Origin of the sequence: Priestia flexa (assembly GCF_021441905.1) — a bacterium.
Classification (GTDB): Bacteria; Bacillota; Bacilli; order Bacillales; family Bacillaceae_H; genus Priestia; species Priestia flexa.
Genome location: NZ_CP090431.1, coordinates 1,898,660 through 1,956,330, shown reverse-complemented (window position 1 = coordinate 1,956,330; position 57,671 = coordinate 1,898,660). Strand labels below are relative to the sequence as shown.

Annotated in this window: 59 protein-coding genes and 4 pseudogenes (2 of these 63 running past the window's edge); 56 read left to right on the top strand and 7 right to left on the bottom strand. The window is 37.8% G+C overall.

Annotated elements, in window-relative coordinates:
* The 6 genes and pseudogenes from LZP85_RS10075 to LZP85_RS10050 all read left to right on the top strand — a co-directional run.
* On the top strand, window positions 1-601 hold the 3' portion of the coding sequence (locus LZP85_RS10075; protein WP_206833630.1) for a YitT family protein. Its footprint begins 251 nt before the window's first position; 601 of the gene's 852 nt are visible here — the last part of the coding sequence; its start codon lies beyond the left edge, outside the window; the stop codon is at window positions 599-601.
* A gap of 598 nt (window positions 602-1,199) precedes the next feature.
* Window positions 1,200-1,587: pseudogene (locus LZP85_RS10065) on the top strand (phosphogluconate dehydrogenase (NAD(+)-dependent, decarboxylating)); the annotation flags it as partial.
* Between the two features lie 73 nt (window positions 1,588-1,660).
* Window positions 1,661-1,792, top strand: coding sequence for a hypothetical protein (locus LZP85_RS20770; protein ID WP_260864964.1), 132 nt, complete (start codon window positions 1,661-1,663; stop codon window positions 1,790-1,792).
* Window positions 1,793-1,931: 139 nt separating this feature from the next.
* Window positions 1,932-3,098 (top strand): iron-containing alcohol dehydrogenase, encoded by a 1,167-nt coding sequence (locus tag LZP85_RS10060; protein WP_076513982.1) that lies wholly within the window; start codon window positions 1,932-1,934, stop codon window positions 3,096-3,098.
* Between the two features lie 74 nt (window positions 3,099-3,172).
* Window positions 3,173-3,244: pseudogene (locus LZP85_RS10055) on the top strand (protease); the annotation flags it as partial.
* Between the two features lie 440 nt (window positions 3,245-3,684).
* A complete protein-coding gene (locus LZP85_RS10050) occupies window positions 3,685-4,575 on the top strand; it encodes an aldo/keto reductase (protein ID WP_076513978.1) in 891 nt (296 codons plus the stop codon).
* 361 nt (window positions 4,576-4,936) lie between these two features.
* Here the strand turns inward: LZP85_RS10050 and LZP85_RS10045 are convergent, their stop codons facing one another.
* Complete coding sequence (locus LZP85_RS10045; RefSeq protein ID WP_083686606.1) at window positions 4,937-5,119, bottom strand: DUF418 domain-containing protein; 183 nt, start codon at window positions 5,117-5,119, stop codon at window positions 4,937-4,939.
* On the opposite strand from LZP85_RS10045, the gene LZP85_RS20820 reads away from it, so the two are divergent.
* The 10 genes and pseudogenes from LZP85_RS20820 (at window position 5,111) to bioA (ending at window position 11,658) form a co-directional block, all read left to right on the top strand.
* The gene (locus LZP85_RS20820) at window positions 5,111-5,356 is read left to right on the top strand and encodes a DedA family protein (protein WP_206782734.1); all 246 of its coding nucleotides are present in this window, start codon (window positions 5,111-5,113) and stop codon (window positions 5,354-5,356) included. The genes LZP85_RS10045 and LZP85_RS20820 overlap by 9 nt on opposite strands.
* Window positions 5,326-5,517, top strand: coding sequence for a hypothetical protein (locus tag LZP85_RS10035; protein WP_220473454.1), 192 nt, complete (start codon window positions 5,326-5,328; stop codon window positions 5,515-5,517). The genes LZP85_RS20820 and LZP85_RS10035 overlap by 31 nt, the downstream gene beginning before the upstream one ends.
* A 200-nt stretch (window positions 5,518-5,717) precedes the next feature.
* Window positions 5,718-5,876 (top strand): annotated as a pseudogene (locus LZP85_RS10030) (alcohol dehydrogenase); the annotation flags it as partial.
* Window positions 5,877-6,100: 224 nt separating this feature from the next.
* Window positions 6,101-6,436: a thioredoxin family protein gene (locus LZP85_RS10025; protein ID WP_025909764.1), complete on the top strand. Its 336-nt coding sequence runs from the start codon at window positions 6,101-6,103 to the stop codon at window positions 6,434-6,436.
* A gap of 152 nt (window positions 6,437-6,588) precedes the next feature.
* Complete coding sequence (locus tag LZP85_RS10020; protein ID WP_206782678.1) at window positions 6,589-6,840, top strand: FeoA family protein; 252 nt, start codon at window positions 6,589-6,591, stop codon at window positions 6,838-6,840.
* Window positions 6,833-6,997 (top strand): annotated as a pseudogene (locus LZP85_RS10015) (FeoB small GTPase domain-containing protein); the annotation flags it as partial. The gene LZP85_RS10020 and the pseudogene LZP85_RS10015, both read left to right, overlap by 8 nt.
* Window positions 6,998-7,169: 172 nt before the next feature.
* Entirely contained in the window at window positions 7,170-7,703 is a 534-nt protein-coding gene (locus LZP85_RS10010; RefSeq protein WP_025909766.1) for a hypothetical protein, read from the top strand.
* Window positions 7,660-9,600 carry an 8-amino-7-oxononanoate synthase gene (gene bioF / locus LZP85_RS10005; RefSeq protein WP_234562210.1) on the top strand — a complete coding sequence of 647 codons (1,941 nt, stop codon included), beginning with the start codon at window positions 7,660-7,662 and terminating at the stop codon, window positions 9,598-9,600. The genes LZP85_RS10010 and bioF overlap by 44 nt, the downstream gene beginning before the upstream one ends.
* Before the next feature lie 70 nt (window positions 9,601-9,670).
* A complete protein-coding gene (gene bioD / locus LZP85_RS10000) occupies window positions 9,671-10,300 on the top strand; it encodes a dethiobiotin synthase (protein WP_234562208.1) in 630 nt (209 codons plus the stop codon).
* Complete coding sequence (bioA, locus tag LZP85_RS09995; RefSeq protein ID WP_224840229.1) at window positions 10,300-11,658, top strand: adenosylmethionine--8-amino-7-oxononanoate transaminase; 1,359 nt, start codon at window positions 10,300-10,302, stop codon at window positions 11,656-11,658. The genes bioD and bioA overlap by 1 nt, the downstream gene beginning before the upstream one ends.
* A 35-nt stretch (window positions 11,659-11,693) precedes the next feature.
* On the opposite strand, the gene LZP85_RS09990 is transcribed toward bioA, so the two are convergent.
* Window positions 11,694-12,683, bottom strand: coding sequence for a sodium:calcium antiporter (locus tag LZP85_RS09990; protein WP_061785474.1), 990 nt, complete (start codon window positions 12,681-12,683; stop codon window positions 11,694-11,696).
* Between the two features lie 269 nt (window positions 12,684-12,952).
* On the opposite strand from LZP85_RS09990, the gene LZP85_RS09985 reads away from it, so the two are divergent.
* From LZP85_RS09985 to LZP85_RS09925, 13 genes are all read left to right on the top strand, one after another.
* On the top strand, window positions 12,953-13,327 hold the full coding sequence (locus tag LZP85_RS09985) for a rhodanese-like domain-containing protein (protein WP_025911781.1): 375 nt from the start codon (window positions 12,953-12,955) through the stop codon (window positions 13,325-13,327).
* Window positions 13,328-13,410: 83 nt separating this feature from the next.
* Window positions 13,411-14,814, top strand: coding sequence for an MBL fold metallo-hydrolase (locus tag LZP85_RS09980; RefSeq protein WP_025911782.1), 1,404 nt, complete (start codon window positions 13,411-13,413; stop codon window positions 14,812-14,814).
* Between the two features lie 129 nt (window positions 14,815-14,943).
* Window positions 14,944-16,094 (top strand): IS3 family transposase gene (locus LZP85_RS09975; protein WP_234561726.1). Its coding sequence is split into 2 segments (ribosomal slippage): window positions 14,944-15,217 and window positions 15,217-16,094, totalling 1,152 coding nucleotides; the frame shifts between segments, so codons are not numbered across the junction.
* A 104-nt stretch (window positions 16,095-16,198) separates the two neighbouring features.
* A complete protein-coding gene (locus tag LZP85_RS09970; RefSeq protein WP_267965688.1) occupies window positions 16,199-16,582 on the top strand; it encodes a DedA family protein in 384 nt (127 codons plus the stop codon).
* A gap of 144 nt (window positions 16,583-16,726) precedes the next feature.
* On the top strand, window positions 16,727-17,602 hold the full coding sequence (locus tag LZP85_RS09965) for an AraC family transcriptional regulator (protein WP_206782677.1): 876 nt from the start codon (window positions 16,727-16,729) through the stop codon (window positions 17,600-17,602).
* Between the two features lie 265 nt (window positions 17,603-17,867).
* Entirely contained in the window at window positions 17,868-20,078 is a 2,211-nt protein-coding gene (locus LZP85_RS09960) for an RNA degradosome polyphosphate kinase (protein ID WP_206833629.1), read from the top strand.
* A gap of 678 nt (window positions 20,079-20,756) precedes the next feature.
* Entirely contained in the window at window positions 20,757-21,059 is a 303-nt protein-coding gene (locus tag LZP85_RS09955) for a hypothetical protein (RefSeq protein ID WP_206782675.1), read from the top strand.
* 217 nt (window positions 21,060-21,276) lie between these two features.
* On the top strand, window positions 21,277-22,830 hold the full coding sequence (gene nikA, locus LZP85_RS09950) for a nickel ABC transporter substrate-binding protein (protein ID WP_404826300.1): 1,554 nt from the start codon (window positions 21,277-21,279) through the stop codon (window positions 22,828-22,830).
* Window positions 22,827-23,771, top strand: coding sequence for a nickel ABC transporter permease (nikB, locus tag LZP85_RS09945; RefSeq protein WP_119543879.1), 945 nt, complete (start codon window positions 22,827-22,829; stop codon window positions 23,769-23,771). Before nikA (LZP85_RS09950) ends, nikB begins: the two co-directional genes overlap by 4 nt.
* Window positions 23,771-24,613 carry a nickel transporter permease gene (nikC, locus tag LZP85_RS09940; RefSeq protein ID WP_078989644.1) on the top strand — a complete coding sequence of 281 codons (843 nt, stop codon included), beginning with the start codon at window positions 23,771-23,773 and terminating at the stop codon, window positions 24,611-24,613. Before nikB ends, nikC begins: the two co-directional genes overlap by 1 nt.
* A gap of 2 nt (window positions 24,614-24,615) precedes the next feature.
* The gene (locus LZP85_RS09935; RefSeq protein ID WP_061785478.1) at window positions 24,616-25,410 is read left to right on the top strand and encodes an ABC transporter ATP-binding protein; all 795 of its coding nucleotides are present in this window, start codon (window positions 24,616-24,618) and stop codon (window positions 25,408-25,410) included.
* Between the two features lies 1 nt (window position 25,411).
* The gene (locus tag LZP85_RS09930) at window positions 25,412-26,170 is read left to right on the top strand and encodes an ABC transporter ATP-binding protein (protein ID WP_061785479.1); all 759 of its coding nucleotides are present in this window, start codon (window positions 25,412-25,414) and stop codon (window positions 26,168-26,170) included.
* 89 nt (window positions 26,171-26,259) lie between these two features.
* Complete coding sequence (locus LZP85_RS09925; RefSeq protein WP_025911789.1) at window positions 26,260-26,592, top strand: cupin domain-containing protein; 333 nt, start codon at window positions 26,260-26,262, stop codon at window positions 26,590-26,592.
* A 32-nt stretch (window positions 26,593-26,624) separates the two neighbouring features.
* Here the strand turns inward: LZP85_RS09925 and LZP85_RS09920 are convergent, their stop codons facing one another.
* Window positions 26,625-27,179, bottom strand: coding sequence for a helix-turn-helix domain-containing protein (locus LZP85_RS09920; RefSeq protein ID WP_025911791.1), 555 nt, complete (start codon window positions 27,177-27,179; stop codon window positions 26,625-26,627).
* Between the two features lie 98 nt (window positions 27,180-27,277).
* On the opposite strand from LZP85_RS09920, the gene LZP85_RS09915 reads away from it, so the two are divergent.
* On the top strand, window positions 27,278-28,003 hold the full coding sequence (locus LZP85_RS09915) for an AzlC family ABC transporter permease (RefSeq protein ID WP_061785480.1): 726 nt from the start codon (window positions 27,278-27,280) through the stop codon (window positions 28,001-28,003).
* Entirely contained in the window at window positions 28,000-28,326 is a 327-nt protein-coding gene (locus tag LZP85_RS09910) for an AzlD domain-containing protein (RefSeq protein ID WP_025911794.1), read from the top strand. Before LZP85_RS09915 ends, LZP85_RS09910 begins: the two co-directional genes overlap by 4 nt.
* A gap of 38 nt (window positions 28,327-28,364) precedes the next feature.
* Here the strand turns inward: LZP85_RS09910 and LZP85_RS09905 are convergent, their stop codons facing one another.
* Both LZP85_RS09905 and LZP85_RS09900 read right to left on the bottom strand, forming a co-directional pair.
* Window positions 28,365-28,985 carry a LysE family translocator gene (locus tag LZP85_RS09905; RefSeq protein WP_025911797.1) on the bottom strand — a complete coding sequence of 207 codons (621 nt, stop codon included), beginning with the start codon at window positions 28,983-28,985 and terminating at the stop codon, window positions 28,365-28,367.
* A 234-nt stretch (window positions 28,986-29,219) separates the two neighbouring features.
* Window positions 29,220-30,092 (bottom strand): cation diffusion facilitator family transporter, encoded by an 873-nt coding sequence (locus LZP85_RS09900; protein ID WP_119543876.1) that lies wholly within the window; start codon window positions 30,090-30,092, stop codon window positions 29,220-29,222.
* Window positions 30,093-30,370: 278 nt separating this feature from the next.
* Here LZP85_RS09900 and LZP85_RS09895 point away from each other — a divergent pair, with 278 nt between their 5' ends.
* The 15 genes from LZP85_RS09895 to LZP85_RS09830 all read left to right on the top strand — a co-directional run bounded on the left by LZP85_RS09895 (window position 30,371) and on the right by LZP85_RS09830 (window position 43,078).
* Window positions 30,371-30,799: a thiol-disulfide oxidoreductase DCC family protein gene (locus tag LZP85_RS09895; RefSeq protein WP_142925386.1), complete on the top strand. Its 429-nt coding sequence runs from the start codon at window positions 30,371-30,373 to the stop codon at window positions 30,797-30,799.
* A complete protein-coding gene (locus tag LZP85_RS09890; RefSeq protein ID WP_100347901.1) occupies window positions 30,786-31,229 on the top strand; it encodes a hypothetical protein in 444 nt (147 codons plus the stop codon). Before LZP85_RS09895 ends, LZP85_RS09890 begins: the two co-directional genes overlap by 14 nt.
* Window position 31,230: 1 nt before the next feature.
* Window positions 31,231-31,353: a hypothetical protein gene (locus LZP85_RS20765; protein WP_257788882.1), complete on the top strand. Its 123-nt coding sequence runs from the start codon at window positions 31,231-31,233 to the stop codon at window positions 31,351-31,353.
* A 366-nt stretch (window positions 31,354-31,719) separates the two neighbouring features.
* Entirely contained in the window at window positions 31,720-32,277 is a 558-nt protein-coding gene (locus LZP85_RS09885; RefSeq protein WP_061785484.1) for a GNAT family N-acetyltransferase, read from the top strand.
* A gap of 106 nt (window positions 32,278-32,383) precedes the next feature.
* Window positions 32,384-32,944, top strand: a complete 561-nt coding sequence (locus LZP85_RS09880; protein ID WP_061785485.1) for a hypothetical protein — start codon at window positions 32,384-32,386, stop codon at window positions 32,942-32,944.
* Window positions 32,945-33,017: 73 nt separating this feature from the next.
* On the top strand, window positions 33,018-33,437 hold the full coding sequence (locus LZP85_RS09875; RefSeq protein ID WP_025911804.1) for a DUF4395 domain-containing protein: 420 nt from the start codon (window positions 33,018-33,020) through the stop codon (window positions 33,435-33,437).
* Between the two features lie 128 nt (window positions 33,438-33,565).
* The gene (locus LZP85_RS09870) at window positions 33,566-33,955 is read left to right on the top strand and encodes a hypothetical protein (protein WP_078989653.1); all 390 of its coding nucleotides are present in this window, start codon (window positions 33,566-33,568) and stop codon (window positions 33,953-33,955) included.
* 30 nt (window positions 33,956-33,985) lie between these two features.
* Complete coding sequence (locus LZP85_RS09865) at window positions 33,986-34,549, top strand: nitroreductase family protein (protein WP_025911806.1); 564 nt, start codon at window positions 33,986-33,988, stop codon at window positions 34,547-34,549.
* Window positions 34,550-34,649: 100 nt separating this feature from the next.
* A complete protein-coding gene (locus LZP85_RS09860) occupies window positions 34,650-35,600 on the top strand; it encodes a DMT family transporter (protein ID WP_119543874.1) in 951 nt (316 codons plus the stop codon).
* A 58-nt stretch (window positions 35,601-35,658) separates the two neighbouring features.
* Window positions 35,659-37,188 (top strand): nickel ABC transporter substrate-binding protein, encoded by a 1,530-nt coding sequence (nikA, locus tag LZP85_RS09855; protein ID WP_119543873.1) that lies wholly within the window; start codon window positions 35,659-35,661, stop codon window positions 37,186-37,188.
* 161 nt (window positions 37,189-37,349) lie between these two features.
* On the top strand, window positions 37,350-38,765 hold the full coding sequence (locus tag LZP85_RS09850) for an ethanolamine ammonia-lyase reactivating factor EutA (RefSeq protein WP_206782672.1): 1,416 nt from the start codon (window positions 37,350-37,352) through the stop codon (window positions 38,763-38,765).
* 14 nt (window positions 38,766-38,779) lie between these two features.
* Window positions 38,780-40,165, top strand: coding sequence for an ethanolamine ammonia-lyase subunit EutB (locus LZP85_RS09845; protein ID WP_061784926.1), 1,386 nt, complete (start codon window positions 38,780-38,782; stop codon window positions 40,163-40,165).
* On the top strand, window positions 40,165-40,875 hold the full coding sequence (eutC, locus tag LZP85_RS09840) for an ethanolamine ammonia-lyase subunit EutC (protein ID WP_025911812.1): 711 nt from the start codon (window positions 40,165-40,167) through the stop codon (window positions 40,873-40,875). Before LZP85_RS09845 ends, eutC begins: the two co-directional genes overlap by 1 nt.
* A 45-nt stretch (window positions 40,876-40,920) precedes the next feature.
* A complete protein-coding gene (gene eat, locus LZP85_RS09835; protein ID WP_076513497.1) occupies window positions 40,921-42,285 on the top strand; it encodes an ethanolamine permease in 1,365 nt (454 codons plus the stop codon).
* 154 nt (window positions 42,286-42,439) lie between these two features.
* The gene (locus LZP85_RS09830; protein WP_234562207.1) at window positions 42,440-43,078 is read left to right on the top strand and encodes a uridine kinase family protein; all 639 of its coding nucleotides are present in this window, start codon (window positions 42,440-42,442) and stop codon (window positions 43,076-43,078) included.
* A 43-nt stretch (window positions 43,079-43,121) separates the two neighbouring features.
* On the opposite strand, the gene LZP85_RS09825 is transcribed toward LZP85_RS09830, so the two are convergent.
* On the bottom strand, window positions 43,122-44,168 hold the full coding sequence (locus LZP85_RS09825) for a hypothetical protein (RefSeq protein WP_025911816.1): 1,047 nt from the start codon (window positions 44,166-44,168) through the stop codon (window positions 43,122-43,124).
* 139 nt (window positions 44,169-44,307) lie between these two features.
* Between LZP85_RS09825 and LZP85_RS09820 the strand changes: the two genes are divergently transcribed.
* The 7 genes from LZP85_RS09820 (at window position 44,308) to melA (ending at window position 52,836) form a co-directional block, all read left to right on the top strand.
* A complete protein-coding gene (locus LZP85_RS09820; protein WP_025911818.1) occupies window positions 44,308-45,189 on the top strand; it encodes a M23 family metallopeptidase in 882 nt (293 codons plus the stop codon).
* 283 nt (window positions 45,190-45,472) lie between these two features.
* On the top strand, window positions 45,473-46,846 hold the full coding sequence (locus LZP85_RS09815) for an NCS1 family transporter (RefSeq protein ID WP_025911819.1): 1,374 nt from the start codon (window positions 45,473-45,475) through the stop codon (window positions 46,844-46,846).
* A 187-nt stretch (window positions 46,847-47,033) separates the two neighbouring features.
* Window positions 47,034-48,077, top strand: coding sequence for a LacI family DNA-binding transcriptional regulator (locus tag LZP85_RS09810; protein WP_206833623.1), 1,044 nt, complete (start codon window positions 47,034-47,036; stop codon window positions 48,075-48,077).
* Between the two features lie 306 nt (window positions 48,078-48,383).
* The gene (locus LZP85_RS09805) at window positions 48,384-49,643 is read left to right on the top strand and encodes an ABC transporter substrate-binding protein (RefSeq protein ID WP_062954620.1); all 1,260 of its coding nucleotides are present in this window, start codon (window positions 48,384-48,386) and stop codon (window positions 49,641-49,643) included.
* 174 nt (window positions 49,644-49,817) lie between these two features.
* The gene (locus LZP85_RS09800) at window positions 49,818-50,657 is read left to right on the top strand and encodes a carbohydrate ABC transporter permease (RefSeq protein ID WP_404825974.1); all 840 of its coding nucleotides are present in this window, start codon (window positions 49,818-49,820) and stop codon (window positions 50,655-50,657) included.
* Complete coding sequence (locus tag LZP85_RS09795; RefSeq protein WP_242529514.1) at window positions 50,654-51,487, top strand: carbohydrate ABC transporter permease; 834 nt, start codon at window positions 50,654-50,656, stop codon at window positions 51,485-51,487. The genes LZP85_RS09800 and LZP85_RS09795 overlap by 4 nt, the downstream gene beginning before the upstream one ends.
* A 26-nt stretch (window positions 51,488-51,513) precedes the next feature.
* Window positions 51,514-52,836 carry an alpha-glucosidase/alpha-galactosidase gene (gene melA, locus LZP85_RS09790; RefSeq protein ID WP_206782668.1) on the top strand — a complete coding sequence of 441 codons (1,323 nt, stop codon included), beginning with the start codon at window positions 51,514-51,516 and terminating at the stop codon, window positions 52,834-52,836.
* A gap of 24 nt (window positions 52,837-52,860) precedes the next feature.
* Here the strand turns inward: melA and LZP85_RS09785 are convergent, their stop codons facing one another.
* Entirely contained in the window at window positions 52,861-54,027 is a 1,167-nt protein-coding gene (locus LZP85_RS09785; protein WP_206782731.1) for an ROK family transcriptional regulator, read from the bottom strand.
* A gap of 246 nt (window positions 54,028-54,273) precedes the next feature.
* On the opposite strand from LZP85_RS09785, the gene xylA reads away from it, so the two are divergent.
* The 3 genes from xylA to xylE all read left to right on the top strand — a co-directional run.
* On the top strand, window positions 54,274-55,611 hold the full coding sequence (gene xylA / locus LZP85_RS09780; RefSeq protein ID WP_138116908.1) for a xylose isomerase: 1,338 nt from the start codon (window positions 54,274-54,276) through the stop codon (window positions 55,609-55,611).
* 58 nt (window positions 55,612-55,669) lie between these two features.
* Window positions 55,670-57,175 carry a xylulokinase gene (gene xylB / locus LZP85_RS09775; protein ID WP_206782667.1) on the top strand — a complete coding sequence of 502 codons (1,506 nt, stop codon included), beginning with the start codon at window positions 55,670-55,672 and terminating at the stop codon, window positions 57,173-57,175.
* 447 nt (window positions 57,176-57,622) lie between these two features.
* Window positions 57,623-57,671, top strand: partial view of a D-xylose transporter XylE gene (xylE, locus tag LZP85_RS09770; RefSeq protein ID WP_234562205.1) — the start only. Its footprint extends 1,367 nt past the window's final position; 49 of the gene's 1,416 nt are visible here — the first part of the coding sequence; its start codon is at window positions 57,623-57,625; its stop codon lies beyond the right edge, outside the window.

Here is a 57,671-nt window from a genome sequence, read left to right as displayed (position 1 = left end):
TACCGTTGGTTTAGTACTATTTAAATCGATTCCTCCTATTACTCAATCTGAAGTATTAATTGTTCTATACGGCGGGGTAATCTTAGGAGTTGGGATAGGAATCGTTGTAAAATTTGGCGGTGCAATAGATGGCACTGAAATGCTGGCGATTTGGTTTAACCAACACTATCAAATTCCAATTGCCTCATTTTTATTAGTCGTAAATGCTTTCATATTTACGATTGCGGCGGTTGTCTATACATTGGAACAGGCCATGCTTTCTCTGGCAGTTTTTTATATAGTGACGAAAATGATTAATTATGTTTTAGATGGATTAAATCATGGGAAATCTGTCATGATTATTTCAGAAAAACCTGATGAAGTTGGAGATAGTATTATCAATCATTTAAATATCAGCATCACATTTTTATATGGAGAAGGAGGTTTTTTAGGAAAAAAAAAGAAGGTTATTTATTGTATTACGAACAGGTTTCTTTTTTCTAAATTAAAAAGTGTTGTTTTAGCAACAGATCCATCAGCTATTATGGAGGCGTCCTATGTTTGTGAAACATCTGGTATAGATAGGTCGCTTATACTACCGAAAGCAAATCCTTCTAAATAATAAAGCTTAATATATGCTTATATTAGGTAGCCACAGTATATCCCCATTATAAACCAATTCGCAAAGGTTTGATAAATGCCTGTGCAAACGAAAAGAGCAAAGAGTCAGCAGTAAGCAAAAACATTACAACGAGTCGTGACCTCAAGGATATTCCTTTATTTATCATGAATCGATAAAACTATTTTTAAAATAATGACTCTAAGGAAATTTTGAAAGATCCTCGTAAATAACGAAGATCTTTTTATTTTCAATCCTCTAACTGAAAATCTCACAACACCATATAGTATATAAAAGTATACTAAGTGAATTTTTAAACATTATATAATAAAAAAGTGCGTACTTTTAATTATTTGTCGTAAATATTATACTAACATCAATGCTGCAACCAATCTTTTTTAAGTGACAATTGTTAAGATGAAAAGGCACATATACATTAGGCTTTTAACAGGGGATTGAAGAATTCTCCTTTGTATTTTGAAAATAAGATCGGATTTAAGATAAATCTAATCTTTATAAACTGTAACAATATAAAATACAGTTGTTAGGTGGAAGTTATACAGCATTATTCAAGATAGATCATCTATTAATGAATGAAGAAAGGATGGTCCACAACGGAATCGAGTATGAGATGATGGCTGCGATTGGCGAAGGATTTGAAGTACTGGAGACAAGTGAGTTTGATTTTGGCTATGAAAAAGTGGCAAGAGAGTATAGAATAACAGTTCAGTCATTCGTTCATGGCTCAGCGACTTAACAGAACGATTTTCTAAAGATGCAAACTTAGAATAAATTAAAGAAACCATTCATTCTTCAGGAGAAGGAAAGTGGAAACGGCCTTGGATCTGCAGGCAGCCACTTCCGTGATCGCCATGTCTCTTTTGATGCGCTACCGTTCTTTAAATCATGACACCTTTACAGGGAAAGTGGTTGCTGCCCTTCGGAATGAGTTTGGTGGACGTGCAGTTGAAAAAAAGCGATTAAGTTAATATGAGATGGATTTTAGTAAACAAGATGATTAAATATTAAAAGAATTCGCAAGGTGAAAAAGGGGGTGAAATCATGAACGTAATGGATGCAAAAATCATTAGTACCCAATATGGTTTGAAGACCTATTTAGACGTTGTAAAAAGTGTTGATGTAAGAGGTCTACATTATCCTACAGAGACAGAAACCTTTTTGAAATCACAGTAGGGATAGAGTATTTTCTATTAAAAGAAGAAAGATATTATGACAGGTAATGGGAAACACTTATGACGTACTCTATTTTTAAAAATGAATAAGAGAACCTTAAAGTTACTAATTTCACCACAGAAAAGGAGAATTTACACATATGAATCGATTTACTATTCCGAGAGATGTTTATTTTGGAGAAGGATCCCTAGAAGTTTTAAAAAACCTTGAAGGGAAAAAAGCGACCGTTGTTATTGGCGGTCAATCGATTAAGAAATCCGGTTATCTCGATAAAATCCAAACTTATTTACGAAATGCAGGCATTGAGACCCAACTAATCGAAGGTGTTGAAAACGATCCATCTATTACAACCGCTCAAAACGGAGGCAAGAAGATGGAAGAATTCCAGCCGGATTGGATCATTGCTGTCGGCGGCGGATCTCCGCTTGATGCGGCTAAGCTGATGTGGATTTTTTATGAAAATCCCGAACTGCCGTTTGACCAAATCAAAGCTCCCAATGTACTGCCAACATTACGTAAAAAAGCTCGCTTTATTGCCATTTCAACTACTAGCGGAACAGGCAGTGATGTATCTCCATTCTCCGTTATTACGGACTATGATAAGGGCGTGAAGTATCCGGTTTTTGGATATGAAATCACGCCTGACATTGCAATCGTTGATCCTGAACTGACGTATTCCATGCCTGCTTCGATTGTAGCCTATACGGGGATGGATGCCTTGACACATGGGATTGAGGCATATGTATCCACCCTGCACAACTCTTTTACTGATCCGCTGGCTATGCAGTCGATTAGGCAAGTGGTAGAAAATATTGAAAAATCCGCAGTAGGTGACAAACAGGCAAGGGCAGAAATGCATTATGCCCAGGCCATAGCCGGCATGGCTTTTTCCAATGGATTTTTAGGAATTGTCCACAGCTTAGCCCATAAGAGCGGAGCCATTTTTAAAATTCCGCATGGTACAGCAAATGCACTCTATTTGCCATATGTGATTGATTATAATCGAAAGGTGGAAAGCTCAAGATATGCAGATATTGCAAGGATGCTTGGTTTAACCGGAAATACGGATGACGAATTGATTGACTCGTTAACAGACCTCATCCGTCGTTTAAATAAATCTTTGAACCTGCCATTAACACTAAAGGAATTTGGTGTGGGAGAAGCAGAATTTGAAAAACACCTGAACCAGATGGCAGCAGGAGCTGTTGAGGATCCTTGTACACCATCCAATCCACGAGAAGTATCGGTGGAGGATATGAAAAAAATCTATATTGCGGCTTACAACGGAGATAAAATTAACTTCTAATGAAGATAATCAGAGCATGGTACGTAAATGAATATTTTTACTTCTGTTCTATGATTTTAAGGAGGTTAATGAACATGAGCAAAAAAATCGCTACACTTATAACAAACCTATTTGAAGACCTGGAGTACACTGAACCAGCACAAGCACCTGGTATTGTTGACACTCCTCTTTATGGCGGAATGTCAGAAGATCAAAGACAAGTTATGTACCATGGGATTGCTAAGCAACTACCTGTCGGACGTGTTGCTCAACCTCAAGATATAGCTTACCTAGCGAAAAATAGGTTTACACCTGGCACATCCGTTCTTATCGATGGAGGAGCTCATCTGATCTAATCCATTGATATCAAAGTCGATTGATAAATTGATTTAGAATAGAAGTGGTGAGGATGGCTCGAAGTGTCAGACGCTTATAGGCCATCCTCACTTTCTTTGATTTTTTTGCACAAACAGAAATGGCGATATCATGCAATAAAGAATAGATTTGTTGGTTACGGAAATTCTAAATATATGCGTACTTTATACGTAGAGACGTTAACAGTCTACTTCTATGATAACCAAATACATAAAAGAAAGGGTCGAGTCTAATGGATGAAAAGAAAAGAATGGAAATTAAAATTGCATTAGCTAAACACGTGGTAACACTACCTGACGGCTCTTCTTTACCTAGTTTAGGACAAGGAACATGGTACATGGGGGAAGATCCCCAAGTGAGAGACAAAGAAATAAAAGCCTTGCAGCTCGGCGTAGAATTGGGCATGACACTTATTGACACTGCTGAAATGTACGGAAATGGCGATTCTGAACGCTTAGTTGGCGAAGCCATTAAAGGACGCAGAAATGAAGTCTTTTTAGTCTCAAAAGTGTATCCCCATCATGCAGGTTTAGATATGATTTCAAAAGCATGTGAAAACAGCTTAAAACGACTCGGAACAGACCACTTGGACTTATATCTTCTTCATTGGAGAGGAAGTGTTCCCTTAGAGGAAACAATTGAAGGAATGGAAAAACTACGTGAAGAAGGGAAAATTTTAAGATGGGGCGTCTCTAATTTTGACACGGTTGATATGGAAGAGCTATGGAATACTCCGAATGGAAAAAATTGTGTGACGAACCAAGTGCTATACCATTTAGGTTCAAGAGGAATCGACTTCGATCTTTTATCATGGCAGCGTGAACATAACATGCCAATCATGGCCTACAGTCCCCTTGCTCAAGGAGGCTCTTTAAGAAGACAGCTTTTAAACGATCCAACTATTCATGATATTGCTGACAAATACAATGTCCAACCATTACAAATCGCTCTTGCTTGGACCATCCGTTCGAATAACGTCATCGCTATTCCAAAAGCGGTCCAAGATGAACATGTTTTAGCAAATGCTGAAGCAGCAACAATTGAGTTTACTGAAGAAGATCTCAGTAGAATTGATCAAGTATTTCCTAAACCTACTAGGAAAATGCCATTGGATATTATTTGAAAATTCACTTTGAAAAAGGACTCTTGTTGGAGTTGCTGATAATCTAATAGGAATTTCAAAAAAGAGTTTGGGACATAACAAAATGATTGCTTCTAAGAGACGAACACTAGCTGTTCCCATCTCTTTGATTTGTCTCAACACGTTCGTTCCATTGCGCTACGGTCATTCGCTTTCCGCGGGGAGGAACCTGAGCTTCCTCGCTGCGCTGCGGGATCTCAGTTTTCCCTCTCTTTCCCGCAGGAGTCGAGTGTCCTATGCTCCATTCCACCCTGTTTCCAACATTGTTTTCACAATCAACCAAAAAAACCTGAACGATTAAAAGTTATGAACTCTCAATCGTTCAGGTATAGTAGAGGCTGAACTACTTATGTCTCAGTCTCTTTTTTAACTGAAGTAAATAATTACTCATCGATAGGCGTCCCGCATTTACGAATGGTTTTAATAGTTTTAGCCCAACTGTCGTTTGTGCAAATAGTACAATCACCATCATGTAAAATAATGCGATGAGTGCACCACTTTGTGCCTCCTGTAAAGTATTGGTCATCCACTACTAATTTGGCTTGGTGAAGGGTTTGGTTTTTCACTGAAATGGAGTAATAAGGCAGAACACTGGATTCGAAAATACGGATCCCCGGCCATTATCGTCAGCTATTTTATTCCTGGCATGCGCCATGTTACGGGGTACTTTTGTGGAATTTCGCATATGTCTCTAAAATCGTACATGCTATATGCTGGGGTGAGTGCTTTACTTTGGAGTCTACTATTTTTAACAATCGGATGACGATTATCATCGCCCATCGGTTATCCACGATTACAAGTGCAAACCAAATTCTTGTCTTTGAAGAAGGACGCCTGTCAGGTCAAGGCACACACGAAGCATTACAAAAAACACATCCGTATTATCAACAGCTTTGGCGTAATGGTCATTTGACTGAAGACTAAAGGATGCAAAAAGGTTTCTAGAAAGTTACTTACGTGTTCTCTTTAGAAAAACGAAGACATTAAAATAACTAATGAAATGGAAGTGGGATAGAATAAAATTCCACTTCCTAAAATAATTTTGCATATCAATCAGCCTTTAAATAACAACAAAACTAACTATATTTGATTTATTAGCTAAATAGCACCACCCATCTCTTACCGTAGGAATGGGTGGCTTAGGTCATATGGCTGTTAAAATCGCAAGCGCTATGAGAGCAGAAGTTACCGTACTGTCACAAACCTTAAACAAACAAGAAGACGGTTTAAACTTTGGTGCGAAAGATTATTACGCTACAAAGGATCCTCAAACGTACGATGAATTCTGATTTTTATAGGTAATACCTAATTTCTAAAATACTTTTTTAGCCATTTCATCCTTTGATTTCGTGATTAGTAATTCTAATTAACATTAGGGGAGTTTAATTTTGAGAAGAAAACATCATGTTGATAATAAAATAAATTAAGTTGACACTGTATTAGTGTTTTGACTACTATACGTATGTTCACTTTATTGTTAAGTCAGAGAAAACAGGAGAGCAGTGAGATGAAGCAGGTAACGGAATTAACCACTATTGAAATGGTAGACGAGTTTATCACTAGCAATGAACTAAGCTTTTTGTACGTATTTACACCAGAATGTAGTACGTGTCATGCGATATTTCCAAAGCTAAGAGAGGTATTGGAACACTATCCGCAAATTAATTTAGGTCGTGTTGATGCGACACAGGTGGAAGCAGTAGCAGAACGCTTTTTGATTTTAGCAGCCCCAATTTTACTTTTGATGATTAATGGAAAAGAGTATGTGCGAGCTGATCGATTTGTTCGTTTTGAATTATTGGATGAAAAGCTAAGTAGAATTTACAAGATGTACAAGCGGTAATAGTGGATAATGATAAAATCATTTAAAGCAGCCAATAAGTAGGCTGTTTTTTATTTTATAAAAAAGACAATACATTTGACAATTTTCGAATAGGGTCATAGTATAGCATTGAAGTTGCGTTAGGGAAAAATATTAGACAAGGGGAAATATATATGTGTGAATCTAAAAAAAATTTGTTGAGCCAAGGGTTAAAAGGAGACGTGATAAAAATTACTTCTTTGTTATTAGAAGGAACGATGAGGAGAAGGCTGTTGGATTTAGGTTTTGTACCAGGTGCCTTCGTAGAAGTGGTCAAAAAAAGTCCGCTTGGAGATCCGATTGCGTTTCGCGTTAGTCAAACCACCATTGCGCTTAGAAGAGAAGAAAGTAGATTAATTGAGGGGGATTTAGTTCATCATGGGTAGCTTATATCGTATTGCTTTAGCAGGAAACTCAAACACCGGAAAAAGCACGCTATTTAACGCATTGACAGGATTAAGACAGCATACGGGGAACTGGGACGGGAAAACCGTTTCAATGGCAGAGGGAACTTTTACACATAAAGATAAGTCGTACTGTATTTCAAACGGCTAAGCTAATGGGCTGGGTGTAAAGAAAATAACTATTTAAAGAAAAGCAGGTGCTATGTCCCTGTTTTTCTTTAAATTATATGTTAACTTATTTTCATTTTTAGTTTACATAAATGGTGGATTGTTATAAACTATTTTCATAATCTTGGAAAGGAGATGAGGCATTGAAGACGAGTAAAACAAAAGAAATGACGCTGATGGCGATGCTTGCCGTATTAATTGCGGTGAGCGGAATGTTTAAAATTCCGTCACCTTTCGTTGGAACAGAGTTTCAGCTTTCGGCTCCCATTGCTATCGTCATTGCAGCTACGTTTGGGTTTAAACGTTATTTTTGTGCAGGCATTGTAGCAAGTATTATTAGTCTACTATTAGGAACCCATACGCTTATTCATGTTTTAGTTGCCATGATCTTTCGGTTAGTAGCTGGAGGAATCATTGGCTTATTTGGTACGGCTTTAGTCGTTGTTATGGTAGCTGGACCTTTAGGGACAATCGCTGCACGCTACGTATTAGCGGCAATTATGGACGTTGATGTGACGGTTTTGCTGCTTGCTGCTTTGCCAGGGATGGTTTTTACAGCCATTTCATCAGGTATTATGTATCCCATTATAAAAAGAAATATGAAATCAACAATCTTTCAAGAGTTTGTTGTGGATGATGAGAAGAAAGGAGAAGCCAGAAAATATGAATCTATTTAGCTTAAAAATGAGAGCTTCCAATAGCAATACCGGTCATCTTTCCGGAGCGGAGAAGATTGTGAATAAACATGAATTACATACGTATACCAATGCTTTACTACATAGAGCTCTCCATCATTCCAAAGGAGCAGCAGATGAAATTACGATGAAAGTCGAGCCCGTACAGCTTAGTGATATTCAGCTTTTAGAAGCGTTACCTGTTAAAACTGTAGAAGTGGCTAATCATTATGAAGGAATAGAAGAAGTAAAAAAGCTGCTTTTACAATTAGGTTTACAACAGGCTGAAGAAATCATTGAGATGCTGAGCTCGTGTTCTTCTATGCGCGGCGCAATCTTACTAGACGTTGATACAATGAAACGTCTAGAGCCAGATCAAGAACGAGGGATTCGAGCAACGTATATGGATGCGAACCGCAGTCACTTTCAAGAAGACCTCACAAAGAAAAATCATTTCCAAGAAGCGCTTGTATTAGCGACAAAAGTAGCCCATGCGCCAAATGTTATTGGTGAAATTTGTATCTCGGATGATCCTGATTACGTAACTGGCTACGTCGCCTCTAAAGAGTTCGGTTATGTTCGAATTACAAAGCTAAAACAAAAAGGAAGTCACTTGGGCGGGCGCATCTTTTTATATCGTCATTCTGAGAGCGGCGTGAACGAAACGATTGCGTATTTAGAAAAGCAAAAAATAGTTGTAGATTTAGGCCTATCAAAAAGATTAAACGAAGCAAAACAGCAAGATAAATGGAGAAAGATAAAAAGCGACTTAGCCTCTTTACAAGAAAATCATCTTTATCGATCATTCAACGAAATTCAAACAGCTCAAGAGGCGCATGTCAAAATGCACGACAGAGAGTACGTGATGCTTGCGTCAAACAGCTACTTAAATTTATGTAATCATCCAGGCGTAAAGAGTTATGCGCTTCAAATGGGAGAAGCATATGGCATTGGCTCAGGAGGTTCGAGGTTAACAACGGGTACGACAACTCTTCATCGGTTATTGGAAGAAATGATTGCCGAGTTTAAAGAGACGGAAGCAGCTCTTGTGTTTAACACGGGATACATGGCCAACGTTGGTGTTATTTCATCGCTTCTTTCTGAAGGAGACGTGATTTTTAGCGATGAGCTAAACCACGCAAGCATTATTGACGGATGCCGGCTCAGTAAAGCGAAAACCGTTGTGTATAAGCATAATGACATGAACGATTTAGAAGAAAAAATTCTAGCTCACTCTTGTGAAAATGGCTTAATTGTGAGCGATGCTGTTTTCAGTATGGATGGAGATGTTGTGAACCTTCCTGAGCTGATGCGCTTAGCGAATCAGTATGGCTTGTTTTCAATGATAGATGAAGCACATTCAACAGGCATCCTTGGAGAACGTGGTCGAGGAGTTTGTAAGCATTTTCAGCTGACACAAAAGCCTGACATTATTATGGGAACGCTGAGTAAAGCGCTCGGTGGAGAAGGTGGGTTTGTGTGTGGAGATAAGCTGCTTATTGAATACTTGAAAAACAAAGCGCGCAGTTTTATCTTTTCCACTTCGCTATCTCCCGTAACCAGTGCGTCGGCTATAGAAGCACTGAGGTTAATCATGAATGATGATACACAAGTTACAAAGCTTCAAGAGAATATTGCTTACTTTAATGAATGCTTGCAGGCTCATGGAATCTCTGCACGTTCAAATTCAGCTATTTTTCCAATCATTGTTGGAAGTGAACAAGCAGCACTGGATGCATCAGCAAAGCTTTTTGATCATGGCTATTTTATTTCAGCCATTCGCTATCCAACCGTTGCCAAAGGGAGCGCACGTCTTCGAGTGTCACTGATGGCTGATCATTCAAAGAAAGAGCTGTCAGAAGCAGCTAAATTAATAAAAAAATACATCGGTAATGTATAGGAGGTAGAAACAAAGATGGGAAAAGGCTTATTTATTACTGGGACAGGAACAGATGTAGGAAAAAACATACGTGACGGGTTTACTTGTGAAAAAGCTTCGAGAACACGGCTATGACTGTGGTTATTATAAACCTGCGCTTAGCGGAGCGGAAGTAGAATGTGAACAATTAATTCCAGGAGATGCTAAGCATGTGCTTGAAACCGCAGGAATTCGTGAGAAGCCAGAAAATACGGTGTCTTATATTTATAAACACGCCGTATCACCGCATTTGGCAGCCAACCTTGAAGGAAATCCTGTCGATCTCAACATTATTAAGAAAGACTACCAAAAGGCTAAGGAGAAGTATGATTATGTAGTGGTTGAAGGAAGCGGAGGAATTCTTTGTCCGATTCGTTGGGATGATCAGCAGCATATTTTACTAGAAGATATTGTAAAAGAGCTGAACTTATCTACGATTGTTATTGCGGATGCGGGGCTTGGAACCATCAATGCGACGGTGTTGACAATTGAATATTTAAGAGCACGCAATATTCAGGTGAAAGGAATTATTTTTAACCGTTCACGCGAAGGCGACGTTATGGAAGAAGACAATCAAAAAATGGTCGAAGTGCTAACTGGAGTTTCAGTAATTGGTTTGGTGAAGGAAAATGATACAGAGCTTGCAATGGAAGCAGAAAAAGTAGCGGAGCTGTTTGCATAATGAAAAGCATTGAAAACATGAACTTAGTAGAAAAAGACTTAAAATATATTTGGCACCCGTGCTCACAAATGAAAGACTATGAAGAGCTTAAGCCCATTGTCATCGAAAGAGGAGACGGCGTGTATTTATATGATAAAGAAGGGAACTCTTATTTAGACATTGTGAGTTCATGGTGGTGTAACCTTTTTGGCCACTGTAACCCCGTCATTAACGATAAAATCAAAGATCAACTCGATCAACTCGAGCACGTGATTTTTGCCAACTTTACGCATGAGCCTGCAATTAAACTATGCGAAGCGTTAATGGAAATTATTCCTAAAGGGCTAAGCAAATTTAATTTTTCCGATAACGGTTCAGCAGCTGTAGAATGCGCGTTAAAAATGGCGTTTCAGTACCAATATCAAACCGGTCATAAAGAAAAAACGAGGTTTATGTGCTTTACAGATGGCTATCATGGTGAAACGATTGGGGCTTTATCGGTGGGAAGCCTAGATTTGTATGCGCAAATCTATAATCCAATGCTGATGGATACAATTCGAATTGATGCGCCGGATTGCTATCGATGTCCTTACGGGAAAACAAGAGATTCCTGTCAGGTGGAGTGCTTCGTACAGGCAGAGAAAGCATTTGAAAAGCATGGTCATGAAACGTGTGCGATGATTGTCGAGCCTATTTTACAAGGAGCAGCGGGAATGAGAATGTATCCATCTCGCTACCTTCAAAAGCTAAGAGCACTATGCGATGAGTATGGTGTACTGTTAATTGCCGATGAAATTGCAACTGGCTTTGGAAGAACAGGTAAGATGTTTGCATGCGATCACGCGGAGATTACACCGGATATTATGTGTGTTTCAAAAGGACTCACTGGAGGCTATATGCCGATGGCAATTACGATTACGAGTAATCAAATTTATGAAGCATTTTACGCAGAATATAAAGAAGGAAAAGCCTTTATGCATAGCCATACGTATAGCGGTAACCCATTAGCGTGCTCTGCAGCTTTAGCGGTAGTGAATATTTTGAAGCACGACCACGTTTTAGAAAAAGCAACCGTGCGAGCAGCTTATTTAAATAGAAGAATAAACGAAGCGTTACTGCATCATCCTCATGTTGGTGAAATTCGCAACATAGGATTAATAAACGCTGTTGAGCTTGTCAAAAATAAAGAAACGAAAGAACCATTTAGCTCAGAGAATCGAGTTGGTTATCAGATTTACAAAGCAGCGTTGAAGAAGGGGCTCATCCTCCGTCCACTAGGAGACGTTCTATACTTTAACCCCCCTTTAACTATTGATGAAGAGGAGCTAGACGAAGCTATTGACAGCTGCGTAAGCGCTATTAACAAAGTAATAGGATGAAAAATGCAAAAGCCGTATGCATATGCATGCGGCTTTTATGCAGCTGAATTTAAGTAGATGATATAGCTTGCTATAAAGTAACAAGCAATAATTAAAATTGATGGTACAACATAAAACCATGAAGATGTGATGTTCTTTCGTGACATTGAAAATAGGCTAATGGAGATGAGTATCATTGACGCAACAATTGTATATAAGTGACTGCCGCTGGCTGCGCTTAACAGTGCCCCTTTGCGATAAAAGACGTCTGTTCCTGCTAAAATCAATAAGTTGAATAAGTTACTTCCGACAATCCCACCAATCGCTAACTTATAATTTTTTAAACGAATGGCGATAACAACAGAGACTGCTTCAGGAAGTGACGTGCTGGCTGCGACTAAAAACGAACCAACAAAGGAAGCGCCTAAACCTGTAATAACAGCGATACGATCACCTGAGATGGTTAAAATACTTCCAAATACCATAATAAACACTGCTGCTATGGAAAAACCAACAACGGCTCTTTTTAAAGTTGGTCCTCTATCTTGAAGGTTCTCTTCTTGTTTTTCCTCTTCTTCAACATGCTCTGCTGCATAGGTAGAAATGATTTTTACGCCTATAAAATAGACAATGATTAAAATAACAGTATCAATTCCAATCCCAAAGATATGGTAAGGGATGTTAAAGAATAAAGAAGCTGCAACTAAAAAAGAGAGAAAAATGGTTAACAAAGAAGTATATCGATTTTCTTTGCTAGCATAGATCATAATTTTGTGCTTTCGAAAAAATAAATCTAACGTAGCTAAAATCATTACGTTAAATAAGTTGCTTCCAAGAACATTTCCTACAGCTAAATCGGGATTTGAAATAATGATGGACGTGACGCTTGTTGTAATCTCAGGTAATGATGTGGCGCCTCCTAATAAAAGAGCAATCAATATGCCGCTTAAAGCAGATTTCCGCTCAATAGTATCTGCATAAATAGATAGCCGAATGGCTAGGAATATCGTAATAGCAGCTGAAATACCAAAAGCTAAAAATACCAATAAAAGCAATCCTTTCTATATTAAATTTTAAGAGTCGTTAACATCATATCAGATATGGTAAAAACAAGCATGCAATAGCTCTCTTTAGTTTGTGCTAAAAGGTAAAATTGAATAAGCGAAGTTAGCAAAAAATACAGTTTAGCTTAAGATAGGTAGGGAAACGTAAACAATAGAAAATGATCTGTATTTCTAACACTTGACTAAATACCTATAGGGGTATATAGTGTAACTATAAATTAATTGAATCTCTTTAAAGAGGCGGTGAGTTAATGAGCTACTTTATAGGAAGTTTTCTCGTTATAATGCTAGGTGCTTTAGCATATAAACGCAATTATCCCGTTAAGGGTGTGCAATGTGTTAATGACCCTAATGAGCTAAAAGATGACCGGTTACTTGTTGATATTCGTCATTACAACGAAAGAAGCGAAAGTGAATATAGGAACGTTATAAACATTCCCTATGCGTATTTAAAACGCTTTTATTCTGAAATACCGAATCAACAAATTCACATCATCGCAGAAGATAAAATAGAGCTACATTTAGGAATTCGCTTTTTACGTCAGAAAGGATATATTGTGTCAAGCTATCAGTTAGCGACTTGTCCGTGCAAAACAGAAAAAGAACTAGTTGGTTGTGGAGTGTGAGTTTAATTTGTATCCTTATATACCTACCAGGGTAAAATAGAGATGGATTAAGGATATCAATATGAAGAAAAAGGAGAATGAATATGTTACTTAAATACTTTTATGATGAAAAATTAGCACAAGCTTCTTATCTGGTAGGGTGTCAAGCTGCAAAAGAAGCTGTTGTTGTAGATCCTGCTCGAAATATTGAACCATACATTCAAGAAGCAGAAAAAAATGGAATGAAAATCATTGGTGCTTTAGAAACCCATATTCACGCTGACTTTGTGTCTGGAGGTCGCGAGTTAGCTGAAAGAGTAGGGGCTACGTTATATGTATCAGACGAGGGAGATGCAGATTGGAAGTATCAAAACATTGATCACTTACCTCATAAATTGCTAAAAGGTGGGGACCAGTTTAAGATTGGGAATCTAACATTCGGTGTAGTGCATACGCCTGGTCACACGCCGGAAAGCATTTCGTTTACGTTAACGGACGGCGGTGCTAAAGCAGATGAACCAATGGGGATTTTTACAGGAGACTTTGTATTTGTTGGAGATGTTGGTCGCCCAGACTTATTAGAAAAAGCAGCGGGTGCACAGGGAACAGCACAGTCAGGCGGATATCAATTGTTTGAATCGCTTCAAAAGTTCAAAGAGCTGCCTGATTTTATGCAGGTTTGGCCGGGACACGGAGCAGGAAGCGCATGCGGAAAAGCCCTTGGTGCCGTGCCTTCTTCAACTGTAGGGTATGAGAAACGCTTTAACTGGGCGCTTCAGCATACGGAAAAAGAAGCGTTTGTAAATGCTTTGTTAGATGGACAGCCAGAGCCACCGAAATATTTTGCAGTGATGAAAAAGGTGAATAAAGTAGGACCAAACAGCTTATCAAAGCTTCCAAAGGTTAACAAGCTAGCAGACGTAATCGAAGTAGAAAAGCAAATTCAAGCAGGGTATCAGGTAATTGATACAAGAAGCGCAGCGGAATTTGCTGAAAATCATATAGAGGGAACGATTAATATTCCCTTTAACAACTCATTTGCAAATTGGACCGGCTGGATTGTGAATTATGATCGTCCATTATATGTCCTAACAGCGGATGAACAGATTGGTGAAATTGAAAAAGTGTTACATTCTGTTGGGATTGATCAGCTGGTTGGCTACTACGATGCAAACAAAGCAGTAGTAGAAGCTTCTACGACACAGTCTTATGAAAGTATTACGCCACACCAAGCAAAAAACATGCTTGATCAAAACAAAGCACAGGTACTAGATGTTCGAAGCTTAGAAGAGTGGAAAGCAGGTCACATTGAAGGTGCCACTCACATTATGCTTGGAACCTTGTTAGATCGAATTGATGAGGTGCCAGCTCACCGTCCGCTAATTGTTCAGTGTGGTTCAGGAGTTCGTTCTGCGATTGCGATCAGCCTCCTTCAATCCAAAGGAATAACGGAGGTTTACAATTTAACAGGTGGTTATGGTCAGTGGAAACAGGAGATTCAAGAATAAGATAAAAAAACCGCTATGCCTTAAGGAGATTGATAGGGACTGACCCCATAAAGTGAGACAAATAAAAAACACCTTTAAGTTGAAAACTGGGTATGTAGTACCTAACAATCACTTGGAGGTGTTTTTTCTATGGGAACAAGAGTCAGTTATCCAGTCGAAATAAAGTTAAAAGCGATTGAAATGAGGTTAGCCGGTGTACCTGTAAAAGAAGTATTATCACAACTAAACATTCGGAACCCTACCCAATTAAAAACATGGATGAAGTGGTATCAAAATGGGGATGTACACCGGTTGGAACAGCCAGTAGGCAAGCAATATGCCTATGGAAAAGGTCCTGATTTTGAAAACGAGACAGCTAAGTTAAAGACTGAGAACCGACAATTAAAGCAACAAATCGAGATTTTAAAAAAGTACAAGGAATTGGAAAGGAAGTGGTACCAGAAATCGCAGTGAACCTAGTGGAAGAGTTAAAAGAACAAATCCCTATTTATCAAATCTGTTTCCATCTTGGTATTCCTCGGTCCACTTACTACCGTTGGAAGCAGCATAGTCAACAGGATACACGAAAGAAATGGATGGAACAGCAAGTGGGTGAACAATGTCGTGCACACAAGTTTCGATATGGCTATCGGAAAATCACAGCTGTACTCAAGCGAACCATGAAGATTAACCACAAGTTTGTGCAGCGTACCATGCAGAAATACGGTTGGCAATGTCGCGTTAAACGGAAGAAACGGCAGCGAACAGGGCAACCTTATCAGGTTGCAGAGAATGTATTAAAACGTGACTTTCGAGCTGAACGCCCTCTTCAAAAGCTCGTGACTGATATTACGTACTTGCCTTTTGGGCCGAAACCATTGTATCTTTCAAGTATTCAAGATTTATTTAACGGAGAGATTATTGCGTATTCCATAGGTGATTGTCAAAATGTCGCGTTTGTTTTAGACACGCTTAACCAACTCCCTTCTCTACTGGAAGGGTGCACGTTGCATAGTGATCAAGGCTCTGTGTACACATCGTATGCTTATCAACAAACAATTAAAGAGAAAGGCATTATCATGAGTATGTCCCGAAAAGGGACGCCTGCAGATAATGCCTCAATTGAATCGTTTCATTCCTCACTAAAGTCTGAAACGTTCTACCTTGACGAGTTGACATACACTACGACTACCATCATAGAGCAAACCGTCAAAAGCTATATTACGTATTATAACCATGCCCGTATTCAAACAAAATTAAACAACCAGTCTCCTGTACAATACAGAAAACGGGTTGTTTAAAAGGTGTTTTGATTCCTGTCTCAAAAACAGGGGTCAGTCCCGATACGCATAGCGGTTTTTTATTATGTAATAAAATTTAATGTTTCAAACTATTCACTTTTGGGATTGTGGGGTTACCTATTCCCGATGAAGTCATGATGACGACAGTGGGATATTTCACGAATACGGATCTTATCAACTACGGACCCGCTATTATCATCAGTTTCTTTGGTTCACTTCTAGGAATGATGATTAGCTACATGATTGGAAGGAAAGCCGGAAGACCATTTATCGATAAGTACGGCAAGTGGGTAGGTTTGAAAGAAAAACGAATGATCCAAGTTGAAAAGTGGATGAAGAAGTATGGTCCCTATTCAATTATTTTAGGGTATTTTATCCCGGGAGTTAGACACTTGATGTGCTATTTTTCTGGTATTGGTAAAATGAAGCTCAAAAGGTATATTGCATTTGCCGCAATTGGAGCTTTCTTATGGTGTTTTGTTTTTTAGTTATTTCCCGAAAAAAGGGTTATGTTAACTAGGCCTGTATATTCTATACATAAGGTAATAAAGAAAAACCTACTTAATTGTGCATGAAATGTCGGATAGATCTATTTCAATCCTGTTATTCTGATAACAAGGGAGGTCATAAGAATGGATTTGCTTAAGAGTATGAATAAAGCTTTAGGCTATATTGAAGAGAACTTAACCAATGATATCGATTTTAAAGAGGTAGCAAAGTTAGCTCTGTGCTCTGAGTATCATTTTAAAAGGATGTTTTCTTTTCTTGCAGGCATTACTTTAGCAGAATATATTCGAAGAAGACGCCTTACTCTTGCAGCATTCGAGCTTAAAAATAATAATATGAAGGTTATTGATGTCGCGATTAAATATGGATATAACTCACCAGATTCTTTTACAAGAGCCTTTCAGAATCTACATGGTCTAACTCCTTCAGAAGCCAAAAAGAATGGTTATTCACTTAAAGCTTATCCAAAAATGACCTTTCATCTGTCTATAAAAGGAGGAAATGAAATGAATTATCGCATTGAAGAAAAAGAAGCATTTCGTATAGTGGGGATTAAAGAAAGAGTGCCTATAATTTTTCACGGAGTTAATCCAAAGATTGCAGCTATGTGGGAAAGCTTAACCCATGAAACGATAAATAAATTAAAAAATCTTTCTAATGTTAAACCACTGGGGATGATTAGTGCATCTGTGAATTTTTCAGAAGGACGAATGGAGGAAAAAGGTGAGCTTGACCACTATATCGGTGTAGCAACAACTAAGGATTGTCCCGATAATTTGATACAACTGGAAGTACCAGCTTTAACATGGGCGGTATTTGAAGCAATCGGTCCATTTCCTGATACTTTACAAGATGTATGGGGGCGAATCTACTCTGAATGGTTTCCATCCTCAAACTATGAACAAGTAGACGGACCAGAAATTTTATGGAATGAACATAAAGATGTAACCTCACCAACTTTTAAAAGTGAAATATGGATACCCGTATTAAAACAGCAATGATAATTTAATAACAAATACTTTTGATACAAAAAAGGAGGTCACGAATGTGATCTTCTTTTCTAATTTATTTTGGGAGTGGTAGGTACATTATATTAATAAAAATATTCTATGTTGTTATTGTTATAATGAAATATTCCTTTTTATTAGATAAATATGTCTATTGTAATTTACATTTTCTTTACAAATAATTAATTTTATATTTATAAATGGATGTTATTTTCTAAATATACATATAAAACCAATTGAAGAAGGAGATGTCTATTTTATGACAACAGCAAGTGTAGACAATAATGTAATAGATTTAGAGAGAGCTTCTTTATATAACAATCGGGAGCTAAGTTGGCTTGCTTTTAATAAGCGTGTGTTAGAGGAAGCGAAGGATGCCAATAATGCTTTGTTAGAACGGTATAAGTTTTTATCTATTTTTAGTTCGAATTTAGATGAGTTTTTCATGGTTCGCGTAGCGGGTTTGCTTGATCAAGTAAAAGCAGGGTTTAACCGTCCCGAAAATAAAGCTGGACTAACACCAAAAGAGCAATTAGCTGCTATCTCTGAAATTACACACAAGCTTGTAGAAAAACAAGATGATATCTATATAGATGAACTTAGTCCTCTTTTAGCAAAAGAACGTGTAAAATTTGTACCAATCTCAAAAGTTTCCCCAACAACGTTATCTTTCTTAGAAATCTTCTTTGATAGGGAGATCTTTCCTATCCTAACACCGATGGCTGTCGATGCTTATCGTCCATTTCCTATGCTGTTAAATAAATCTTTAAATTTAGCAATTCGTCTCCAACAAAGATGTGAAGTGAATACAGATTATGAGAAATCAAACAATGAAAAATTAGCACTTGTACAAGTTCCAGCAGGTTTAAATCGTTATGTTGAATTACATGAACATGAAGGGGCAAGAACATTTGTTTTAGTAGAACAAATCATCTCTCAATTTATTTACAAGCTATTTAAAGGCTACGATGTCAAATCGGTTACGCCATTTCGGATTACAAGAAATGCTGATTTAACCATTCACGAAGATGAAGCAGAAGATCTTTTAAAAGAGATAGAAGAAGAGCTTAAAAAACGCAAGTGGGGAGCAGCTGTACGTTTAGAAGTTCAAAAACATTTTTATGACCAAAAGATGGTGGAATACTTAAAAGAAGAATTAGAAGTCCATGATAAGGATATTTATTATGTACAAGCACCTCTGGATTTAACTTTTCTCTTCTCGTTTTATAAAACCATCCAATCTAGCCATGAACATTTAGTAGCTCCGTCTTTTATTCCTCAACCTCCTCAAGACTTAGAGGGAGAAAAAGATATTTTTACGAAAATTATTGATGAAGATGTATTGCTTCATCATCCCTACGAATCTTTTGAACCGGTTGTTAACTTTATTTCACAGGCTGCAGATGACCCAGACGTACTAGCTATTAAGCAAACGCTGTATAGAGTAAGTGGAGACTCTCCTATTATAAAGAGCCTAGAACGAGCAGCAGAAAAAGGAAAGCAAGTAACCGTACTTGTTGAATTAAAGGCACGGTTTGATGAGGAAAACAACGTACAGTGGGCAAAAGAATTAGAGAAATCTGGTTGTCATGTTTTATATGGCATGACAGGGCTAAAAACACATAGTAAAATTACGTTAGTATTACGTCGTAAGAAAGGAGAAATCCAGCGCTTCGTTCATTTAGGAACGGGAAATTACAATGATGCTACGGCGAGAGTGTATACAGATCTCGGTTTACTTACGTCAAATGAACAAATAGGTATCGATGCTACAAACTTTTTTAATTACTTAAGTGGGTACATGGAAAAACCTGATTATCATCATTTATCTGTTTCACCATTTGGGATAAGGGATACTTTTTTAGAATTGATTGACAAAGAGATTGCTTACCATAAGCAAAATGGCAATGGACATATTATCGCCAAAATGAACTCTCTAACAGATAAACACATTATCGTTAAACTTTATCAAGCATCTGCTGCGGGTGTTAAAGTGGATTTAATTATACGAGGAATATGCTGTTTACGTCCTGGGATTAAGGGTGTTAGTGAAAACATTAAAGTTAGAAGTATCGTAGGAACCTTTTTGGAACATACGAGGATCTATTGTTTCTATCATAACGGTAATTCAAAAGTCTTTCTTTCATCTGCAGATCTTATGACTAGAAATATGGAAAATCGAGTTGAAATTTTATTTCCTATCTTAAAAGATCATTTGAAAGAACGAGTATATACATGGCTAGATTTAATGCTAAAAGATAATGTTAAAGCTCGTGAGCAAGATAAACATGGAGAATATCATTACGTAAAATGCCAACCTCATAACGAAGCAATTAATAGTCAAGATATACTTTGTCAGATGGCTTATAATGCAAAGAAACTCCAAAATGGAACGGTAAATGAATGGAAGCATAAGTTAGTTAAGTTAAAGCTAGCATCTTTAGGAAGCATAAAAAAGTTAATGTTTTAATAAAATTATACGTAACAAAAGGACTGCGAATCTAGAATCGCAGTCCTTTTTTATAAACTAGCAATCTCTAAAGACAGTTGAACTCAACGGAAAATTAAAAAGCTGTCATACAAATTTTGAGAAAGAGTAGAAAAAAAGAGAAAAATTATGTACAATAATGTTAATTATATGTAAATTAAATGTAAAAAATATGTTGTTTTTTCCAAAAAATTTGTCTATGAGTAAAGACAGAAAAGGTGTTATGAATGGAAAATTTTTTTAATGGAAGAGAATTATCTTTTCTACTACTTCTAACGATGACTATGTATATTCTTGTATGGCATATTCCTTCCAAAGCCAATCAGCTGCTACTAATCTACTTTATAGTAGTGTTAATCTACACACTGATTAAGTTTATTTTCTCTTCTCGTTTTAGGGAATTTCCTCTTATAAAAACATTTTTCTCAATCTTACTACTGTTAATAGCAAGTGAATTTCTAATTGCGTATAAGTACGATGAACTAAGTCTAGTTTCTTTTGATGGTGTATTTAAATACTTCAGCACGTTGAATCTGGACTATATCTATTTCTTATCTTAATGTACATAGTATTTGTAAGTAGAGTATAAAGAAATGTCTATTAATTAGATGATGTTAAGCTGCTTATTAATAAATAGAAAGAAGAAAAGGGGGATTGCTGATGTTTGAAGAAACTAGAATAATATTTGGAGATTATAATATCTTATTTTTTGCACTAATGTTTTCTATTCATTATTTTTTATCAACGCGTACAAAAGTATATTGGGGAGCTATTTTGCCTGTCTTATATACTGTATACTGCGGCTGGATTATCGTAACAAACTCTATTACTCACTACATAGGGGTCACGATTTTTATGTTGCTAGGGTTATTTATGCTGTTAGCTGAGTGGGGAACAGGCAGAGATACTGTTAAGAAAAAGCATGAGAACGAATTGAAAAAGATGCAGAGTCAAGATATTTAAAAAAGATTCATTATAAACTATTAAAGGCCTTTATATAGGGCTTTTTTATTTTGTCTTATAATCTATAAAATGGATAATATAAGCAAAAAAGAATAGTTACGAAAAAATGTATTGATAAATCGGAATTATTACGATAAAATTTAAAACGGAATTATTACGAATTTACTAAAAGGAGCAGTGAAACGTGATTAAAAGATTAATAGATAGAAATGAAAACATGGGCTTACTTACATACATCAAACATAAAGTTCCTAAAGTAGGGATTTTAATCGTTTGTGCTATGCTTTTAAGCGCTTGTATGGGAAGCGGAGATTCAACGACCGATAAAAAAGAGAAGAAGCATATTAACTTCTTGTATAACTTCTCTACAAATTCATTAGATCCACACGTTGATTCTAGCTATGTGCCACTGCGAGCAGGAATTACGGAAACACTTATTCGACTTGATGAAGAAAATCTAAGCATTGAGCCATGGCTAGCAGAGAGCTGGGACGGAGAAGATGGTCAAAACTGGACAATTAAGCTTCGTGAAGATGTAAAGTTTCAAAATGGAAAGCAGATGGATGCTGAATCTGTAAAAAAATCGTTAGAACGAGCGTTGAAAGAAAATGTGGCTATTCAAAATGCACTGAAAATTGATACAATTAGTGCTGATGGTTTTACGCTTACTATTAAAACAACAGAGCCGTTTCCAGAGTTTATATCAGAGCTTGTGAATCCAAACGTCGCTATTATTGACGTATCTGAAGAAGACTTTGTGAATAAACCGGTTGGTACAGGTCCGTTTAAGCTTGCGTCGTTTACACCAGGAAGCAAACTAGAGCTTGAGCACTTTGATGATTATTGGGATGGCGCTTCAAAGCTTGATTCTGTGACGTTTGCGTTTAACGAAGATGCAAATGCGCGTACCTTAGCATTGAAGTCTGGACAAACAGACATTGTGTATCGTCCAGAGGTAGAAAGTTTAGATTCACTTAAAGAAGATTCAAAAATGAAGGTTGAATCAACGGCAACGTTCCGCGTGCATCAACTTACAATGAATATGCAAAGAGAAGAAATGAAAGATATCAATGTAAGAAAAGCGCTTGATGCATTAATTGATCGCCAGAAGATTGTCGATAAAATTCTATTAGGTCATGCTGAGACAGCAAGAGGTCCGTTCTTACCTTCGTTAGCTTTTGCACCAACGTATGATAAGCGTGAAACAGGTTCAGATGAAGCAGTTAAACATCTAGAAAAAGCAGGATATAAGTTAAAAGATGGCAAGATGCAAAAAGACGGAAAGCAGCTGAGCTTGACGTTATTAACTTATCCAGCTAGAGCAGACCTACCTCTTATTGCACAAGTACTTCAATCAGATGCAAAGCAAATAGGTATTGATATTAAGATTAAACAAATCGAAACGCCGGAAGAATATATGGCGTCACATCGTGACTGGGATATCGCAACGTATAGTAACTTAACGGCACCGCGTGGAGATGCTGGTTATTATTTAAAAGCAACGTATCATCCAAAAGGTGCGCTTAACTTTAGCCAAGCTGATGAACTAGAATTAACGGCGATTATCGATGAGCTAAACCGGACTGTTGATCAAAAGAAACGTGATGAGCTGGCAGAAAAAGCAGCTGATTATGTCGATGAAAATGTTATTAACTCGTTTGTGTTACATCCATCAACAATCGTTGCTTACAACAAAGATAAAGTGGAAAACTGGTTTACGACTAAGAGCGAATACTACATGATTACAAATAAGCTGGATGTGAAAGAATGATTAAAATCCTTTTCCGAAAGTTTTCGGAAGTTCTATTTTTTATATTGTTTATAACCTTTGTCAGTTTTATCTTTATTCGGTTAGCACCGGGAGATCCCGTGCTAACCATTTTGAACGTTGATGAGCTCTCAGTCAGCCAAGAGCAAGTAGAAGCACTTCGTGAAGAAATGGGATTTAATGAGCCTGTTCTTGTGCAGTACGGACTATGGTTAGAGAAATTTGTTCAGATGGATTTTGGGCAGTCGTTCGTAACGGGACAAGACGTTATGAGTACAATTATGGCTGCTCTGCCTGCTACATTAGAGCTAGCAATCGGCGCAATTGTAGTAATGCTTATTGTTGCAATTCCGCTGGGCTCGCTATCTGCACTTTACAGAGACAGTTGGATAGATAAAATAAGCCGAACGCTTTCAATTATTGGAGCTGCTGTTCCAAGCTTTTGGTTGGGACTTATTTTCATTGATTTATTTGGCGTTCGCTTAAATTGGTTCCCTACGATGGGGAGAGACGGAATACTGTCGCTTGTTCTACCTTCTATTACGTTGGGTTTAGCAATTTCAAGCGTATATGTTCGCTTGATTCGTTCAAGTTTACTAGACTCTTATACCCAAGAGTTTATTCGTGCAGCACGAGCGCGTGGGTTATCAGAAGGGAGAGTCTTTTTAATGCATGCTTTTCGCCACAGTATTCCACCGGTGATCACGGTGTTTGGCGTGAGCTTAGGTAGTTTGATAGGCGGGGTCGTTGTTATAGAGGTGCTGTTTGCATACCCTGGAATCGGCAAGCTCATTGTCGATGCGATTCGCCAGCGTGACTATCCACTTATTCAAGGCTACATACTCGTAATGGGGGGCATTGTATTTATTGTGAATACATGTGTAGACCTATCATATCGTTATTTAAACCCTGAAATGAAATACAAAGAAAAGGAGAGTAAGTGATGAAAGAGTCCTCAGTGTATCTGCCGGCTATGAAAAAACAGCGTAAAATCATTATACCGCTCGCCTTTCTCTTTCTTATTGTTGTTGCAGCATCTATCTATACCTTTTTCTACTTAAAATATGATCCAACTCTTACGAACTTAGAGAAACGACTTGAAGGCATGAGCATGGCACATCCTTTGGGGACCGATCATTTAGGGCGAGATATCTTAACGCGCTTGTTGCTCGGTGCACAGCAAACCATTGGCTTTAGTGCACTTGCCTTAGGCGTAGCTTTGCTCGTAGGGATTCCAATTGGTCTGATTTCAGGCTACAAACGCGGTGTAGTAGACCGATTGTTTATGAGAATTGCAGACAGCTTTTTAGCGTTTCCTGATACGGTGGTAGCTATTGTACTAAGCGGGCTATTAGGCCCTGGAATTGGCAATCTTGTATTTGCAATTGTGATGGTCAAGTGGGTAAACTACGCGCGACTTGTTCGAAGCACCGTGTTATCTGAGTCACAAAAAGAATACGTATTAGTCGCTCGTACAAACGGACTGTCTGCTTTACAAATTATGAAAAAGCACTTAGCACCACATATCATTGGTTATGTTCTTGTCATGGCAAGCTTAGACTTGGGGAAAATTATTCTTTTAATTTCGTCTCTATCTTATATTGGATTAGGTGCACAGCCTCCTGTACCAGAGTGGGGAGCTATGCTGAATGACTCACGTCCGTATTTTCAATCTAATCCTGAGCTGATGATTTATCCTGGCTTAGCAATTGTAGGGGTAGTACTGGTCACCAACATTATCGGTGACTATTTACGCGATCAATTTGATGTAAAAAAGGAAGTGTAAAAATGATTTTGTCGATTGAAAAGCTGTCGGTAAGAAGTAAAGAAAAAAACATTCTTGATAACGTATCACTACAGCTTGAAAAAGGTGAGTGGTATGCGCTTGTAGGTCAAAGTGGCAGCGGGAAAAGTGTTTTATCGCAAACGATTGGTCAAATGTTGTCACCTAACTTAACAGCTGAAGGCAAAATTAATTTCAACGGAGAAAATACGCTTTCATTGAGGCGCAGCGACCTAAAAAGAATCCGAGGCCAAAAAATTGCGTATATTTTTCAGGATTACCAAGGGTCATTTACACCATTTCGAACGATTGGCCAGCATTTTCAAGAGTATCAAAAAGTGCATGGCGTAAATGATAGAATAGTTAGAAAAGATAATGCAATTCAAGCTTTAGAATCTGTAGGGTTAGATGAAAAATTCTACAAACGCTATCCCTTTCAGCTGAGCGGTGGGCAGCTTCAGCGCACGTCGATTGCATTATCCCTTTTATTATCACCTGAGCTCGTTATTGCCGATGAAATTACAACAGCGCTTGATAGTATATCAGCTCATCGGATTTTACAAGTATTAAAAGAAAAACAACAAGAAACAGGCTGTACAATTTTATTTATTACGCATGACTGGCGACACGTTAGAAAATATGCGGACCGCTTAGCTGTTATGAAGGAAGGCAAAATTGTAGAATGTGGTGATAAAACAAAAGTACTCACGAACCCTCAGCATGAATACACAAAGCAGCTAATCGCAGCGGCACCGGTATTAAAAGCAAACGAGTTAGCGGTTAAAGAAGGAGTATTATAAGATGAGTTTATTGTCGGTTCAAAACCTTACTAAAACGTATGGTGGTCAACAGGTCTTAAAGAACGTTTCGTTCGATTTGAAAAAAGGAGAGTGCTTGGGGCTTGTAGGTGAGAGTGGGTGTGGGAAAAGTACGCTTTCACGCTGTTTGATGCGTTTAGAACAAGTGAATAGCGGTAAAATTCTATTCAGAAATCAAGAAATTCAAAGCCTGAGTAGTCGTAAGCTAATGCCAATTCGCAAAGGCTTTCAAATTGTGTTTCAAAACCCAACGGCTGCATTAAATCCTAAACTTAAAATAAAAGATTCCCTTTTAGACCCTTATTTACAGTACAGAAAGCAGTTAAGTCTGCGCTATTTTTCATTTTCATCAAAAGAACAGTTTGTGTCAGAACTGCTCAATATGGTTGGGTTGCCTGCAAGTATTGCTGAAAGATACCCTCACGAACTAAGCGGAGGACAAAAGCAGCGCGTGACGCTTGCTCGCGCAATTAGCATTGAACCTGAACTTGTTATACTAGATGAACCAACGGCAAGCCTCGATGTTATTTCACAGCGAAGCATTTTGCATTTGCTGGAAGATCTTCGCGACCAACTAGATTTATCCTACTTGTTTATTTCACACGACCTTACAGCAGTTAAAGAGCTGAGTCAACGCATTATGGTAATGAAACAAGGTGAGGTTGTGGATATGTTTCGGACTGAAGAGTTATTTCACGCTCAAAGAAATCCCTATACAAAAGAACTCGTATCCATTTTTTAAGCAGTGTATCATTTGAAAAGATACACTGCTTTTTATATAGATAATAATATTATTATGTTAACTAGAGTGTATGAAGAGGTGAAGATTACTTGAAGATTATTTCATTTCAACAGCAGCAGGCGGTTCCAGTTACACGATATAACTCTGAGCTATCAAGCTATTTGAAGATAGCGAATCTAAAAGAAGCTTCTATAGGAATTATGTATATTGAACCGGGAGGAATTACAGGTCATCATGAGGCGCCAAGTAAACAGCTGTTCTTGGTAATTGAGGGTGAAGGTTGGGTAACAAGTGATGATGAAGTCCAGGTACAAGTCAAAAAAGGACAAGCAGCATTGTGGGAAAAAGACGAGTGGCACACGTCAGGAAGTGATGTGGGAATGACAGTAATTATTATTCAAGGTTCATCTCTTATAGTTTAAATAAAAGGAGCTCTAATCTATTAAGGCTCCTTTTATTGCGGTTCTGGGTAGTACATCAACAAGAAAAAGCTCGCTTCTTTTTCCGTTCGATTTATATAGCTATGAGGTGACGAGCCTGGAAACTGAAGCGCATCTCCAGATGTTAGCTCATGTTCTTCACCGTCTACTATAACAGACAAATCACCGTCTTTTACCAGCAAGTATTCTTCTCCAAGGTGAGATTTTGCTCCGTGCGTACACCCAGGGGCAAGCGTAACGATATATACTTCAAACTTTTTTTCAGGATGGTAAGGAAAAAATGGAAAGACAACGTAGCTGCCTTCATTGTCTGTAATAGGTTTAAGATCGTTTAGCTGAATTTTTTTCACCTGTGCTTTTTGCTCTTGGATAAACGATGAAAAGGATACTTGAAGGCCATTGGCAATCTTCCATAGCGTCGTAACAGTTGGGCTGGATTTTCCATTTTCAATTTGCGCGAGCATTGCTTTACTGACACCCGTTAGCTCAGAAACTTGCGTGAGAGATAAGTTTCTTTTTTTTCGAATGCTAATTAAGTTAGCCGCAATTGTTTGCTGGATATGGTCCATAATAGATCTCCTTTAACATTTTTATATAAACAGTATAACATACAGTTGTTTGTTATAACAGTTGGTTGTATAATATAATGAACAGAGGAGGGGGTTACGTGATCACTGAAAAAGCGTTTGTTGAAAGAGAAAGTGCTATCCCAACCTTTTCACAAGGAGTGAAAGACTGTGTTCCCACGCTATTAGGATACATAAGTATTGGTATTGCTTGTGGAGTAGTAGGAGTAGCTTCAAAGCTTAGTGTTTTAGAAGTAGCGCTATTAGCCATATTTGTTTATGCAGGAGCGGCTCAGTTTATTTTTTGTGCGTTGCTTGTCGCTGATAGTCCGGCTTCAGCCATTATTTTAACCATTTTTATTGTAAACTTAAGGCATCTTTTATTATGTGCAACTCTTGCTCCACACTTTACGCGCTATTCGTTGGTAAAGAATATAGGCATTGGAGCTCTTATTACGGACGAATCATTTGGTGTTGCTGCTAATAAAATCGCAAAAGGTGAACATATAACGGACCGCTGGATGAATGGCTTAAACATTACGGCTTACTTTTCATGGATTTGTGCCTGCGTTGTGGGAGCGTTATTTGGAAACGTGATTGTAGATCCTGAAGCTTTAGGTCTTGATTTTGCTTTAATCGCTATGTTTGTCGCGCTTCTTGTTCTACAGCTGCAAAGTCTTGCTCCCAAAAAGCTTAGACATTCTCTTACCCTAATCGCATACATGACTATTGCCATGATTACGCTATCGTTTTTTATGCCTTCGCACGTAGCCGTTATTGTGTCAACTATCATTGTTGCAACGATTGGAGTGATGACTGAAAAATGAGTTTAGATCTATCAACACTGCTCATTATTTTAGGGTGTGCACTTGTAACGTTTATTCCAAGGGTTGTACCATTTGCAATTGTTCGAAACATGACGCTGCCAGAACCGGTTCTTAAGTGGCTTTCATATATTCCCGTTTGTATCTTAACCGCTTTGGTAGTAGAAAACTTCACCGTACAAACAGAAAATGCTCTTCAAGTGAACTGGGAAGTTATCATTGTAATTATCCCAACGATTTTCATTGCGATTCGAAGCAAGAGCTTATCCGTTACGGTTTTAAGCGGAGTAGCCTTAATGGCCGCAGTTCGCTTCATTATGGGATAAATAAAAAACGACTAGCCAATTGGTTAGTCGTTTTTGAATTAATTTTGTTTTGAAAACGCAAGCTTAACTCCAAAGCCAATCAGTACTAAGCCAGTTGCCCTATCCATTGCGCGCTGAACCTTGGCCGATAACAGCCAGCTTCGCAAATAGTTAATGAAAAAGACATAAACAAAAAACCAAGAAATAGATAGAAACGTATATATAACACCCATCATTAGTAATTGCTGAATAGAGCTTGAACCTGGGGTGACGAATTGAGGTAAAAACGTCAGAAAAAACATCGCTACTTTTGGGTTTAATACGTTTGATAACAATCCCTGCTTAAATGCAGACTGACCAGGTTTTATTTGGTCTTTTAAATTCTCTTCTGTTTCTTGTTTTTTTCTTGTCATAAATGAAGAAACGCCGAGGTAAATCAAATAAATAGCTCCCACGTATTTTACAATTTCAAATGCTAAAGCAGACTGCATGAGAATGGCTGAAAGGCCAAACGCTGCGGCAAACGTATGAACTAATGAGCCCGTAGTAATCCCTAAAGCCATTCGATAACCAGAGGCTTGCCCTTCACTAACGGTGCGTTTTGTAATAAGCGCAGTATCAACACCAGGACTCATTACAACAAAAGAAGATAGTAATAAAAACGTTAATAAGTCATTCAAAACGTTCACCTCTTTCAGAAATAATTAAACCATATAGTAGCATAAAAGACGCGTATTTGTTAGATTATTCTTATTTTTTTGTTAACAATATTAAAGAGATGAGATATTTTTGGTTTCAAAAACAAGTTGAAAAACTATTGAAATAGGACGAACTTGTTCTTAAAAGCTAACTATTGTAGAAAAGTCATGATCCGTTCTTGAGAAAAAATATTTTGTTATGTGCTAGCCTCGTGCTTACCTTTCTTGTAAACCGTCCGGCTCTGGGTGAATCATAATGTGAGCGTTCGGAAACTTTTCAAGAATTTTATCCTCAATGCGATCACATAAGTGGTGAATGCTTTTGATGCTATTCTCTGGCGGTACGATGAGGTGAAAATCAATATGTTCGTGGGCTCCTGCTCTTCGTGTTTTAAAACACTGAATTTCAATATACTCACTTTGAAAGGTACGAATAGCCTGGAAAACCTCTTCTTCTTCACTTTTGTTTAAACGAGCGTCCAGCAGAGGAGGGAAGGCCTCTTTCATTAACTTCGTTGCTTCAATCATAATATAAAGCGCTAAGGCAATCCCGATAATAGGGTCTAGAAACGTCCAACCTGTTACGGCAACTAATATTAAGCTAAGTCCTACACCAAGCGATGTGTATACATCTGTAAGAAGGTGAAAGGCATTTGACTTCATTGCAACAGAGTTAATACGATTTGCTTCCTTATTTACAATTCTAGAAACTACAAAGTTAATAAGAGCACCCAGAAGCATAACACCAATAGCTAGAAGCGGAAGTTTAATCGGTTCAGGTGAAATCAACTTATGTACACATTCATAAATAATCCAAATACCTGCTACGTAAATAAGCAACGTCTCAATTGTTCCTGAGATATTTTCGATTTTTCCATGACCGTAAGGATGATCGTCATCTGCTGGCTTACCAGATACTTTAACAGAAATGAAAGCGATAAAAGAGGCCGATAAATCAAGTGCTGAGTGAATGGCCTCTGATAAGACGGCTACAGAACCGGTTAGAATGCCTACGCTAACTTTTAGTAGCACAACAAGTGAGTTGCTAGCGACAGATAAAAAGGCAATATTTGAGGATGAGCGTTTCATAAAAAACTCCTTTCAGTTTTATCGTAACAAGCTAGCAGCAAGTGGGTCTACAGCAACGTTTTTAGAAGGAAACAACGGTTTTTAAAGTCGCTAAAAAAGTTGAATAAAGACAAAACTATTGTAGGAAAAATGCCTGCTTTTTATTCTTCTTATGATAGTAGTTTGCGCACTTTAAACGGCTTTACTTACAAAACTGTAAGCTAACTGTAAGGTAATGACATCGTTACAGATGCGATAAGCTATTACAATGAAAAAGAAGGGAGGTTTTACCAATAGAAGTGAAAAAGCATATCATTTTTTTTGACGGAGACTGTCATATGTGTAATCAAACAATTTTATTTATAATGAACCATGACCCAACAGTTACGTTTTGTTTTGCTTCCCTACAATCATCTTTGGGTGAAAAACTGCGAACTAATCACATAATCCCTCAACAATACAACTCAATTGTCTTATTTCAAAACGAGTTGATCTATACAAAGTCAACGGCCATGTTACGTATTGTGAAAGAGCTCACAGGGCCGGTCAAATATGCATATGTCTTTATTATTGTGCCTAAACGCATTCGAGACAAAGTGTATGATTACGTAGCTAAACACCGGCACAAGTTTATGAAAAAAAGAGCTTGTCGGCTGCCTACTGCAGAAGAGAGAAGTCGATTTTTAACAGAAAAAGAGGTAAAGGAGTGGGCAAATGAAAGGTTCTAAATGGGTTTCAGTTTTTCGTCAATCAATTCCAGCAACGTTTCGGATTTTTTTAGGGGTTGTGTTTCTTATTTATGGCTCTGTAAAGATTGTATTCGGCCAGTTTGGAGAGCCTACGCCTGAAGCACTTGCGCTAAATGGTGAAGGGTTTGTTATGGCTTGGAGATTTTTTGGTTACTCCAAAGAATATGAAATCGTAATTGGAATTGGAGAGGTAGTAGCGGCTATTCTCATTATGATCCCGCGCACGGCGTTGTTTGGAGCAATCTGTTATTTTCCAATCGTTGTAAACGTAATGATGGTTAATTACTTTTTTGATATCGGCGTACAAGATTTAAGCACGGTGTTAACGCTAATGTGCCTAGCACTATTACTTTTTGAAAGAAAGCGACTTATTCAAGCGCTGTTTGTAAAAGAAGAAAGGAGAGAGTAGGATGACACCGTTTATGATAAAAATGCTGGTAGGGATTTTTGTTGGAACCACCTTATACTATTGGTGGAAAGAAGTAAGAAAAAAGGCAAAGCGCAAACCAAAGCATGAGTTTCCACTGAACTAAGAGTAGTAAAAAAATGTAGCCATGCTTGGAAGAGGTTCACTCCAAGCATGGCTATTATCAATCTATAATGAATACTCCCTATTAAAACGCATCAAAGAGATGTTTTATGTTTCTTATAAGGAATCGCACTGGCCAAAGTAAAAGCTGGGGAACTTCCAAGAGTAAATCAAAAAGAAAATCAAAAATGGTATATCGATCACGTGACGTTTTCTTTTTACGCTTTTGTTTTCTTGGCATCAACTGAGCACCTACCACCTTTTTATTATTTATTTCATTATACTGTTTTTTCGATAAAATGTATATTTCTTTCAAAACTACACAGATGTGGTAAAGTAGAAATAGACGATAAAAAGGAGTATTGATAGTATGAACATCAGAAAAGCAGAAAAACAAGAAGCAGGCGTTATAAGCGAGCTATTATATAGCATGCTTGGTCAAATTGCCCGCGACCATACTGCTAGTTCAGCGGACGACGAGGCTCTTCGCGTGTTACAAACATATGTGGAGTCAGACTGCAGCCGATATAGCTATAAAAATATTACGGTTGCTGAACTTAACGAGGAAATCGCGGGAGTCATGATTTGCTATGAGGGTGAACAAATTGAAGCTTTCGATCAGCCAATGGTTTCGTATGTTCGTGAAAAAACAGGAAACAGCAAGTGGCTTCCAGATAGGGAAACAGAAGCAGGAGACTTTTATCTTGATTCAATCGTTGTGGGTGAAAGTTATCAAGGTAAAGGCATTGGATCTATGCTGTTACAGAGTGCTTTTCAAGAAGCAGAAAGTAGGAAGCTTCCTTTAACCCTAAATGTTGAGTTTGATAATGAAGGAGCTCGTGCTCTCTACGAAAAAATGGATTTTTACGTGACGGGTACGCGTTACATTAGCGGAAAGCCATTTTATTATATGAAGCGAAACGCATAGTGATGAAAACCTCTTTCCACAGATGAAAGAGGCTTTCATAAATATTGTATGTACTGCAAATTTAGGGTACAATTATATAAAATGGATATATAAGGAAGGGTTCTTTATGGATATAAAGCGTATTCCCTTTAATATGAATTATAGTTTTAGCCAGAAGCTCCGCGAAGTGCCTTTTAATGAAGCTGATATCCGAAAAGGGATTGCTTATTTAAAAAAGAAAGCAATCTCAGAGGAAGATGAGAGAATAGCTGCGGACATGTACCGGATAATTGGTAAATATGAACGCATTGTAGGCGCATTAGAAAGCAGCGTAAGACATTTGCAGCTATCCATTTATTTATATGAAAGGTATCATGAACACGAGCAAGTATTTAAAAGTTCTATTTATTTAGGACAAACATTCCATTGGCAAAGTAATTGGTGTAAAGCAAATGAAACGTTCGAAACTCTCCTCAATCAGCTTCACATAAAATCATCGCTACATACATATGCAGATTTCTTGTATCAACAGTACGGAAAATGTTTATTAGATCAACAAAATCTTTCAAAAGCCCATCATTATTTTCAACAGTCGCTTGAAATTCGTTTGAAAGCAGGAAATGATAAGTTTATCGAAGAGGCAAATGAATGCATAAAGCTTTGTTTAAGAAAGTTGAAAAACTCATAAGTTTCCAAAGCTTCCATCTTTATTCTTACTAATACACTGTGTATAATGAGATATAAAGAGGGGGCTATTTGTCATGGGGATTCCAAAACCACTTGTTCAGTTCAATCAAGCTTTTATTGTAGCGAGCGTCGTTTTATCGTTTTTCACAACAACATGGGTACTGCTTGCTCCGTTTATTGTAGGGATCATTACTCTCCTAACAAAACAAAATCCCATCATGAAGGTGGGAAAACAATTTCTTAGAAAAGAAGCTTCATTCTATCCGTTAGAAGATCGCGATCAGCAGCTTTTCAACCAGTGGATTGCGACTAGCTGTTTAGGATTATCACTGTTGTTTTTTATGGTAAATCTACCAGTTGTATCAGCGGCTTTTAGCATCATGGTGCTTATTGCAGCAGGTGTAGCTTTAATGGGATACTGCATCGGATGTACGATACGTTATCGTTATATGATGTGGAAGTACAAGAGAAAGAAGCAAAAGCAAGCTGCATAAAGAAAAGGCGAAGTGCCTTTTCTTTTTTAATTGAGAAAAAGATTGACAGAAATGTCTTATATTCAGTAATATAAGGGTAGATAGTCAATTGAGAATGATTATCGTAGAACAGATGTGAGGGTAATCGTATGAGAGTAATATCATTTAAAAGCTACGAAGAATACCGGGAATTTATGATTCAAAAGTTTATCCATAAAGCAAAGCGTAAAGGCGCAAAACTTGAAAATGAAGAGTTTCAGAAGCGACTTGATGAACGCATGGAGCGAGTTAAAGAGTTTTGGGATGAGAGAGAATGTGAAAAGCAAATTGCTGATCGAGGAAGCGCGACGTTATCCGTACATCGAGGGATGTTTAAAGAAGACCAGCGCAAAGTTTCAAAACATCTTGATAATACAAGGCTTACCGAATCTATTCATGTACGCTTAGATGCCAATACATATGATAAACTGCTTACATTTTGTGAACAACACGATATGGATATTTCGCAAGCCGTGCGATTTTTAATTCAAAATAGCTAACACAATCTAGAGTTGAAAGGAACGATTCAGATGTCAGCATCCATTCGAGACGTAATAAGAGAAAGAAGAACCATTCGTACATTTAATAATGATCCAATTGAGAAAGAAGCTATTATCCAACTTTTAGACGATGCATCATGGGCTCCAAACCATAAGCTACGTCAGCCGTGGAGACTTGTGATGTTTTATGGGAAAGGCAATGAATCATTAAGTGAACAGATGAAAAACTTGTCCAAACAAGTTTCTGATGAAGGAGCAGCAAAAAAAATAGGGAAGATGGCAGAGAAATTTTCTCAATCACAGGCTAATATTATTATTACGGTCCCTAAAGATGAAAATGAAATGAAGCAAGAAGAAGATTTCAGCGCTGTGTCTGCTTTTATCCAAAATTTTCTACTGTTAGCGTGGGAGCAAGAAATTGGAGTGCTATGGAAAACTGGTAAACTCATTCATCAGCCGGGGTTTAGAAAAATAGCAGGAATAAAAGAAGATGAAGCTATTGTCGGTGTATTGATGTTAGGTAAATTTGATGACGTTCCAGCACCTAAGCCACGTGAAGCAATTATAGAAAAGCTAACGTTGATTGAAGCGTAAGAATAAAAGCTCTTGTTGTAAAACAAGGGCTTTTTTGTATACTTGTATAAAACAATCAGTGGAGTGTATTCGCACAATCGGTTAAAAAGGAGAGGATTATTTGACAAATGTTCAAAGAGCGTTTGGCTCAGCTTTTTTATATGCAATCATTACAGGTTTTGCGCTCATGATTGTAAAAGTAGCGCTAAACTATGCAGGGGTTATTGATGTGCTTGCCCATCGCTTTACGCTATCTTTTATAGTTGCTTCCTTGTTTCTATTTGTGAACAAGCAAAAAATGCAAGTGAATGGGCACGATGTTCTTCGTATTGTACCTCTAGGTCTTTTATTTCCGATAAGTTACTTTGGCTTTCAAGCGCTTGGTCTTTTATATACCACATCTTCTGAAGCGAGCATTATTCAAGCGTCGGTTCCAATTTTCACTTTGCTTCTTGCTACCTATCTATTAAAAGAAACGTCAACGTCTCGCCAAAAGTTTTCAATTCTATTATCTGTTTCCGGTATTGTATACATTCTAGCAATGAAAGGCGTAAATTTCTCAGCAAGTGGAAGTTTAGGTGCCCTGTTTATTTTACTAGCATCCTTATCAAATGCTTCTTATAACGTACTCGCTCGTAAAATGACACGCTCATATTCTACCTTGGAGCTTACATACGTCATGATGTTTGTTGGGTTTGTCGGCTTTAACGGAGTGGCCGTTGTTCATCATAGTCTTAACGGCTCGCTGGCAACATTTTTCGAACCGCTTTTTCAACTGGAATTTTTGCTTTCAGTAGCATACTTAGGTATATTTTCTTCTCTTATTACAGCTTTTCTATCCAACTACTCGTTAAAAACAATTCAAGCAGCGCAGATGAGCGTGTTTACTAATTTAGCTACGTTAATCGGTGTGATAGCAGGCGTCGCATTTTTACATGAGAGTTTGTCTTACTTCCATTGGATTGGAGGTATAGCTATTATGGTTGGTATTATTGGGACGACGTATAAAGGACGCTCCAAAGGTCAAAAGCTAAGCAAAGAACTGATTGACAAAAAGTTAGAAAACTCGTAAACTTTTGAAATTATGATTAGCATCATTTGCTAAGATACATACTTTGGAGGATTACGACATGAAAAGACAGATATGGAAAACAGCAATCATGATGGGAGTTGCGGCGTGCATGCTTACAGCTTGCTCTGGAAATAAGGAAAACAGCTCTGTAGATTCCGACCGCAACAAGCTTACCTTTTTATCCAACTTTCCAACAGATACCCTAGATCCCCAGCTTAACTACACGCCGCTGCGAGCAGGCATTGTGGAAACATTGGTCAAAACAACAGAAGATTCACAAATTGAGCCATGGTTAGCTGAAAGTTGGAAAACGTTAGACAATGGAACAACTTGGGAGTTTATTATTAGAGACGAAGTTGTGTTTCAAAATGGAAAAACGTTGGACGCTAAAGCGGTGAAATCGTCATTAGAACGTACGATGAAGGTGAGTGAAGCGATGAAAGCCTCATTGAAAATAAAAGAAATGAAAGCGGATGGTCAAAAACTAACGATTGTAACGCAAGAGCCTGTAGCTTCATTTCCGTCTGAACTCGTTCATCCCAACGCAGCTATTATCGATGTAACCGAAAAAAATATTGAAGCACATCCAGTAGGTACAGGACCATTTGAAGCGGTATCTTCTCAGCCAAACAGTAAGCTAGAGCTGAAAAAAAATGATCAGTATTGGGACGGTGAATCTAAATTGGATCGCGTTACAATGCTATACAATGAAGATGCAAATGCAAGGACAGCAGGGCTCCAATCCGGAGAAGCAGATATTGTGTATCGTCCTGAAATTGAAAACCTAGAGCTATTAAAGAAAGACGAGTCGCTTGTAGTTGACGTCGTTCCAAGCTTACGAACGCAAATGCTTTTATATAATACGAACATTGAAGCGTTTAAAGATGTTAACGTGAGAAAAGCATTTGATGTTCTCTTAAATCGTCAAGATGTGGTAGACTACACGCTTGCAGGACAAGGCGTAGCAGCCAACGGTCCGTTTTTAAAGGAGTTTTCTTTCGCTTATGATGCTCCGAAAAAAGAGTTTGGCACTGAATCTGCAAAAGAATACTTAAAAAAAGCAGGCTACAAATTTGAAAGCAACCAAGTAGTCAAAGATGGTAAGCAGCTATCGTTCACAATCTTAACATATCCATATCGCCCAGAGCTTCCCTTGATGGCACAGCTCATTCAATCGGAAGCGAAAAAGATTGGGGTCAAAGTAGAAATCCAGCAGGTTGAAAACATAGATGAATATATGACCACAAATTCCGACTGGGGCATAGCTACATACAGCTTAATTACGGCCCCGCGCGGTGATTCTTCTTATTTTTTAAATAGCGTTTATGGAAAAGATGGTTTTTATAACGTAGGTCACTATGATAATCCAGCGCTTAGTGATGTAATTAAGCAGTTAAATGAAACTGTTGACGAGCAAAAGCGCGTGGAGTTAACAAGACAAGCGGGAAAAATAATCAATGATGGAGCCCTGCACTCTGCTATTGTCCATCCAAATAATTTTGTTGCGTATAAAGAAAACGTAAAAGGATGGCAAATGACGAAAAGCGAGTACTATGTCATTACTAAAGATTTAGCTCTACAAGAATAATAGAAATCCCCTTCTTGCATTTATATGCAGAAGGGGATTTTTTATAAAGTAATGGTAGAGAAGGTGACAAAAAAACATGTTATGTTTTCTGACATCTTTGCTGTCGAATTCATTTATTTAGTTTAAGGTTAACATAACGTAACGAATTAAAGGATGATGATATGACAACACGGTGGATTACAAGCATTGGGCTTGATATTGGAACAAGTACCACAAAGCTGATTGTAAGTGAACTTTTAGTCAATCAGATCAACGGCGCCTTTTCGCTGCCTAGCTGTGATATTGTGGATCGAAAAGTTACTTATCAAAGTGAGATTTACACAACGCCTTTAAAAACAGAGGTTGAAATTGATGTAGAAGCACTCAGTGAACTGCTTCAGGTAGAGTATCAAAAAGCAAACGTAGCACTTCAAGCCGTGGAATCGGGTGCGGTCATAATTACAGGAGAAACAGCCAGAAAAGAAAATGCAGAAAAAATTCTTCATTATTTAGCTAATCGAGCTGGAGACTTTGTCGTAGCAACAGCTGGTGCGGACTTAGAAGGGATGTTGGCAGCGAAAGGTTCTGGTGCGGTTGCCCTGTCCGAGGAAACAGAAGGAGTCATCGCTAATGTTGACGTCGGGGGAGGAACGGCTAACGTTGCTCTTTGTGAAGATGGAAAAGTTATTGGCACGTTTACATTTCATATTGGAGGACGATTAGTCCGAATTCAAGAAGGTGGTCGTGTAGACTATATTTCACCGTTTTTACAACCTTTTTTAAAGGAATATCAATCTACTATGCAGGTTGGTAGAACGATAGATTTTGAACAAGCTGAGGTGCTAAGCGATCGCTTAGCAGATGAACTTCTAAGCTTTTTAAAAGAACGTGACCGAGCATCGTCTGTGCTTCTTTTAGCCACTCTAAGTCAATCTTTACCAACCATTGAAAAAGTGCTTATTTCAGGTGGAATTGGAAAAATGATGAATGAACACTCTCCTACTACGCTAAAGGAAGCCGTGGCATTTGGTGACATTGGTCCACTTTTAGCAGCAAGCTTAAGGAAAAGAGGAGCAGAGGCAGCACCAGAAACAGCTCGAGCAACGGTCATTGGTGCAGGCATGCAAAATACAGAAATAAGCGGAGCAACAGTATACATAGCAGAAGATTGTTTGCCTCTAAAAAACATTCCAATTGTTAAAGTAGACGTAGAGAAAAATGGAGTGTGGAACGAACTGTCTTTTGTGAAAAGGCTACAAAGTAGGCTATCTCAAGCGAACACCATATTCGATTGTGAAGGACAAGCTACAGCTATTGCGCTGCAAGCTTTTACTACCTGCACGTATACGATGCTTCAAGAGTTAGCAGAAGCTCTATACAAAAGCTATATGAACTTTTTCTCACAGGCGTCTTGCCTCATCGTTTTATGTGAGCAAGATTTAGCAAAAGCACTTGGACAAGCTATTCAAAAGCGTAACAAAGCATTGAAAGTCATAGTGCTTGATGGCATTGATTTTACGTATGGAGACTACATTGATATCGGCATGAAAACCGTTGGAGAAGCAGTCACTGTATCAGTAAAAACGTTAGCTTTTTAAAAGGAGATGAAAAGATGATCAAGTCGTGCGCAGTATTAGGAGAACAATTTGTATTTAGAAGCTTAAAGGAAATTATGGCAAAGGCAAACGAAGCGCGTTCGGGAGATGAATTAGCGAGGATTGCAGCAAGCTCTATGAAAGAGCGAATGGCAGCTAAGCAAGTATTGGCAAACTTAATGCTAAAAGAAATTCGAGAATATCCAGTTTTAAGCCCTGAACAAGATGATGTATCAGCACTTATTGAAGAACAGGTACATGAAGAAATTTTTAAAGTAATTCAAAACTGGACGGTGGCGGACCTTCGCGAATATGTACTAGAAGATCAGCACGAAGGAGCGGACTTACTTTATATCGCCAAAGGATTAACGAGCGAAATGATTGCAGCGGTCACTAAAATTATGTCAAATCTAGATTTAATTCAAGCCGCTTCTAAGATCGAAGTGAAAACAACTTGTCAGACAACTATTGGTATGAAAGGAGTACTCGCATCACGAGCGCAGCCGAATCATCCCTCAGATAATTTAGCCGGCATGCGTGCGTCTTTATACGAAGCGCTCAGCTATGGTATTGGCGATGCTGTTATCGGTATTAATCCTGTTATTGATACAACTGAAAATATTTATGCGCTTTTAAATGAAACAAAGTCAATTATTGATGAATTTCAAATTCCTACCCAAAACTGTGTCCTTGCACATGTGACCACTCAAATGCGTGCGATTGAAAAAGGCGCTTCAGCAGATTTGATCTTTCAAAGCTTAGCGGGAACGCAAGCAGGAAACGAATCGTTTGGTATTTCGCTTTCGATGCTAAAAGAAGCCACTGCATTGATTAATGAAAAAGGCACTGCGGTAGGTCCTCATCGCTGGTATTTCGAAACTGGTCAAGGCTCTGAGCTTTCTGCTGAAGCTCATTACGATATTGATCAAGTCACGCTTGAAGCAAGATGTTACGGCTTAGCACGTCAGTTTAACCCCTTTTTAGTCAACACGGTTGTTGGGTTTATCGGTCCAGAGTATTTATACGATAGTAAGCAAGTAACAAGAGCAGGGTTAGAAGATCATTTTATGGGGAAAATGCACGGCTTACCGATGGGAGTGGATGTGTGCTATACGAATCATATGAACGTTGATCAAAATGATATGGATAACTTAAGCATGCTGCTTGGCACAGCGGGCGTAAACTTTGTAATTGGTGTACCGATGGCTGATGACTGTATGCTAAACTATCAGTCGCTAAGCTATCATGATATCGCGACGGTTCGACGAATTTTAAACCAAGGGCCGATTTCTATCTTTAAGCAGTGGTTAGAAGAGTATGGCATTATGGAAAACAATCGATTTACGTCCAAAGCAGGTGATCCAACCATTTTTATGAACGGCGTGTTAGGAGGAATGAAGTAATGAAAAATGAAAAAGAACAGCTGCTAGCTCGCTTAAAAGGTTTTACGCCAGCCCGAATTGGTGTAGGACGAACGGGAACAAGGCCGCTAACTTCTGATGTATTAGCCTTTCGAACAGATCATGCAGCTGCTGTTGATGCGGTGTACGGTGAAGTGGATTATAAATTATTGGAAGATTTAGAATTATTTTCGATTGATACAAAGAGTACGTCAAAAGAGCATTATCTAAAATTCCCTGACCAAGGGAGATTGCTTTCAGAGCTTGCAAAAGAACAATTAAAACGTAACTGCCGAAAGCAGCCAGACGTTCAAATTGTTGTTTCTGACGGATTGAGCGCAAATGCAATCGAAGCAAATATCCGCGATGTTTATCCAGCTTTGGTTGATTCATTGGATTCATATGACCTTAGTGTTGGGACTTCCTTCTTTGTAAAAGGAGGGAGGGTTGCATGCATGGATGATATTGGTGATATTTTAGCTCCAAAAACACTCGTTTTACTTATTGGAGAACGACCTGGACTTGTCAGCGCAGAATCGATGAGCGCATACATGTGCTATCAGCCACAAAAAGGAAAAAAAGAGTCCGACCGCATGGTGATTTCTAATATTCATCGTGGCGGCACTCCTCCGTTAGAAGCAGCTGCACATATCGGTACAATTATTTATCAAATGATCCAGCAGCAAACAAGCGGTGTTCACCTCGTTATTTAATCGTTTTTATCAGTAAAAACAACATACATAAAAGGAGGAGTTAGAATGGCGTTACAGAAACATCTAAAACCAATCCATCTTTGGGCTATTTCAGTAGGGATGGTTATTTCAGGACAATATTTTGGGTGGAACTATGGGTTTGAAGCAGGTGGGATTTTAGGACTTGCAGTTGCTACCTTAATCGTAACGATTTTCTATACAACTTTTATGTTTAGCTATGCCGAACTATCAACGTCAATTCCGCAAGCGGGTGGACCGTCAGCTTACGCAAGAAGAGCAATGGGTCCATTTGGAGGATTTATAGCTGGGATTGCCTGTTTACTTGAATTTGTGTTTGCACCGCCCGCTATTGCCGTTTCAACAGGTGCATATCTAAATTTTTTAATTCCATCGATTAATCCCGTATATGCAACCGTTGGTGTCTTTGCCTTCTTTATTCTCGTTAATTTAATCGGCGTTAAAGAAGTAGCTTTAATTGAGCTAAGCGCTACGATTCTAGCACTTATTGGATTAGCAATCTTCTACGTGAGCGGACTGTCGCATATCGAAACAAGCAATCTATTTAATGAACAATCATTCTTAAACGGTCCTTCTGGTATTTTAGCTGCTATTCCGTTTGCCGTTTGGTTTTACTTGGCTATTGAAGGTGGAGCTATGGCTGCAGAAGAAGTTGAGAATCCACAAAAAAACATTCCCAAAGGGTTTATTGCTGCCATTATTACCCTAGCAACGGCTACTATTTTCACGCTATTTGTCACAGCGGGATTAGGTGGAGGAAGCGGTACCAGAGCTTCAGCAGATTATCCGCTTCCACAGGCGTTATCGCTTGTCTATGATGGAAATGCGCTTTCTATTACAATTGCAATCATTGGCTTATTCGGGCTCATTGCAAGCTTAAATGGCATTATCATGGGTTTCTCTCGTCAAACGTATGCGCTAGCGCGAGAAGGGTATTTTCCAAAATTTCTTGCAAAAACGAATAAAAAAGGTGTGCCAGTGGGAGGCCTGCTCATTCCGGGGGTAATCGGCGTGATTTGTGCAGGATCCGCGACGTTTGCAAATGCACTTATTATTCTAGCCGTATTTGGTGCAATGACGATGTACTGCATTAGCTTAGTGTCACTCTTTATTTTACGAAAGAAAGAGCCAAACTTAGTAAGACCGTTTAAAGTCAACTATCCTGCTGTTCCGATCATTGCGCTTTCGTTAGGCTTACTATGCTTATTTAGCATCGTGAAATACAGCGTCCTGACAACGGATTTAATACTTTTTAACCGTTCGATTCCGCTCATTTATATTATTGTAGGAATCTTTGCTGCTTCAGTTGTTTATTATTTTGCATACCCAGCCAGGTTATTTAAAAAGGATCAGGGTGAAGTATATGGTGAAGAGGCAATTAAGGTGAAGTAATAAAAGATTCTTGTTAAAAAGATATGAGTAGAAAAGCTGAGAGTGTATGTATTCTCAGCTTTTTTCTTTAGTCTATTAACATGTATTGTATACTGATAAAATAAGAAAGCGCTTTATTTATAGGTTGATAAAATCAAAAAACGTGGAGGAGATTATGGATCAGATTGTACGAGACGTAGCTAGCTTAATTAAGTGTAAGAATAAAAAGATGATAATTGGTATATCAGGTCACGGTGCATCTGGAAAAACAACATTTGTGAAGAAGCTTATCCACCTTCTTGGAGAGGACGAAGTTAATTATATCAATACGGATCCTTATATTGTTGATTCTAATCTTAGGAAGCAGACTCTCATAAGCTATGAATATAAGGGAGAACGACATGAGGGCAAGATAACGGCTTGTCATCCTTCTGCTCATCATCGGAATGCTTTAGAAAGAGATGTTCAAATGATTAGAAGCTCATTTGATTTTTATACAATAGGAACACATTATTTAGAGAGTATTCTAATTTCTGCGCGGAAAAGAATAAGTATTATAGAAGGAATGAGTGTAGCCTTCACTAATTTGAATTTATATGATAGGACCATCTATCTATATACGAATGAAGAAACTGAGCTAATGAGACGAAGTGAACGCGATGTGTTTGAAAGAGGAATGGACCTCGATTATTTAAGGAGGACTCATCAAGAACGTAGAATTCAATATGATGTATTTATGCACGCGTATCACAGGGACTTTGATATTGTTATCAAAAACTCAAACGAGAATTTTATACTTGAAAAAAGCAAATAAAATCGAAAGAAGCACATGGTTATTCCAGTGCTTCTTTCAGCTGCTATTTAATACATTTCAATACCTCAGTATAGAAAGTATGTTTGTCATCCACGTTTAAAACAATTCGATCTATTTCTTTCGTTATTCCGTATGGTAAAGTTAGCGTTTGCTTTTGGTGGAGTTGAATTTCAAAGGTTGGCTTTTCTGGAACAAAGTCATTTAGCCTTGCATCGTATAAGTGAGCCTGCTCAGCCTTCGTGAACGTTTCAGCGCCGTCATACCATTTAATTTCCTTAATCGTAGCTAATGGAATGATGGCTCTTTTAGTCAAGCCTGTTTGTAAAATCAGCTCTTTTGTTGTTAAGACATACGGAGAAAGACGAATGGCTTGAATTTCGGCAATCATGAATACAATCCCGTATATATTTAGGAGTAAAAGAATCATTGAGAGAGCTGGGCTCCATTGATGTAAAAAGTAATGGACACCGACTGTTTCTAACACAATAGCATGAATAATGACCAGGTTTAGAGCCACTCCATTTGCGCTTTTATGGTATGAAAATGAACTGCCATTTACATGTACTTTCTTTTTAAATGAACAAGTGTAGTACAAGATGGAAAGGTCATGCAGCCACCAAGGTGATGTCTTTAAGTTGTGAAAGGTTGTCTCTAGGGCTTTTTCAAGGTTTATTGGGAAAAGAGCGTAGTTAGTAGCTTCTGCTAAATAAGAACGTTTCAACAAAGGTAGAATGCTTAGAAAGCGATACAGATACAAGCATGCGCTTATTGTAAGTAGCCCTATAATTATAAAAATTAAGTAGGATGTCAATGAATAGTGTGTAAAGTAAGGCTTTGGAATCGCTATGTATGCAAGGATAGAGAGTATGCTAATGACTCCAATGAAATGGTGGAGAGTAGGTTTTTGTCTAAAGATGAAAACATAAAGTAAGAGCGGGATAACCATTAAAAAGTCAAGCAAAGATCCAATGACTACTTCATTAGGGACAGGGCCGAACGCTGAAGTACGATAAACAATGAAGTTTGCACACATAATCAGTCCGATTAAAAGAAGAATCACATTTGTTCGTTTCATTATAAATAGATTCATTATTTTCACCTCTTCTTCATCATACCAGAAAAAACATAGATAAATTTTACAAAATAAGAAACTTTTTAAACTTGAAATTCGTATTACTAAATAAGAAAGAAAAAGATAAACAACGTGTGTTGAAAAGGGGAATAATGTAATGAAACAAAAGCATATTAAAACAAAATTTCAAATCGAAGAGTTTGCTGAGTTTTTTTTAGCTGGTGAGTTTGCTATTATTTATCATCAATTAAGCGAAGAATTTCAGTTAGAAGTACCGTTCACAGACTTTTTACATATGAGCGAAGAGTTCAATCAAGGAGTTGAGAAATATAGCTTAGAAACACTTCTGTCAATCTCATCGTCTGTTCAACAATATATCTGGATTGATAGTAAGGAGCGTAAAGGAATTAGCCTATTCGTTGAGGAGAATGGGACAATTGTTGGTTTGGAACTTCAGCTAATTGAACAACAAGCGAACATATGCAAAACGTCGCGTACATATAGAATGCCAATTAACCAAGAATGGTTTGTACTATGGGGAGGTACAAACGCGCTGTTAAACTATCATTATCTAATTATTTCACAGCGCTATGCGTATGACTTAGTTATTCACCGTGATGAAAGCACGTATAAAGAATATGGTGATGAACTAGAAGACTACTATGCATTTAACCAAAAAGTAGTTGCGCCGGCTGAAGGGAAGGTCGTTGCGGTAGTGGATGGGTTAAAAGATAACCCAATCGGTGATGTGGATACCGAACACCCAGCGGGGAACTATGTGATAATTGACCACGGAAACAGCGAATATAGTTTATTAGCGCACTTTAAACAAGGGAGTATTTTAGTAAAAGAAGGAGATCTTGTTTATGAAGGGAAGTGGATTGGAAGCTGTGGAAATTCAGGTAATTCAACAGAGCCTCATATTCACTTTCAAGTTATGAATGGTCATAATCTCTTTACAAGCGAGTCGCTGCAAATTCAGTTTAAAAATGGTATGGAACCAATTCGTGGCGACTACGTCATTCCAACTTTTAGCTGAAAGTGAACGAATAAAATAATCTAACATTATTACTTACGATAATTGTTTGGAAAGGCCGTTATGTTATGACGGCTTTTTTTGTACAATCATTGAAACACGAAAACTCCTTCAAAAGAGTCATTATTTACACAGAGGTAGTAGTTCTTTTGTTGAAAATACACAAATAAAAAACTGAAAATTCATTCTTTTTCCGATGAATTAACAATAATCATCCTGTAAACTAAAAAAACTAGATGTTATATTTTATAACACAAAAAGTTAGGTTTAGGAGGATGAGTAATAAATGGAACAAAACGCTGATTTACGTCCAATTGCGCACGAGAAATATCGTATTTTAGGTCCAAAAGCGTATGTGGCAATGTGGTGGGGAGATGCCGTAATGGTTGGTTCATTTATGTTAGGTTCAAGTTTAATTCCACCTTTTGGGAAGTTGAATTTGACGCAAGCTTTTATCGCTTTAATTCTAGCGAATATTCTCGCTGCTTTGTTATTTGCGTTAAATGGACGAGTAGGATGGAAACACGGGATTCCAATGGTTGTTCAGCTTAGATCTTCCTTTGGTCCGGTAGGTTCTCGAATTCCAGCTTTAATGCGAGCGGTCCCCGCGTTATTCTGGTATGGAGTCCAATCTTGGCTGGGGGCTCAGGCGCTGAACCAAGTGTTTATGGGACTTATCGGTTTTGATAACGTTTGGGTCTGGTTTTTTGCATTTCAAGCGCTCCAAATCTTCCTATCAGCTAAAGGCATTCAATCGATTAAGTGGATTGAAATTGTAGGATCTGTCATTATTATGCTGGGCGTTGTGTATTTGATTTTTCTCTTTTTATCCACCTTTGGATTCGAAGTTGAGAAAGTCGCTAACACCGAGGGTTCCTGGGGAATTCCATTTTGGCTTGCGATGACGGTGTTAATCGGTCAATTTGCTGCACTGCTCATTAATATTTCAGATTACACTCGCTACTTCCCACGTAAATCTTCAGCTGGTACGTTTGTAGGAGCTCACGTTGTAGGGATTGTTCCACCGATGATTTTATTGCCATTCGTCGGCATTTTAGGAGCAGCGGCCGTCGGCGTCTGGAATCCTGTTGATATTATCTCAAATCATATTTCGAATGTAGCAGCCAGTATTATTGTGTTAATCTTTATTGCTCTAGCCCAAGTTACAACAAACTTAGTAGCTAATATCATGCCTCCAGTACTTGTGGCAATGGATTTATTTAAAATCTCATGGGAAAAAGCCTGCGTAATTGTCGGAGTACTAGGAGTAGTAACGTGTCCATGGTTTATTATGACGGATTCATTATTTTTAACATTTATTGCAGTTGTTTCAGCTTTTTTAGGTCCGATTTTTGCGATTATGGTAGCAGACTTTTACTTTATTCATAAAGGTAATTATAATGTGGCTCCGCTATATGAAGGTAAACTATTTATGGCATTTAAAGGGTGGAATCCTGCCGCTATTATCGCCACAATTGTTGGAACGTCTCTCGCGTTTATTAACGTGGAACTTTCGTGGTTTTTAGGTTTAATTCCTGCAGCCCTTGTGTATGTTGTGTTAATGAAAACATGGATCATGAAGCATGAGCAGTATGTAAGAGAAGGGCTTAATCAAACATTCCGTCATTCAGCCCCATTAAAACGTGAAGAAGCGAGCTGAATCCAGGTAGGGAAACTCCTACCTGGATTTTAGTGTGTTTAGTGAAAGTTTACTAATAAAAGATAAAAATTTATTGAAAATTTCAAAAAAATATATTGAAAGCGCTTTATCTATATGTTATTCTTCATTTATCGAGGTAAAATTTACTGAAAAATAAGTAAAAAACACATGTAGTGAGGTAGTGTATATGACCACGTTAAAAGAGGTAGCAACTGCTGCAAAAGTTTCAAGCACCACCGCATCTAGGGTGTTAAACAATGATCACACACTTTCTGTTTCTGATGAAACCAGAAGTCGAGTTTTAAAAGCTGCAAAAGCATTGAATTATACACCCGTAAGAGCGCGTAAAGGAGAGACGGGAGATGCAAATCTTACTCCCCGTATTGGTATTATGTTTGCCCAAACTGTTGAAGAAGAGCTGGCAGACCCCTTCTTTTCATCTATACGACACGGAATTGAGAATGCTTGCATAGAGAGAGGAATTTTAACAAATCGAATGTTTCGTCTAAAAAGCATGCGTCGAGAAGAAGTGCTTCATGACCTAGATGGTTTAATTGTTGTCGGGCGCATTAGTGCTGAGACGATTCAAACTGTTAGTAATCATCTCGACAATATTATCTTTGTCAATCACTTAGCGGATGAAAATACATATGATTCAGTCATCAGCGATTTTGAACGCGCAACGGAAAGTGCGCTTGAGCATTTAATACAGTTAGGTTATCAGCGTATTGGCTACATCGGAGGACGTGAACGAGAACATTTTATAAACGGAAATCAGGTTATTGAAGATAAGCGCCAAACAACATTTGAAAAAATACTAGAGAAAAAAGGAATGTTTTGTTCTAGCGATGTTCATATTGGTGAATTCGCCATGGCTCAAGGGTATGAGTTAATGGAGAAAGCGATTAAACAAGGAAATTTGCCAGAAGCCTTTTTCATAGCGAGCGATTCAATGGCGATTGGCGCAATGCGAGCTCTTCAAAAAGCGAATCGTAAAGTGCCAGAAGATGTTGCGATTGTAAGCTTTAACGATGTAGATGTTGCAGAATTTACGAGTACGCCTCTAACCACGGTCAAGGTCTACACGGAGCAGATGGGCCAGTTAGCGGTCAACTTACTAATGGATCGAATAAATGGGCGCAAGATTCCGCTAAAGGTGACGGTACCTACAAAATTAGTAATTCGAGATAGCTGTGGTTTAACAATGAAACGAATGGCTAGCGGGGCGTAAACAGTATAACTGAAAGGAGGTGATGCACGAGCCTTATTGGAACGTAAATGATTGTAAGGGGGAGAAGAAATCGAAAGTAAAAAACACATAAAAAAAAGAGATTAAAAAAACCTAGAGCAAATGCTTCCGTTTTATTGGCAGATAAAGCGGAACAAGAAAGATGGCAGTCCTTCTTATCTAGGGGTTTTTAACCTCAAATAAAACATATAGAAGCCTATTATACTTACTTTTTTATTTTCTGGCAATAAAACCGTTTTATCCTAATTAATCAGAAAATTCTAAATAAATAACGTGTAGGAGGAGCACATGAAGAACGTGACGCGTTTGTTAATTTTGTTTATGGTTTTTGCGGTATTTGCGGCGGGGTGTGGAAGCAAAGGAGCTTCTTCTGGTGATGGTGGTAAAGTCACACTAACACTGTTTTCCACAATGAGTAATAAAGGAGAAAGAGCAGCATTAGAAAGCGTAATTGCAGATTTTGAAAAGGAAAATCCTGATATAGCGATTGAAGCAAACTTTCCTGGAAACGGATATGAGGATATGCTTCGTGTGAAGATGGGTGCCAACGACATGCCAGATTTATTTGATACGCACGGTTGGTCACAGCTTCGATACGGTGAATATGTTGCAGATTTAAAAGACATGAATTGGGTGAAAGACTTAGATCCTGCGCTTGATCAAATTTTAAAAGATGAAAGCGGCAAGGTGTACGCTTACCCGTTAAATCAAGCTAAAGATGGGATTAGCTATAATGTGAAACTACTAGAACAATACGGAATTAAACCACCACAAACAATGGATGAGTTTGTGAAAGCATTAGAAGTAGTAAAAAACAAAAGCAAAGGTGATGTCGTACCGCTTTGGATTCCTGGAGGAGAAAACGGAAATATTGCGCAAATCTTTGACCAAATCGCTACGCCATATCTTATTACTGACAAAGAGAATGGACATGGAGACGAGCTGTTAGATGGAAGCTTCAACTGGTCAAAATACGATCAGCTAGGAGAGTTGATGGTCGATTTAAAGAAAAAAGATTTACTCAACAAAGATGTATTAACAGCGAAACAATCCCAGGTAACGGAGCTTATGGCACAAGATAAAATTGCGTTTACATTCGTAGGAGGCTCCTTAGGTCCTGATGCAACAGAACTAAATCCTGAAGTAAAGGTTGGAACAATTCCTGTACCAGCTGTTCATAAAGGGGATGCACAAAGTTGGATTGGCGGCGAGCGCTTTACACTAGCAGCATGGAAAGATTCTAAAAACCTAGACGAGGCAAAGGAATTTATTGAATTTGCGGCTAAGCCGGAAAATGTAAAGAAAATAGCTGAAGGCACATCTTCTACAGCGGCATTAAAAAATGCGGAAGCAGATAACTACTACTCAGAGTTTTATAAGCAATATGAAGAAGTAAAGGTAGAGCCATACTTTGATCGTAAGTACTTACCAAGCGGCATGTGGTCTGTGATGTCAACAACAGGTCAAGAGCTATTAGCTGGAACGCTTACAGCAAAACAGCTTTCTAAGAAAATGGAAGAAGAGTATAACCGCTTGCGAAAGCAGTAAAAAGTTAGGGAAAGCAGTGCTTAATTGTGCTGCTTTCTGCAAACTGCATCTAGCTGAAATAGGAGTGAGGTTATGAGCGAATTAGTAAGAAACGAGCGGCTACCCAAAGAGTCTACTTCAGTTATAAAGAAAAAAAAGTCAACTAAGCTCAAAAAAGAATCATCTTTATGGTGGATGTACTTACCTGGGCTTGTCATTGTTACGCTGTTTATTATTTATCCATTCATTAATGGCATCCAGCTTTCGTTTACAAACTGGAATGGTTTTTCGCAAACATATGATTGGATTGGAGTTGAACAGTATCAGAGGTTACTAGCGGATCCAACAACGTGGCTGGTTGTGAAAAATACGCTATTGTACGGAATTGGAAGTACAATTTTTCAGAATATACTGGGCTTGTTGTATGCACTTTTGTTGAATCAAAGTATTCGAATGAAAACATTCACGCGTACGATTGTTTATTTACCGGTTATTATTAGCCCGATTATTATGGGGTACATTTGGTACTTTTTCTTCTCATTTCAAGGTGGAGCGCTGAATGATGTGCTGATGCTCTTTGGGTATGAACCGGTTAACGCACTAGGGAATGCAAGTTTCAATCCATGGATCATTGTATTTGTTAATACGTATCAGTTTGTTGGGATTGCGATGATTATTTATCTTGCGGGACTTCAAGGGATTTCAAAAGATTATTATGAAGCAGCTCAGTTAGATGGTGCTTCTGGTTGGCAGCAGTTTAAAACGATTACTCTTCCTTTACTAATGCCGTCTATTACAATTAACGTTGTTTTAAATATTATTGGAGGACTAAAGTTGTTTGACGTAATTGTTGCCTTAACAGGCGGGGGGCCTGGAGATGCATCACAATCTATGTCAACGTTTATGTATGATTTATACTTTAAACGACAAGACGCAGGTTACGCTGCAACGCAGGGTGTATTTATGGCTGTGATTATTTTAATTATTAGCATCGGAGCATTGATTTACTTTAAGAGGAAGGAGACAGAAGCATGATTGATTACACGAATAAGAAGAAAAAAAGATGGCTTACAGTTTTGGCTATTGTGATCACCATCTTTCATATTGTGCCGTTCTATATTCTTGTGACAACATCGCTTAAACCAGCGGGAGACTTCAGTTCAAAGTGGGTATTTCCATCACAGCCCAATGTTCAAAATTTTGCTGATGCGTGGAGTCAAGCAGGACTTGGTACAGCGTTCTTAAATACGGTTATTATTACGTTTTGCTCAGCCGTTTTACTTATTGTATTAGGTTCGCTCGCTGCTTATCCACTAGCACGTCGTCAAACAAAGCTAAATAAATACGTCTACTTTATCTTTATTGGAATTATGGTCATCCCCCCGCTAACAGCACTTGTTCCCCTTTACAAAATGGTGGTTAACATGGGGATGATGAACACATACCAAATTGCTATCTTAAACAATGTGGCAGCATTTTTACCATTAACAATCTTTCTATATGCAGGATTCATTCGCTCGACGATTTCAAAAGAGCTCGAAGAAGCAGCGAAAATTGATGGAGCAAGTACGTTAGGTATCTTTTTCCGCATCGTCTTCCCACTGTTAAAGCCAGTGACGGCGTCTGTTTTAATCATTTCATGCGTGTATATTTGGAACGATTATCAGTTTGCGATTTTCTTCTTGCAAGATAAAGAAATGCATACATTAACGGTTACGCTTGCCAGTTTCTTTGCACAAAATCAGCATAATTTGAGCTTAGTAGGAGCAGCAGCTTTAATCGCTATGCTGCCGATGACAATTTTATTTTTACTTCTACAAAAATATTTTATTGCCGGCTTAGCTTCGGGATCTGTTAAAGGCTAAATGATGAAAAGAGAGGGAGAGAATTAATGACAAAAATTACGTTTATCGGTGCAGGAAGTACAGTATTCGCCAAAAATATTTTAGGAGACTGCATGTTTGTTCCGGCTTTGGCAGGATTTGAATTTGCCCTATATGATATCGACGAGCAGCGTTTAAAGGATTCAGAAAACATGCTTAATAACCTAAAAGAAAACTATAAAATCAACGTGACGGTTAAATCGTACCTTAATCGAAAAGAAGCGCTTAAAGGCGCAAAGTACGTAATCAATGCCATACAGGTAGGGGGATATAAACCAAGTACGGTAATTGATTTTGATATTCCAAAGAAATATGGTCTTCGCCAAACGATTGGTGACACGGTTGGCATTGGTGGTATCTTTAGATCTCTGCGCACCATTCCAGTGATGCTTGATTTTGCAAAAGATATGGAAGAAGTCTGCCCGGATGCGCTGTTTTTAAATTACACAAATCCAATGGCTACTTTAACGGGTGCGATGTTACGCTATACGGATATTCAAGCGGTCGGGCTTTGTCATAGCGTACAGGTATGTACCAAAGATTTATTTAAGGCGCTTGAAATGGATCACGAAGGAATTGAAGAAAAAATCGCAGGTATTAATCATATGGCATGGCTATTAGAAGTAAAGCGGGATGGAAAAGACTTATATCCTGAAATTAAGCGCCGTGCTCGTGAAAAGCAAAAAATAAAGCATAATGATATGGTGCGTTTCGAGCTTATGGACAAGTTTGGTTATTATATTACGGAGTCGTCTGAACATAACGCAGAGTATCACCCATATTTTATTAAGAACAACTATCCAGGTTTAATCGACCAATTTAACATTCCGCTTGATGAATACCCAAGACGATGCGAAGAGCAAATTAGCCAATGGGAAACGATGCGAGAAGAGCTTGTTCATAACAGAAATCTCACGCACACGCGCTCTCATGAATATGGTTCACATATCATTGAAGCGATGGAAACGAATACGCCATTTAAGTTTGCAGGCAACGTATTAAACACAGGTGGTTTAATTAGTAACCTGCCACAAAAAGCGTGCGTAGAAGTCCCGTGTATCGTTGATCGTAGCGGTATTATTCCAGGTTATATCGGAGAGCTACCAGAGCAACTAGCAGCGCTTAATCGTACAAATATCAATACGCAACTTTTAACAATCGAAGCAGCAGTGACCAAAAAGCGTGAGCATATCTACCAAGCTGCAATGTTAGACCCTCATACAAGTGCTGAACTATCAATGGATGATATTGTTTTACTATGTGACGATTTGATTGAAGCACACGGTGATTGGTTACCACAGTTTTCAGGAAAAGTGTATCAGTCTATCTAATAATAAATGAGTAGGGAAAATTCCCTACTCGTTTTGAACATTTAAGAAATGATTAATAACAATTGAGACAGCACCTAATGCAGGTGCATTTTTTCCTAATGAAGAGGGGAGTAGTTCACATGTATTTTCTAAATGAGAATGTACCCTAGAAGCAACTTCATTTTTAATGGTGTTTAACACAATCGGGTGAGATTCGATAATATTATTCCTTAGAATAATGGCTTGTGTGTCAAAAGTATTGAGAATGTTAGTGATGCCAATACTAATATAGAATCCAAAGTTTTGTAGTGCATTTAAGGCATCCACATCATTTTTATTTGCACGTTCAATAATTTCTTTTCGTACCAAATTTTTTTCATTTTTTTCTTCTACAGAAGAAAAAGAAGCTAGTAAAGCTTTTTCAGAAGCATATAATTCCCAGCAACCTCGATTTCCACAGCTGCATTTTGGGCCATTAAAATCTATGGTCATATGACCCATTTCTCCAGAAAAGCCATTTACTCCTTTATATAATTCATTATCAAGAATAATTCCTAATCCAATTCCTATATTAATGCTAATGTAAATGATGTTCTCATAGTTCTTAGTAGTTCCAAAAACTTTTTCACCGTATGCACCTGCATTAGCTTCATTTTCAATAAACACAGGTACATGGAACTCATTTTCGATTAAATGTTTCAAATCTTTAATATACCACTCTGAGTTAGGCATGGAAATGATTTCTTGTTTGCAATTTATCAGTCCAGGGATACAAATACCTATTCCCACTAGTCCGTATGGACAGTTTGGCATCCGACTTATAAAATCACGAATCAGCGTAAGTAAAATTTCTTTTACTTCACTAGAAGAAGAACTAGAAAAATCAGAGGATTTCTCTAGAATAATATTACCTTCTAGATCAGTCATAACGCCATTAATGTAATCAACACCTATATCAATACCTATTGAGTAGCCTGCATTTTTATTAAAAACAAGCATTACAGGCTTTCTTCCACCTCTAGATTGTCCTGTTCCAATTTCAAAAATAAAGTCTTTTTCAATTAACTCATTGACCTGAGAAGAAACAGTCGATTTATTTAAACCTGTTACTTCAGAAAGAGTTGCCCTAGAGATTGGAGAATTATTTAGAATTTCATTTAATATTAACTTTTGATTAATTTTTTTTACTAAAGCTTGGTCTGCTATCGGAATGATAATCGCTCCTTTGTTTTGTTGGTAAACTAAGTTGCTTCTATTTTGACTGTTAAAATCTGATACTTAAATAGTATATAACTTATTATAACTAATTTTTCTAAAAAAAACATTGAAATAAATAATTATTTTGTATATTATGAAATCAAGTTAGTTTATTGGTTAAACAAACTAACTTTAAATTTTGTGAATATAAGAAATAGTATTGAGAAATTTCAAACGTAATCTATAAGGGGGAAGAAACAAATGGTTCAAGCGAATAGTAATACAATTAACTATTTTGAAAGCGTAAACAAAGTCCTGTATGAGGGGAAGAATTCTAAAAATCCTTTAGCCTTTAAATACTACAACCCAGAAGAAGTAGTAGGCAATAAAACAATGAGAGAACAGCTTCGCTTCTCTGTTGCTTTTTGGCATACATTTACAGCTGATGGTACCGATCCTTTTGGTGCAGCGACAATGCAAAGGTCGTGGGATAAGTATGATGGAATGGATTTAGCAAAAGCTAGAGTAGAGGCGGCTTTTCAACTTTTTGAAAAACTAGATGTTCCTTTCTTTGCTTTTCATGACCGAGATATTGCGCCGGAAGGGTCTTCATTAAAAGAAACAAATGAAAATCTTGATATAATCGTTAATATGATTAAAGATTATATGAAAACAAGTAATGTAAAGTTATTGTGGAACACGGCTAATATGTTTACAAATCCTCGCTTCGTTCATGGTGCAGCTACTTCTTGTAATGCAGACGTATTTGCCTACGCAGCGGCTCAAGTGAAAAAAGGTCTTGAAACAGCAAAAGAATTGGGTGCAGAAAACTATGTATTCTGGGGCGGACGTGAAGGCTATGAAACATTGCTTAATACAAATTTAAAGTTAGAATTAGATAATTTAGCTAGATTTATGCATATGGCTGTAGATTATGCTAAAGAAATCGGATTTGAAGGACAGTTCTTAATTGAACCTAAACCAAAGGAACCAACAACACATCAGTACGATACTGATGCGGCTACAACTATTTCATTTTTAAGACAATACGGACTAGATCAATATTTTAAATTAAACCTTGAAGCTAATCATGCAACTTTAGCTGGGCATACGTTTGAACATGAACTACGAATAGCAAGAGTCCAAGGATTCTTAGGATCAGTAGATGCAAATCAAGGTGACTCACTTTTGGGCTGGGATACTGATGAGTTCCCAACAGATTTATATGCTACAACTTTAGCAATGTATGAAATTCTACAAAATGGTGGATTAGGCAGCGGAGGATTAAACTTTGATGCTAAAGTACGTAGAGGTTCTTTTGAGCAAGAAGATTTAGTATATGCTCATGTAGCAGGGATGGATGCATTTGCCCGAGGACTAAAGGTAGCCCACAAATTATTAGAAGATCGTGTCTTTGAAAACATCATTGATGAACGTTACGGAAGTTTTAAAGAAGGAATTGGTCTTGAAATTGTTGAAGGAAGAGCCAACTTTCATACACTAGAACAGCATGCATTACGAAATCCAAACATTACGAATAAGTCGGGAAGACAAGAACAGTTAAAAGCAATCTTAAATCAATATATTTTAGAAGTTTAATAGATAAAAGAGAGTAGAAAAGATTTCTGCTCTCTTTTGTAAAGACGGAGGAATCGAGATGAAGTATGTTATTGGAATTGATCTAGGGACGAGCGCTGTTAAAACTGTGTTAGTGAACACCAAAGGAGAGCTTTGTGCAAAAGCTACTAAAAATTACCCTCTTCTGCATGGAAAAACTGGATACAGTGAACAAGATCCCAATGAATGGGTTCAACAAACTGCTAGCGCTTTACATGAATTGTTATCCAATTCTAAGGTGAATTCAGAAGATATAGAAGGCATTAGTTATTCTGGGCAAATGCATGGCCTTGTATTGTTGGATAAGAATCATAATCTTTTACGTCATTCTATTTTATGGAATGATACAAGAACGACAACACAATGTCAGCGATTATATGAAATGATTGGCGAAAGGCGACTTTTAGAAATAACGAAAAATCAAGCACTAGAAGGCTTTACACTACCTAAGTTGCTGTGGGTGAAAGAGCATGAACCAGAGATATTTGAGCAAACAGCTGTATTTATGCTGCCTAAAGATTATCTGCGTTTTAAAATGACTGGAGTTATCCACAGTGAATATTCAGATGCTGCTGGTACATTATTGTTAAACGTTAATGAAAAGAATTGGAGTGAAGAGATTTGTCAATTAGTAGGTATTGATGTTAATATCTGTCCGCCACTAGTTGAATCTAGTGAATGCGTGGGAACTGTTAATAAAGAGATGGCTAAACAAACTGGATTGACAACTTCAACGAAAGTGTTTGCAGGTGGAGCTGACAATGCCTGTGGAGCTATCGGAGCTGGAATTTTGTCATCAGGGGAAACATTATGCAGTATTGGTACATCTGGTGTCGTGCTTTCTTACGAGGAGCGAAGTGATAGAGACTTTGCTGGAAAAGTACATTATTTTAATCATGGAAAAGAAAATGCTTTTTATACCATGGGCGTTACGCTATCTGCTGGCTACAGCTTAAGTTGGTTCAGAGATAATTTTGCTGAGAATGAATCATTTGAAAACATGGTAGCTAATATTGATAAGGTTCCAATTGGTGCAAATGGCCTTTTATTTACTCCATACTTAGTGGGAGAACGTACACCGCATGCAGATGCAACGATTCGTGGAAGCTTTATAGGTATGGATGCTTTCCATAAAAAAGGAGATTTTACACGTGCGGTTATTGAAGGCATTACGTTTTCTTTAAATGAATCAATTGAAATTTTTCGAGAGAATGGGAAGGAAATTACCTCTATTGTATCGATAGGTGGAGGAGCCAAAAGTGATACTTGGCTTCAGATCCAAGCAGATGTTTTTAATGCAAAAATCATAAAGCTTTCCACTGAGCAAGGGCCAGCTTTAGGTGCAGCAATGTTAGCCGCATATGGTTGCGGATGGTACAACTCATTAGAAGAATGCGCAGGCTCATTTATTGGCATATCAAAAACATATATGCCTAATTTAGGAAATGTGGAAGTGTATAAGCAACTTTATGCTCTATATAAAGAAGTATATGACCAAACAAAAGACTTAAGTAAAAAGCTGAATCAGTTTAATAGAAAAGAATAGGTTGCATTCTCGTTATCCCATCTTTGTATAGAAAAAGAGAGTAATACGAATAGATATTGCATATGTACTCTGTGATTTCAGAGCAGGAAAACACAATATTGAAGAAACAAAGACCATATATCAAAAGATAATTTACAACGGGAATGATCATCTAATTTTATGAAACGTGTTTACTTGATTGTTTTAGCGGACGCAAACTGACAGTGGAGAAGCGTAAGTCCTCTGCTGTTTTATTTACAAGAAACGTGCTACAAAATAACATTTAATAATTTAAAAAGCTTTATTCTTCCGCGTGAAAATATTTTAAATCTAAAATAGAATGGAGGATAAAAGAGATTAGTATACGAAGAGATAAAGTTATTTACTTATTTTTGAAAGCGTAATCATTAATGTGAACCTTTCAAAAATATAAATAGAACTTCTAACTACTAATTGCTTTTAGACAATATGAATAAAAACTCATTATATGTCTTTTCTATTACCTTAGTTGCGGCTC

Bases quoted from the DNA above. Each gene is read 5' to 3' on its own strand.
- LZP85_RS20765 (WP_257788882.1), top strand. From the start codon at position 31,231: ATGACACCGTTTATGATAAAAATGCTGGTAGGGATTTTTGTTGGAACC.
- bioF (WP_234562210.1), top strand. From the start codon at position 7,660: ATGATGAGAAGAAAGGAGAAGCCAGAAAATATGAATCTATTTAGCTTA.
- LZP85_RS10045 (WP_083686606.1), bottom strand. From the start codon at position 5,119: ATGACCAATACTTTACAGGAGGCACAAAGTGGTGCACTCATCGCATTA.
- LZP85_RS09980 (WP_025911782.1), top strand. From the start codon at position 13,411: ATGTTACTTAAATACTTTTATGATGAAAAATTAGCACAAGCTTCTTAT.
- nikA (WP_404826300.1), top strand. From the start codon at position 21,277: ATGGGCTTACTTACATACATCAAACATAAAGTTCCTAAAGTAGGGATT.
- LZP85_RS09910 (WP_025911794.1), top strand. From the start codon at position 28,000: ATGAGTTTAGATCTATCAACACTGCTCATTATTTTAGGGTGTGCACTT.
- LZP85_RS09890 (WP_100347901.1), top strand. From the start codon at position 30,786: ATGAAAGGTTCTAAATGGGTTTCAGTTTTTCGTCAATCAATTCCAGCA.
- LZP85_RS09845 (WP_061784926.1), top strand. From the start codon at position 38,780: ATGATCAAGTCGTGCGCAGTATTAGGAGAACAATTTGTATTTAGAAGC.
- LZP85_RS09960 (WP_206833629.1), top strand. From the start codon at position 17,868: ATGACAACAGCAAGTGTAGACAATAATGTAATAGATTTAGAGAGAGCT.
- nikC (WP_078989644.1), top strand. From the start codon at position 23,771: ATGAAAGAGTCCTCAGTGTATCTGCCGGCTATGAAAAAACAGCGTAAA.
- nikA (WP_119543873.1), top strand. From the start codon at position 35,659: ATGAAAAGACAGATATGGAAAACAGCAATCATGATGGGAGTTGCGGCG.
- LZP85_RS09800 (WP_404825974.1), top strand. From the start codon at position 49,818: ATGTACTTACCTGGGCTTGTCATTGTTACGCTGTTTATTATTTATCCA.
- LZP85_RS09825 (WP_025911816.1), bottom strand. From the start codon at position 44,168: ATGAATCTATTTATAATGAAACGAACAAATGTGATTCTTCTTTTAATC.
- LZP85_RS09920 (WP_025911791.1), bottom strand. From the start codon at position 27,179: ATGGACCATATCCAGCAAACAATTGCGGCTAACTTAATTAGCATTCGA.
- LZP85_RS09935 (WP_061785478.1), top strand. From the start codon at position 24,616: ATGATTTTGTCGATTGAAAAGCTGTCGGTAAGAAGTAAAGAAAAAAAC.
- eat (WP_076513497.1), top strand. From the start codon at position 40,921: ATGGCGTTACAGAAACATCTAAAACCAATCCATCTTTGGGCTATTTCA.
- eutC (WP_025911812.1), top strand. From the start codon at position 40,165: ATGAAAAATGAAAAAGAACAGCTGCTAGCTCGCTTAAAAGGTTTTACG.
- LZP85_RS09900 (WP_119543876.1), bottom strand. From the start codon at position 30,092: ATGAAACGCTCATCCTCAAATATTGCCTTTTTATCTGTCGCTAGCAAC.
- LZP85_RS20770 (WP_260864964.1), top strand. From the start codon at position 1,661: ATGAACGTAATGGATGCAAAAATCATTAGTACCCAATATGGTTTGAAG.
- LZP85_RS09830 (WP_234562207.1), top strand. From the start codon at position 42,440: ATGGATCAGATTGTACGAGACGTAGCTAGCTTAATTAAGTGTAAGAAT.
- LZP85_RS09985 (WP_025911781.1), top strand. From the start codon at position 12,953: ATGAGCTACTTTATAGGAAGTTTTCTCGTTATAATGCTAGGTGCTTTA.
- LZP85_RS10050 (WP_076513978.1), top strand. From the start codon at position 3,685: ATGGATGAAAAGAAAAGAATGGAAATTAAAATTGCATTAGCTAAACAC.
- LZP85_RS09885 (WP_061785484.1), top strand. From the start codon at position 31,720: ATGAACATCAGAAAAGCAGAAAAACAAGAAGCAGGCGTTATAAGCGAG.
- LZP85_RS09955 (WP_206782675.1), top strand. From the start codon at position 20,757: ATGTTTGAAGAAACTAGAATAATATTTGGAGATTATAATATCTTATTT.
- nikB (WP_119543879.1), top strand. From the start codon at position 22,827: ATGATTAAAATCCTTTTCCGAAAGTTTTCGGAAGTTCTATTTTTTATA.
- xylB (WP_206782667.1), top strand. From the start codon at position 55,670: ATGAAGTATGTTATTGGAATTGATCTAGGGACGAGCGCTGTTAAAACT.
- LZP85_RS09850 (WP_206782672.1), top strand. From the start codon at position 37,350: ATGACAACACGGTGGATTACAAGCATTGGGCTTGATATTGGAACAAGT.
- LZP85_RS09810 (WP_206833623.1), top strand. From the start codon at position 47,034: ATGACCACGTTAAAAGAGGTAGCAACTGCTGCAAAAGTTTCAAGCACC.
- LZP85_RS09815 (WP_025911819.1), top strand. From the start codon at position 45,473: ATGGAACAAAACGCTGATTTACGTCCAATTGCGCACGAGAAATATCGT.
- bioA (WP_224840229.1), top strand. From the start codon at position 10,300: ATGAAAAGCATTGAAAACATGAACTTAGTAGAAAAAGACTTAAAATAT.
- LZP85_RS10060 (WP_076513982.1), top strand. From the start codon at position 1,932: ATGAATCGATTTACTATTCCGAGAGATGTTTATTTTGGAGAAGGATCC.
- LZP85_RS09930 (WP_061785479.1), top strand. From the start codon at position 25,412: ATGAGTTTATTGTCGGTTCAAAACCTTACTAAAACGTATGGTGGTCAA.
- LZP85_RS09870 (WP_078989653.1), top strand. From the start codon at position 33,566: ATGAGAGTAATATCATTTAAAAGCTACGAAGAATACCGGGAATTTATG.
- melA (WP_206782668.1), top strand. From the start codon at position 51,514: ATGACAAAAATTACGTTTATCGGTGCAGGAAGTACAGTATTCGCCAAA.
- LZP85_RS09880 (WP_061785485.1), top strand. From the start codon at position 32,384: ATGGATATAAAGCGTATTCCCTTTAATATGAATTATAGTTTTAGCCAG.
- LZP85_RS09875 (WP_025911804.1), top strand. From the start codon at position 33,018: ATGGGGATTCCAAAACCACTTGTTCAGTTCAATCAAGCTTTTATTGTA.
- LZP85_RS09965 (WP_206782677.1), top strand. From the start codon at position 16,727: ATGGATTTGCTTAAGAGTATGAATAAAGCTTTAGGCTATATTGAAGAG.
- LZP85_RS09795 (WP_242529514.1), top strand. From the start codon at position 50,654: ATGATTGATTACACGAATAAGAAGAAAAAAAGATGGCTTACAGTTTTG.
- LZP85_RS09820 (WP_025911818.1), top strand. From the start codon at position 44,308: ATGAAACAAAAGCATATTAAAACAAAATTTCAAATCGAAGAGTTTGCT.
- LZP85_RS09805 (WP_062954620.1), top strand. From the start codon at position 48,384: ATGAAGAACGTGACGCGTTTGTTAATTTTGTTTATGGTTTTTGCGGTA.
- LZP85_RS09865 (WP_025911806.1), top strand. From the start codon at position 33,986: ATGTCAGCATCCATTCGAGACGTAATAAGAGAAAGAAGAACCATTCGT.
- LZP85_RS10020 (WP_206782678.1), top strand. From the start codon at position 6,589: ATGTGTGAATCTAAAAAAAATTTGTTGAGCCAAGGGTTAAAAGGAGAC.
- LZP85_RS10025 (WP_025909764.1), top strand. From the start codon at position 6,101: ATGAAGCAGGTAACGGAATTAACCACTATTGAAATGGTAGACGAGTTT.
- xylA (WP_138116908.1), top strand. From the start codon at position 54,274: ATGGTTCAAGCGAATAGTAATACAATTAACTATTTTGAAAGCGTAAAC.